The organism is Streptomyces sp. NPDC101194, from assembly GCF_044767885.1.
Lineage (GTDB): Bacteria > Actinomycetota > Actinomycetes > Streptomycetales > Streptomycetaceae > Streptomyces.
The window spans coordinates 1,000,516-1,057,339 of record NZ_JBIWOS010000002.1 but is presented as its reverse complement, the minus strand read 5'-3'; the positions used below and the strand labels follow the sequence as shown (position 1 = coordinate 1,057,339).

51 protein-coding genes (1 of these 51 cut by a window edge) are annotated in these 56,824 nt (G+C 70.9%); 20 read left to right on the top strand and 31 right to left on the bottom strand.

Annotated elements, in window-relative coordinates:
* Positions 1-548, bottom strand: the 5' portion of a protein-coding gene (locus tag ACIRP2_RS11525; protein ID WP_404248845.1) for a hypothetical protein. It extends 217 nt beyond the left edge of the window; only the first 548 of its 765 coding nucleotides appear in the window; it begins with the start codon at positions 546-548; its stop codon lies beyond the left edge, outside the window.
* 203 nt (positions 549-751) lie between these two features.
* On the opposite strand from ACIRP2_RS11525, the gene ACIRP2_RS11520 reads away from it, so the two are divergent.
* From ACIRP2_RS11520 to ACIRP2_RS11510, 3 genes are all read left to right on the top strand, one after another.
* Positions 752-2,026, top strand: coding sequence for a magnesium transporter MgtE N-terminal domain-containing protein (locus tag ACIRP2_RS11520; RefSeq protein ID WP_404248843.1), 1,275 nt, complete (start codon positions 752-754; stop codon positions 2,024-2,026).
* Positions 2,016-2,573, top strand: coding sequence for a DUF1003 domain-containing protein (locus ACIRP2_RS11515; RefSeq protein ID WP_404248841.1), 558 nt, complete (start codon positions 2,016-2,018; stop codon positions 2,571-2,573). Before ACIRP2_RS11520 ends, ACIRP2_RS11515 begins: the two co-directional genes overlap by 11 nt.
* Positions 2,574-2,668: 95 nt before the next feature.
* Entirely contained in the window at positions 2,669-3,802 is a 1,134-nt protein-coding gene (locus ACIRP2_RS11510) for an Mrp/NBP35 family ATP-binding protein (protein ID WP_404248839.1), read from the top strand.
* A 178-nt stretch (positions 3,803-3,980) separates the two neighbouring features.
* Here ACIRP2_RS11510 and ACIRP2_RS11505 read toward each other — a convergent pair whose 3' ends face one another.
* The 5 genes from ACIRP2_RS11505 to sigE all read right to left on the bottom strand — a co-directional run bounded on the left by ACIRP2_RS11505 (position 3,981) and on the right by sigE (position 8,971).
* Positions 3,981-4,640, bottom strand: a complete 660-nt coding sequence (locus tag ACIRP2_RS11505) for a hypothetical protein (protein ID WP_404248837.1) — start codon at positions 4,638-4,640, stop codon at positions 3,981-3,983.
* A gap of 118 nt (positions 4,641-4,758) precedes the next feature.
* A complete protein-coding gene (locus ACIRP2_RS11500) occupies positions 4,759-5,244 on the bottom strand; it encodes a sec-independent translocase (RefSeq protein ID WP_404248835.1) in 486 nt (161 codons plus the stop codon).
* 99 nt (positions 5,245-5,343) lie between these two features.
* Positions 5,344-7,092, bottom strand: a complete 1,749-nt coding sequence (locus ACIRP2_RS11495) for a trypsin-like peptidase domain-containing protein (RefSeq protein WP_404248833.1) — start codon at positions 7,090-7,092, stop codon at positions 5,344-5,346.
* Between the two features lie 110 nt (positions 7,093-7,202).
* Positions 7,203-8,213 (bottom strand): zf-HC2 domain-containing protein, encoded by a 1,011-nt coding sequence (locus ACIRP2_RS11490; RefSeq protein WP_404248831.1) that lies wholly within the window; start codon positions 8,211-8,213, stop codon positions 7,203-7,205.
* Positions 8,210-8,971 carry an RNA polymerase sigma factor SigE gene (gene sigE, locus ACIRP2_RS11485; RefSeq protein ID WP_351075563.1) on the bottom strand — a complete coding sequence of 254 codons (762 nt, stop codon included), beginning with the start codon at positions 8,969-8,971 and terminating at the stop codon, positions 8,210-8,212. The genes ACIRP2_RS11490 and sigE overlap by 4 nt, the downstream gene beginning before the upstream one ends.
* A gap of 182 nt (positions 8,972-9,153) precedes the next feature.
* Here sigE and ACIRP2_RS11480 point away from each other — a divergent pair, with 182 nt between their 5' ends.
* Positions 9,154-9,819 (top strand): O-methyltransferase, encoded by a 666-nt coding sequence (locus tag ACIRP2_RS11480; RefSeq protein WP_351075565.1) that lies wholly within the window; start codon positions 9,154-9,156, stop codon positions 9,817-9,819.
* Positions 9,820-10,014: 195 nt separating this feature from the next.
* On the opposite strand, the gene ACIRP2_RS11475 is transcribed toward ACIRP2_RS11480, so the two are convergent.
* Entirely contained in the window at positions 10,015-10,182 is a 168-nt protein-coding gene (locus ACIRP2_RS11475; RefSeq protein WP_003966491.1) for a DUF3117 domain-containing protein, read from the bottom strand.
* 313 nt (positions 10,183-10,495) lie between these two features.
* Between ACIRP2_RS11475 and ACIRP2_RS11470 the strand changes: the two genes are divergently transcribed.
* Entirely contained in the window at positions 10,496-11,308 is an 813-nt protein-coding gene (locus ACIRP2_RS11470; RefSeq protein ID WP_404248828.1) for an enoyl-CoA hydratase/isomerase family protein, read from the top strand.
* A gap of 26 nt (positions 11,309-11,334) precedes the next feature.
* Here ACIRP2_RS11470 and ACIRP2_RS11465 read toward each other — a convergent pair whose 3' ends face one another.
* Together ACIRP2_RS11465 and ACIRP2_RS11460 are read right to left on the bottom strand one after the other, a co-directional pair.
* Positions 11,335-11,922, bottom strand: a complete 588-nt coding sequence (locus tag ACIRP2_RS11465) for a DNA-3-methyladenine glycosylase I (protein WP_404248826.1) — start codon at positions 11,920-11,922, stop codon at positions 11,335-11,337.
* Complete coding sequence (locus tag ACIRP2_RS11460) at positions 11,919-12,386, bottom strand: DivIVA domain-containing protein (RefSeq protein ID WP_404248824.1); 468 nt, start codon at positions 12,384-12,386, stop codon at positions 11,919-11,921. The genes ACIRP2_RS11465 and ACIRP2_RS11460 overlap by 4 nt, the downstream gene beginning before the upstream one ends.
* A 195-nt stretch (positions 12,387-12,581) precedes the next feature.
* Between ACIRP2_RS11460 and folP the strand changes: the two genes are divergently transcribed.
* A complete protein-coding gene (folP, locus tag ACIRP2_RS11455) occupies positions 12,582-13,442 on the top strand; it encodes a dihydropteroate synthase (RefSeq protein WP_404249464.1) in 861 nt (286 codons plus the stop codon).
* 130 nt (positions 13,443-13,572) lie between these two features.
* Here folP and ACIRP2_RS11450 read toward each other — a convergent pair whose 3' ends face one another.
* Positions 13,573-14,322 carry a TIGR00730 family Rossman fold protein gene (locus ACIRP2_RS11450; protein WP_404248822.1) on the bottom strand — a complete coding sequence of 250 codons (750 nt, stop codon included), beginning with the start codon at positions 14,320-14,322 and terminating at the stop codon, positions 13,573-13,575.
* A gap of 100 nt (positions 14,323-14,422) precedes the next feature.
* A complete protein-coding gene (gene dapE, locus ACIRP2_RS11445) occupies positions 14,423-15,502 on the bottom strand; it encodes a succinyl-diaminopimelate desuccinylase (RefSeq protein ID WP_404248821.1) in 1,080 nt (359 codons plus the stop codon).
* A 94-nt stretch (positions 15,503-15,596) separates the two neighbouring features.
* On the opposite strand from dapE, the gene ACIRP2_RS11440 reads away from it, so the two are divergent.
* Entirely contained in the window at positions 15,597-16,547 is a 951-nt protein-coding gene (locus tag ACIRP2_RS11440; RefSeq protein ID WP_404248820.1) for a hypothetical protein, read from the top strand.
* Positions 16,548-16,830: 283 nt separating this feature from the next.
* Positions 16,831-17,229, top strand: a complete 399-nt coding sequence (locus ACIRP2_RS11435) for an ATP-binding protein (protein WP_404248818.1) — start codon at positions 16,831-16,833, stop codon at positions 17,227-17,229.
* Positions 17,230-17,485: 256 nt separating this feature from the next.
* On the opposite strand, the gene dapC is transcribed toward ACIRP2_RS11435, so the two are convergent.
* Positions 17,486-18,580 (bottom strand): succinyldiaminopimelate transaminase, encoded by a 1,095-nt coding sequence (gene dapC / locus ACIRP2_RS11430; RefSeq protein WP_404248816.1) that lies wholly within the window; start codon positions 18,578-18,580, stop codon positions 17,486-17,488.
* A 114-nt stretch (positions 18,581-18,694) separates the two neighbouring features.
* On the bottom strand, positions 18,695-19,015 hold the full coding sequence (fdxA, locus tag ACIRP2_RS11425) for a ferredoxin (protein WP_018956287.1): 321 nt from the start codon (positions 19,013-19,015) through the stop codon (positions 18,695-18,697).
* Positions 19,016-19,132: 117 nt separating this feature from the next.
* Between fdxA and ACIRP2_RS11420 the strand changes: the two genes are divergently transcribed.
* Both ACIRP2_RS11420 and ACIRP2_RS11415 read left to right on the top strand, forming a co-directional pair.
* On the top strand, positions 19,133-20,134 hold the full coding sequence (locus ACIRP2_RS11420; protein ID WP_404248813.1) for a GNAT family N-acetyltransferase: 1,002 nt from the start codon (positions 19,133-19,135) through the stop codon (positions 20,132-20,134).
* 16 nt (positions 20,135-20,150) lie between these two features.
* Entirely contained in the window at positions 20,151-20,981 is an 831-nt protein-coding gene (locus tag ACIRP2_RS11415) for a tetratricopeptide repeat protein (RefSeq protein WP_404248811.1), read from the top strand.
* A gap of 111 nt (positions 20,982-21,092) precedes the next feature.
* Here the strand turns inward: ACIRP2_RS11415 and ACIRP2_RS11410 are convergent, their stop codons facing one another.
* The 4 genes from ACIRP2_RS11410 to ACIRP2_RS11395 form a co-directional block, all read right to left on the bottom strand.
* Positions 21,093-23,420, bottom strand: a complete 2,328-nt coding sequence (locus ACIRP2_RS11410) for a HelD family protein (RefSeq protein ID WP_404248809.1) — start codon at positions 23,418-23,420, stop codon at positions 21,093-21,095.
* A 196-nt stretch (positions 23,421-23,616) separates the two neighbouring features.
* On the bottom strand, positions 23,617-25,701 hold the full coding sequence (locus ACIRP2_RS11405; RefSeq protein WP_404248807.1) for a GTP-binding protein: 2,085 nt from the start codon (positions 25,699-25,701) through the stop codon (positions 23,617-23,619).
* A 160-nt stretch (positions 25,702-25,861) separates the two neighbouring features.
* Entirely contained in the window at positions 25,862-26,152 is a 291-nt protein-coding gene (locus ACIRP2_RS11400) for a substrate-binding domain-containing protein (RefSeq protein ID WP_404248805.1), read from the bottom strand.
* 273 nt (positions 26,153-26,425) lie between these two features.
* Positions 26,426-27,421 (bottom strand): hypothetical protein, encoded by a 996-nt coding sequence (locus ACIRP2_RS11395; RefSeq protein WP_404248803.1) that lies wholly within the window; start codon positions 27,419-27,421, stop codon positions 26,426-26,428.
* Between the two features lie 278 nt (positions 27,422-27,699).
* Between ACIRP2_RS11395 and ACIRP2_RS11390 the strand changes: the two genes are divergently transcribed.
* From ACIRP2_RS11390 to ACIRP2_RS11375, 4 genes are all read left to right on the top strand, one after another.
* A complete protein-coding gene (locus tag ACIRP2_RS11390) occupies positions 27,700-28,425 on the top strand; it encodes a class F sortase (protein ID WP_404248801.1) in 726 nt (241 codons plus the stop codon).
* A 115-nt stretch (positions 28,426-28,540) separates the two neighbouring features.
* Positions 28,541-30,040 carry a VCBS repeat-containing protein gene (locus ACIRP2_RS11385; protein ID WP_404248799.1) on the top strand — a complete coding sequence of 500 codons (1,500 nt, stop codon included), beginning with the start codon at positions 28,541-28,543 and terminating at the stop codon, positions 30,038-30,040.
* 132 nt (positions 30,041-30,172) lie between these two features.
* The gene (locus ACIRP2_RS11380) at positions 30,173-31,033 is read left to right on the top strand and encodes an alpha/beta fold hydrolase (protein ID WP_404248797.1); all 861 of its coding nucleotides are present in this window, start codon (positions 30,173-30,175) and stop codon (positions 31,031-31,033) included.
* 209 nt (positions 31,034-31,242) lie between these two features.
* Positions 31,243-33,015 carry a coagulation factor 5/8 type domain-containing protein gene (locus tag ACIRP2_RS11375; protein ID WP_404248795.1) on the top strand — a complete coding sequence of 591 codons (1,773 nt, stop codon included), beginning with the start codon at positions 31,243-31,245 and terminating at the stop codon, positions 33,013-33,015.
* 69 nt (positions 33,016-33,084) lie between these two features.
* On the opposite strand, the gene ACIRP2_RS11370 is transcribed toward ACIRP2_RS11375, so the two are convergent.
* The 8 genes from ACIRP2_RS11370 to ACIRP2_RS11335 all read right to left on the bottom strand — a co-directional run bounded on the left by ACIRP2_RS11370 (position 33,085) and on the right by ACIRP2_RS11335 (position 40,716).
* Positions 33,085-33,696, bottom strand: coding sequence for a response regulator (locus ACIRP2_RS11370; RefSeq protein WP_404248793.1), 612 nt, complete (start codon positions 33,694-33,696; stop codon positions 33,085-33,087).
* Positions 33,693-34,889: a sensor histidine kinase gene (locus tag ACIRP2_RS11365; protein ID WP_404248791.1), complete on the bottom strand. Its 1,197-nt coding sequence runs from the start codon at positions 34,887-34,889 to the stop codon at positions 33,693-33,695. The genes ACIRP2_RS11370 and ACIRP2_RS11365 overlap by 4 nt, the downstream gene beginning before the upstream one ends.
* Positions 34,886-35,641: an ABC transporter permease gene (locus ACIRP2_RS11360; RefSeq protein ID WP_404248789.1), complete on the bottom strand. Its 756-nt coding sequence runs from the start codon at positions 35,639-35,641 to the stop codon at positions 34,886-34,888. Before ACIRP2_RS11360 ends, ACIRP2_RS11365 begins: the two co-directional genes overlap by 4 nt.
* The gene (locus ACIRP2_RS11355) at positions 35,635-36,573 is read right to left on the bottom strand and encodes an ABC transporter ATP-binding protein (RefSeq protein WP_404248787.1); all 939 of its coding nucleotides are present in this window, start codon (positions 36,571-36,573) and stop codon (positions 35,635-35,637) included. Before ACIRP2_RS11355 ends, ACIRP2_RS11360 begins: the two co-directional genes overlap by 7 nt.
* Positions 36,574-36,807: 234 nt before the next feature.
* Positions 36,808-38,628 carry a hypothetical protein gene (locus ACIRP2_RS11350; protein ID WP_404248785.1) on the bottom strand — a complete coding sequence of 607 codons (1,821 nt, stop codon included), beginning with the start codon at positions 38,626-38,628 and terminating at the stop codon, positions 36,808-36,810.
* Positions 38,629-39,058: 430 nt separating this feature from the next.
* On the bottom strand, positions 39,059-39,505 hold the full coding sequence (locus ACIRP2_RS11345; RefSeq protein ID WP_404248783.1) for a DUF6113 family protein: 447 nt from the start codon (positions 39,503-39,505) through the stop codon (positions 39,059-39,061).
* A complete protein-coding gene (mshB, locus tag ACIRP2_RS11340; RefSeq protein WP_404248781.1) occupies positions 39,502-40,401 on the bottom strand; it encodes an N-acetyl-1-D-myo-inositol-2-amino-2-deoxy-alpha-D-glucopyranoside deacetylase in 900 nt (299 codons plus the stop codon). The genes ACIRP2_RS11345 and mshB overlap by 4 nt, the downstream gene beginning before the upstream one ends.
* A gap of 120 nt (positions 40,402-40,521) precedes the next feature.
* A complete protein-coding gene (locus ACIRP2_RS11335; RefSeq protein WP_093896879.1) occupies positions 40,522-40,716 on the bottom strand; it encodes a hypothetical protein in 195 nt (64 codons plus the stop codon).
* A gap of 166 nt (positions 40,717-40,882) precedes the next feature.
* Here ACIRP2_RS11335 and ACIRP2_RS11330 point away from each other — a divergent pair, with 166 nt between their 5' ends.
* Positions 40,883-43,015: an alpha/beta fold hydrolase gene (locus tag ACIRP2_RS11330; RefSeq protein ID WP_404248778.1), complete on the top strand. Its 2,133-nt coding sequence runs from the start codon at positions 40,883-40,885 to the stop codon at positions 43,013-43,015.
* Positions 43,016-43,044: 29 nt separating this feature from the next.
* Here the strand turns inward: ACIRP2_RS11330 and ACIRP2_RS11325 are convergent, their stop codons facing one another.
* From ACIRP2_RS11325 to ACIRP2_RS11300, 6 genes are all read right to left on the bottom strand, one after another.
* The gene (locus ACIRP2_RS11325; RefSeq protein ID WP_404248776.1) at positions 43,045-44,046 is read right to left on the bottom strand and encodes a hypothetical protein; all 1,002 of its coding nucleotides are present in this window, start codon (positions 44,044-44,046) and stop codon (positions 43,045-43,047) included.
* 197 nt (positions 44,047-44,243) lie between these two features.
* Positions 44,244-45,506 carry an ABC transporter ATP-binding protein gene (locus ACIRP2_RS11320; RefSeq protein ID WP_404248774.1) on the bottom strand — a complete coding sequence of 421 codons (1,263 nt, stop codon included), beginning with the start codon at positions 45,504-45,506 and terminating at the stop codon, positions 44,244-44,246.
* A complete protein-coding gene (locus ACIRP2_RS11315) occupies positions 45,496-46,473 on the bottom strand; it encodes an ABC transporter ATP-binding protein (RefSeq protein WP_404248772.1) in 978 nt (325 codons plus the stop codon). The genes ACIRP2_RS11320 and ACIRP2_RS11315 overlap by 11 nt, the downstream gene beginning before the upstream one ends.
* Positions 46,474-46,486: 13 nt before the next feature.
* Positions 46,487-47,461 carry an ABC transporter permease gene (locus tag ACIRP2_RS11310; protein WP_404248770.1) on the bottom strand — a complete coding sequence of 325 codons (975 nt, stop codon included), beginning with the start codon at positions 47,459-47,461 and terminating at the stop codon, positions 46,487-46,489.
* Positions 47,454-48,377: an ABC transporter permease gene (locus ACIRP2_RS11305; RefSeq protein WP_404248768.1), complete on the bottom strand. Its 924-nt coding sequence runs from the start codon at positions 48,375-48,377 to the stop codon at positions 47,454-47,456. Before ACIRP2_RS11305 ends, ACIRP2_RS11310 begins: the two co-directional genes overlap by 8 nt.
* A gap of 117 nt (positions 48,378-48,494) precedes the next feature.
* Positions 48,495-50,123: an ABC transporter substrate-binding protein gene (locus ACIRP2_RS11300; RefSeq protein ID WP_404248766.1), complete on the bottom strand. Its 1,629-nt coding sequence runs from the start codon at positions 50,121-50,123 to the stop codon at positions 48,495-48,497.
* A 505-nt stretch (positions 50,124-50,628) separates the two neighbouring features.
* Between ACIRP2_RS11300 and ACIRP2_RS11295 the strand changes: the two genes are divergently transcribed.
* The 5 genes from ACIRP2_RS11295 to ACIRP2_RS11275 all read left to right on the top strand — a co-directional run bounded on the left by ACIRP2_RS11295 (position 50,629) and on the right by ACIRP2_RS11275 (position 56,742).
* Positions 50,629-51,657, top strand: a complete 1,029-nt coding sequence (locus tag ACIRP2_RS11295) for an ABC transporter permease (RefSeq protein ID WP_404248764.1) — start codon at positions 50,629-50,631, stop codon at positions 51,655-51,657.
* Positions 51,658-51,732: 75 nt separating this feature from the next.
* Positions 51,733-53,520 carry an ABC transporter substrate-binding protein gene (locus ACIRP2_RS11290; RefSeq protein ID WP_404248762.1) on the top strand — a complete coding sequence of 596 codons (1,788 nt, stop codon included), beginning with the start codon at positions 51,733-51,735 and terminating at the stop codon, positions 53,518-53,520.
* Positions 53,521-53,612: 92 nt separating this feature from the next.
* Positions 53,613-54,593, top strand: a complete 981-nt coding sequence (locus ACIRP2_RS11285) for an ABC transporter permease (protein WP_404248760.1) — start codon at positions 53,613-53,615, stop codon at positions 54,591-54,593.
* A 71-nt stretch (positions 54,594-54,664) separates the two neighbouring features.
* Complete coding sequence (locus ACIRP2_RS11280; protein WP_404249462.1) at positions 54,665-55,630, top strand: ABC transporter ATP-binding protein; 966 nt, start codon at positions 54,665-54,667, stop codon at positions 55,628-55,630.
* Positions 55,631-55,656: 26 nt separating this feature from the next.
* Positions 55,657-56,742 (top strand): ABC transporter ATP-binding protein, encoded by a 1,086-nt coding sequence (locus ACIRP2_RS11275; protein ID WP_404248758.1) that lies wholly within the window; start codon positions 55,657-55,659, stop codon positions 56,740-56,742.
* Positions 56,743-56,824: the final 82 nt, after the last annotated feature.

Below are 56,824 nucleotides of genomic sequence, written 5' to 3'. Positions count from 1 at the left end.
ACCGTCCCGCGGTCGCCCTTGTCGAGGGTGCCGTGCAGCGTGAGCAACCCGTCGAGCAGGGTCTTCTTGTCGGTGAAGCCGCGCAGCTGCTTGTACGTGGGGTCGCCCTCGGGCACCTTCACGTACTTGTCCCGGAGCTTGTCCGCGGCGGCCCCGCCCGCCTGGGTGTCGGCGCCGGGCTTCTCGTCGTGGCTCCAGAACCCCGAGTCCGCCTTGAGGTAGAGATCGTCACCGATCCGCAGCAGCTCGAAGGTGCTGTCCTTCGAGACGACGGAGCCGGTGCCGCCCTTCTCCCTGAGCTGCATGTCGAGCTGGTACGTGCCGCCCTTGCTGACCAGCTTCCCGGCGAGGCGCACCGCGTCGGCCGAGTCCGCGGCGGTCTGCGCCTTCTTCTCGATCTCCGCGGCGGTGAGTCTGCCGACCCCGTTGGTCCCCTTGTCCGGGTCCTCGCCCCCGCACGCCGCGAGGGCGGCGGTCAGTCCCGCACAGAGCGCAACGGCGAGGACGGTCCGGCGTCGGGCCCGGACGGGCGGAACGGAAGAGGTCACGGGCGCACTGCCTCTCATCTGCACGGCGTGGGTGGCAGACCGCAGCGTACCCGTGCCGTTCATGCCTTCCGGCAGGGAGCCGTACGGACGGGTCCGCCGGGGCGGCCCGGAGCGGTACGGGCTAGCCTGATCCCGTCATAACGGTTCATTAGCCGTCAAACAGACCGGACAGGGAAGTCGTACACGGAAGAAGGAGGCGCACCATGGCGGCAGGCGCCCCCCGGGTCTTCGTCTCGCATCTCGCCGGTGTCCCGGTCTTCGACCCCAACGGCGATCAGGTGGGCCGCGTCCGCGACCTGGTCGCGATGCTGCGGGTCGGTGGCCGACCGCCCCGGCTGCTCGGCCTGGTCGTGGAAATGCTCAGCCGCCGCCGGATCTTCCTCCCGATCACCCGGGTCACGGGGATCGAGTCCGGTCAGGTCATCACCACCGGCGTGGTCAACATGCGGCGCTTCGAACAGCGGCCCACCGAACGCCTGGTGCTGGGCGAATTCCTCGACCGGCGCGTACGTCTCGTGGAGACCGGCGAGGAGGTCACCGTCCTCGACGTCGCCATCCAGCAGCTCCCGGCCCGCCGCGACTGGGAGATCGACAAGTACTTCGTACGCAAGGGCAAGGGCGGGGCGCTGCGGCGCAGGGCCGAGACCCTGACGGTCGAATGGTCGGCGGTCAGCGGATTCTCACTGGAGGAGGACGGGCAGGGCGCCGAATCACTGGTCGCCACGTTCGAGCAGCTCCGGCCGACCGACGTGGCCAACGCGCTGCACCATCTGTCGCCGAAGCGCCGGGCCGAGGTCGCCGCCGCGCTCGACGACGACCGGCTCGCCGACGTCCTGGAGGAGCTTCCGGAGGACGACCAGGTGGAGATCATCGGCAAACTCAAGGAGGAGCGCGCCGCCGATGTCCTGGAGGCCATGGACCCGGACGACGCGGCCGATCTGCTGTCCGGACTCCCCGAGGAGGACAAGGAGCGTCTGCTGACCCTGATGCGGCCGGACGACGCGGCGGACGTGCGGCGCCTCATGTCGTACGAGGAGCGGACCGCGGGCGGTCTGATGACCACCGAGCCGATCATTCTGCGCCCGGACGCGACGGTCGCCGACGCGCTCGCACGGGTCCGGCAGGCCGATCTGTCCCCGGCGCTCGCCGCCCAGGTGTACGTGTGCCGCTCCCCCGACGAGACGCCGACCGGCAAGTACCTGGGCACGGTGCACTTCCAGCGGCTGCTGCGGGATCCGCCGTACGCCCTGGTCAGCTCGATCGTCGACAGCGATCTCGTCCCCCTCGCACCGGACACTCCGCTGCCGGCCGTGACGAGCTATCTGGCCGCGTACAACCTGGTCTCCGTGCCGGTGGTGGACGAGAGCGGTTCGCTGCTCGGCGCGGTGACCGTCGACGACGTGCTCGACCACCTGCTGCCCGAGGACTGGCGGGAGACGGACTTCCACGGCGAGGAGGAGGCCGCCCGTGGCCGGTGAGGACCGCGCGAAAGGGGCGTCCACGGGTGCCTCGGGCATCGCGCGCCCGCCCCGTTACCGGCTGGACCAGCCGAAGGCACCACGTCGGCGGCTGCTGCCCGAGTACGACCCCGAGTCGTTCGGCCGGCTCTCCGAACGGATCGCCCGATTCCTGGGCACCTGGCGCTTCATCGCCTGGATGACGCTGGTCATCATCGTCTGGGTGGTGTGGAACGCCTTCGCGCCCGTGGAGTGGCGGTTCGACGGGTACCCGTTCATCTTCCTGACGCTGATCCTGTCGCTCCAGGCCTCGTACGCGGCCCCGCTGATCCTGCTCGCGCAGAACCGGCAGGCCGACCGCGACCGGGTCACCTACGAGCAGGACCGCAAGCAGAACGAGCGCTCCATCGCGGACACCGAGTACCTCACCCGCGAGATCGCCGCACTGCGGATGGGCCTCGGCGAGGTCGCCACGCGCGACTGGATCCGCTCCGAGCTGGAGGACCTCATGAGAGACCTGGGGGATCGGCACTCCATGCTCCCGGCCGAGAACGACGAGGACCACTGACGGGGTTACTCGCGCGTAGCGTGAAGCGCCGTACGCCCTCCCGCCGCCCGCACCGCCCTTTCAACGAGCGCTCCGCGCACCCGTACTATCAATGTATGGCTACGGAAGACGCGGTGCTTGAAGCGCTGGCGACGGTGAACGACCCGGAGATCCACCGCCCGATCACCGAACTCGGCATGGTGAAGTCGGTCGAGATCGGTGCCGACGGTGTGGTTGCCGTCACGGTCTATCTCACGGTCTCAGGCTGTCCGATGCGCGAGACGATCACCAAGAGCGTGACCGACGCGGTGGCGAAGGTCGAAGGCGTCACCCGTGTCGACGTCGCGCTCGACGTGATGAGCGACGAACAGCGCAAGGAACTCGCGTCCTCGCTGCGCGGCGGCACGGCGGAGCGTGAGGTGCCGTTCGCCAGGCCCGGCTCGCTGACCCGGGTCTACGCGGTCGCGTCCGGCAAGGGCGGCGTCGGCAAGTCGTCGGTCACCGTGAACCTGGCGGCCGCGATGGCGGCCGACGGCCTCAAGGTCGGTGTCGTGGACGCGGACATCTACGGGCACAGCGTGCCCCGGATGCTCGGCGCGGACGGCAAGCCGACCCAGGTCGAAAACATGATCATGCCGCCGTCCGCGCACGGCGTGAAGGTCATCTCCATCGGTATGTTCACCCCGGGCAACGCCCCGGTGGTGTGGCGCGGACCGATGCTGCACCGAGCACTCCAGCAGTTCCTCGCCGATGTGTACTGGGGCGACCTGGACGTCCTGCTGCTCGACCTGCCGCCGGGCACCGGTGACATCGCGATCTCGGTGGCGCAGCTGGTGCCGAACGCCGAGATCCTGGTCGTCACGACCCCGCAGCAGGCTGCGGCCGAGGTGGCCGAGCGGGCCGGTTCGATCGCCGTGCAGACGCACCAGAAGATCGTCGGCGTCGTCGAGAACATGTCGGGACTGCCCTGCCCGCACTGCGGCGAGATGGTCGACGTGTTCGGCACCGGAGGCGGCCAGAAGGTCGCCGAGGGACTGACCAGGACGGTCGGCGCCCAGGTGCCGGTGCTCGGCTCCATCCCGATCGACGTACGACTGCGCGAGGGCGGCGACGAGGGCAAGCCGGTCGTCCTGTCCGACCCCGACTCCCCGGCCGGCAAGGCGCTCCGCACCATCGCGGACAAGCTGGGAGGCCGTCAGCGCGGCCTGTCCGGCATGTCGCTGGGGATCACCCCGCGCAACAAGTTCTGAGCCGTGTCGAGGGCTGGGGGACGGCGGCCGTCCCCCAGCCCCGGCCGGTGGTCCCGGGCCGGTGGTGCGTCCTCGCCCGCCGGACGGGCTCGCTCCTCGGGCCCGTCCGGGAACGGCAACGAAGTCGGGGGCGGGGAGGCGACCGGACGAGACCGGTCATTCGCCCCGCCGCCCGGCCCTACGCGTACGTCGTGATGTCGCCGACCACCGAGAAGCCCAGCCCGTACGCGCTCATCCCCCGCCCGTACGCCCCGATGTGCACCCCGCCGTGCGCCGACCCCGCCAGCACCCAGCCGAACTCGGACTCGCGGTAGTGGAACGGCACGGGGACGCCGTCCACCGGCAGCGACAGCACCGACCACGCGGGGCCGTCCAGATCGTCGGCGAGCTCGAACGCCGTCTCCGTCTGCTGGGCCAGCCAGTCATCACGCAGTGAGTGATCCATCTGCGGGGGCCATGTGCAGGCCAGCAGACCGGACCCGGCCAGCCAGGCCGCGGAGGAGACCGTGGTCGCGTCCAGCACCCCCGTACCGTCACCGCTGTGCCGCACGGGGCTGCTGGCCACCGTCACGACGACGGCGAATCGTTGTTTCTCGGCACCGCCGTCGGCCCGTACCGACGGCTCGTCACCGTGCCCGATGGAGCCGTGCTGCACCGTGCCGTCCGCGGCGGTGCCCACCTGCATCAGCCGACGCGGGCCGGCGAACGCGTCGTCCAGTGCGTACCAGGGAAACGGAGCGGCCAGATAGCCGTCGACAGTACGCCGGGCCGCCGGCATCCCCTCCGCGGTGGCTGTGTCCGGCGCGCCTTCCGCGCCCACCCGACTGGTCGTCTCCATCTGCCCGGCCGCCTCCTCGATCCCTGGGGTCCGGAGCGGCCCGCCCCCCACGGGCGTCCTCACAACCGGACAGATGGAGAATAGCCATACCGTCCGGACGAGTCGGGATTGACTGCGGTCAGGTGGCGTCGGCGTCGAACGGCGGGCGGTCGTCCTTCGCGGGCTGTTCACGCTTCTTGAGCAGGTCCGGAGTGCCGGCGGAACCGTTGGCGGCGATGCTCGCCGGGCCGCTCGACACGCCGCCGCGGGAGCCCTCGGACTCCACGGCGGCGCTCTCCTTGCCGTTCACCGCGTCCGTGACCTCTGCCAGGTCCTTGCGCAGGTCGAAGCTCTCGCGGATCTCCTTCAGCCCCAGGTCGTCGCTGCCGTCCATGAGCTGCTTGCGGACGAACGTCTTGGGGTTGAGGTCCTCGAACTCGAAGTCCTTGAACTCCGGGCCGAGCTCCGTACGGATGTCCTCCTTGGCGCTCTCGGAGAACTCGCGGATCTTGCGGATGAAGCGCGAGGCGTCCTGGATGACCTTGGGCAGCTTGTCCGGGCCGAAGATCAGTACGCCCAGGACCGCGAGCGTCACCAGCTCCAGTGGGCCTATGTCATTGAACACCCTGTTGCTCCTCGTGTTCTCCGAGACCAGGTCGGTTGTGGTCCGGACCCGGCCCACGGTACCGGTCGAAACTACCCGCGCGGTAGCGTCCCGTGGCTGTCACGTGCCGGTTGCGGAGCCGAGCGTCAAAGAGATGGACAGGTCTTTACCACCACGGGTCAAGGCGAGGTCCAGACGGTCGCCGGGCCGGTGGGCGCGGATCTTCACGATCAGCTCCTCGCCACTGTGCACCCGCTGACCGTCGACCGCGGTGATGACGTCCCCCGACTTGATCCCGGCCTTGGCCCCGGGCCCGTCGGGCACCACCGCGGGCTTGCCGGCAGCGCCCTTCACGCCGACCTTGGCACCGTCGCCGGTGTACTTCATGTCCAAGGTAACGCCGATCACCGGGTGGGTGGCCTTCCCGGTGTTGATCAGCTCCTCGGCGACGCGCTTGCCCTGGTTGATCGGAATGGCGAAGCCGAGACCGATGGACCCGGCCTGCCCGCCCTCGGTGCTCGAACCGTTGTCGGCGGCGCGGATGGCGCTGTTGATGCCTATGACATGGGCGTCGGTGTCGACGAGCGGGCCGCCGGAGTTGCCCGGGTTGATCGGGGCATCGGTCTGCAGCGCGTCGACATAGCTGATGTCGCTGCCGTCGCCCTTCTCGCCGCCCGCGGTGATCGGCCGGTCCTTGGCGCTGATGATGCCGGAGGTCACCGTGTTGGAGAGGTCGAAGGGGGCGCCGATGGCCACCACCGGGTCACCGACCTGCACATTGTCGGAGTTGCCCAGCGGCAGCGGCTTGAGGCCGGTGACGCCGGTGACCTTGACCACGGCGAGGTCGTAGCCGCTGTCCTTGCCGACGACCTCGGCCCGTGCGGTCTCGCCGCCGCTGAACGTCACGGTGATCTCGCCGGAGGACCCGGCCGGGGCGACGACGTGGTTGTTGGTGAGGATGTGGCCGCGGTTGTCGAGAACGAATCCGGTGCCGGTGCCGGACTCGGTCGTCCCGCTGACGTGGAGGGTCACCACGCTGGGCAGGGCACTGGCGGCGATGCCCGCGACGCTGTCGGGGGCCCGGCCGCCGCTGTTCCGGCCGGCCTGCGGAAGCTCGACCCGGGTGAGACCGCCGTTGCGCTCGACGTAGGAGCCGATGCCTCCGCCGATGCCACCGGCCACCAGCGCGAGCAGCACCGCACCGATGAGGAGGGAACCCCGGCGGCTCTTCTTCCGGCCGTTGTCGGCCCCGAGCGGCGGACCCGGATTGGTCAGCGGCTGCCGGGGCGCACCCCAGGGGTCGTACTGGAGCCACTGCGTCGACTGGGGCTGCTGGGGCTGGAGCACGGGCTGCGCACCCTGGGGATGCTGAGGCGGTGAGTGCTGGGGCGGGGGTGTGAAACCCGAGGCGGCAGCGGTGGCGTTGGAAACGCCCGCCCCGTTCGTCGCCGCGTACTGCGGGGGTACGGGGGTGCCGTGCGCCGGGGTCGGGACCGGTCGCTGCACGGGCGGCGCGGGCGCCCAGGGGCCGGGTCCGCCGTACGGCGGGGTGCTGTACTCATCGGGCTCGTGCAGGGGCGCGGGCCGCGCGGGCGGTACGGATGCCACGGGCTCGACAGCCTGCGGCCGTCCCGTCGACTCGGCGGCCGGGGGCCGCGACGCCGGTTCGGCCGCCGGCGGCTGGAGCGGCGCGTCGGGCGCCGGCTCCCGTGTCCCGCTCGCCGGGTCCGTCACATCGGCCGTCGTATCGGCCGTGGGCGACGCGTCCTCGACGGAGGACGGCTCCTCCGGCGTCGTGCGGGCGGTACGTCCCGGCGCGGGCCGGCTCCACCACTTCGCCTTCGGCCCGGTGGACTTCCCGTCTTCCATGCTCTCCCCGCAACTGCCGCGACTGGCCTGTGCACGCCCCGGCAGGGGCGTCCCTCCCGGAATTCCTCCCGGAATTCAACCAGGTTTGCGAAGGTCTGCGCAGACCCCGGTCAGCGCCGGGAGGAAAGCGGAAGTCCGCGATCGGCGGGGGTGGGGAGGGCGGAGGCCGTCGGAGGCGTCCAGGACGGCTGCGCGGAGGGCGACGGGGGCGGTGGGGCGAGTCTTCCGAGCACTCGGGCGAAGAGCGGGGAGGTACCGGTCGGACGTATCAGCGGCGGCGCGGACACATTGGTCAGGACCGGAACCGCGAAGGTGCTCTCCGTGAGGATCCCGGAAGTGAGCAGCGCGGCGTCGGCGGAGGGCGCGGCCGGTGTGACCTCCGGCACGGGCGGCGGTCCGGCGGCGGCGATCGAGCGGTCGCCCGCCTCCGTCGCGGCGAGCGTGCCCTGGCCGCCACCGCCGCGACGGCTCGCGGAGCCGGTGTTCTCACCGCGGGAAGCCGTGTCGAGCGGGGTCACCGTGTTTCCGGTGCCCGCGGCCCGCGCCGGGGGACTGGAACCCGCGCCCGTCTGCAGGGCGCCGCCCAGCGCGATGGCCGCCAGCGACACGGCGCCGGCGGCTGCGAAGGCGAATCTCCGGCCGCGCCACGGCGAACGGTCCCCCTCGCGGCCCACCTCATGGATCCGGAAGCCCGAACGGGAGGAACCACCCGGCAGTACGGCGGCCGATCCGTGCGGGTCCGGGAGGAAGCCGAGACCGCCCAGGGGCGAGTCGCCCGGCGACTCCGTGCGGCTGCCGGACGGCTGGATCACGGGGAAGAGCCCGTCGGCGAAGCGCCCGGAGCCGCCGAATGGTCTTCCCTGGCGGTCGTCGTCACCCCCCGGTCCCCCGGGAAGGCCCTGCAGCCGGGCGAGGAACCCCTCGGACGGCGAGGGTGGGGGCGACTGGGCGAAGACGCTCTTCAGGCGGCGCTGGGCGGCAGCCTCGGCCTTGCACTTGGCACAGGTCGCGAGATGCGCGAGCACGCGCTCGCGGGCGTCGTGTTTCAGTTCGCCGTCGACAAGCGCGGCGAGTCGGTCCCCCAGGTGCTGCTCCGCAGGGGTCGGACTTGTGCCACTCACGCCGTTCCGCCCTCCCCTGCCAGGATCGCGCCCGCCAGCGAGCGCTGCTCGGCACGGGCCTCGGGCGAACGGTGCCGCAGCGCCTTGCGCAGGTGCGAGCGACCGCGGTGGATGCGGCTGCGCACGGTGCCGAGCTTCACGCCCAGCGTCGCGGCGATCTCCTCGTACGAGAGGCCCTCGATGTCACAGAGCACGACGGCGGCACGGAATTCGGGCGCGAGGGTGTCCAGCGCCTGCTGCACGTCCGCGTCGAAGTGGGTGTCGTTGAAGACCTGCTGCGGGGACGGCTCGCGGCTCGGCAGCCGCTCGGCGGCGTCGTCGCCGAGCGAGTCGAAGCGGATCCGCTGCTTACGGCGGACCATGTCCAGGAACAGATTGGTCGTGATGCGGTGCAGCCAGCCCTCGAAGGTGCCCGGCGTATAGGTCGACAACGACCGGAACACGCGGACGAAGACCTCCTGGGTGAGATCCTCCGCGTCGTGCTGGTTGCCCGTCAGCCTGTAGGCAAGGCGGTAGACGCGGCCGCTGTGCGTGCTGACGATCTCTTCCCATGAGGGTGGCGTCCACGCCTGGGAATCCGCATCCGAGGCGAACGTCGCGGTCGTTGCGGAGTCGTTGGAAGAACGGTCAGCAATGTTGGTCACGGATTTCGGCTCACCCGCCGACCTGAGGAAGCGCCGCAGCACTCCTCCCCGATCCACAGGCGCAGCCGCACCTCCCCTATCGGCTCTGGTGGTGTCCAGTGGAGCCCCTACCATAGCCACCTCGCCCGTTAGCTCCGGATAAGCCTTTTTCCTGCTGGGGCCGGGGATCGCCCCGGGTACCGCCGGCCCATGGATCCCGGACCCGATCCGCGGGCCGATTCCATGCGCTTTCCCCTGCCCCTGCACAACGCCTGGTCCCATCAGCGGGTTCCCGGGTGCAGCGGATACAGTCACCGTTGCGCCAACTACGGGGACAGGAGAGGGTCATTACCGCCAACCGGCAGACGAGCTGGGCGTTCGCCGACGCCTTTGTCGCCGAGGACGAAGCATTGCGCTGGGCCCGGGACCGGGCACGGGAGGCAGGGCTTCGCTCGGTGTCGCCAGGTACCGGCGCCGCGCTGCGCTTGCTCGCTGCCACGACGGACGCCAAAGCGGTGGCCGAAATCGGCACCGGGACGGGCGTGTCCGGACTCTATCTGCTGCACGGCATGCGGCCCGACGGGGTGCTGACCACGGTCGATCCGGAGCCCGAGCGCCAGCAGTTCGCCCGTGAGGCGTTCCGGGCCGCGGGGTTCGCCACCAACCGGGCCCGCTTCATTCCCGGCCGCGCCCTGGACGTGCTGCCACGGCTCGCGGACGGTGGGTACGACCTGGTGTTCTGCGACGGCGACCGGCTGGAGAGCCTCGACTGTCTCGCTGAATCGTTGCGCCTGCTGCGGCCGGGCGGCCTGGTCTGTTTCGAGGGCATGTTCGCCGACGGCCGTACGGTCGATTCCGCGGCACAGCCGGCGGAGGTGCTGCGGCTGCGGGAGCTGTTGCGCGCGGTGCGGGAGAGCCAAGAGCTGATGGCGACACTGCTGCCGGTGGGCGACGGGCTGCTGTGTGCGGTGCGGCGGGGCTGAGGGGGCGGCGGGGCCGAGCGGGGCGGGGCCCGTCCCGCGCCCGGGGCTTCCGGGCGCGTCGTCCGACGCCGGGCCGGCCCGCTTGCACCACGACGTTCCGGCCGCCGGACGGGCCCTGCCACGTCGGGCGTGAACGCATCACTGCCCCGGCACGGACACCGTGCCGGGGCAGTGATGAAGTGTGGGCGCCTCTGCTCAGCCGACGACCTTCTTGAGGGCGTCGCCGAGTGCATCGGCCTCGTCCGGGGTCAGCTCCACGACAAGCCGACCGCCGCCTTCGAGCGGAACGCGCATGACAATGCCCCGCCCCTCCTTTGTCACCTCGAGCGGGCCGTCGCCCGTCCGCGGCTTCATGGCCGCCATGCTCGTTCCCCTTCCTGAAACCAGCTCATCGCAACCGGCGGCCCCATGACAGGCGCTGTGTCACCGGCATCGAACACATTGCTTCCAGGCCATTATCCCGCATCACAGACCCCGATGACCAACATCGGTCTGCATCGCTTACGCAACGCGCTTTCTCAAAACCACCCAATTCGGCGATCCAGCTGCGATACTCCGTCCCCTTCACCCCTCCATGGGGGCGCAATTGTTAGACGCAGGTCACATGTCCGCTCGCGTCCGGGTCGGCCATGCTTGCGTGGACAGGCATTGCCCGAGGCGCAGAAGGGACAGCGAAATGGCCGACCGGATGGCGGACAGCGTGCTCTACGAGGTGAGCGAGGGGCTCGCGACGATCACGATCAACCGTCCCGACGCGATGAACGCCATGAACACCGCGGCCAAGGTGGCGCTGCGGGACGCACTGCGGTCCGCGGCCGCCGACCCCGACGTACGGGCCGTTCTGCTCACCGCGACGGGGCGTGCCTTCTGCGTCGGCCAGGACCTGAAGGAGCACATCGGCAAGCTCGACGAGGCCCGCGAGTCCGGCGGCGGCAATGCGCTGAGCACCGTGCGGGAGCACTACAACCCGATCGTGCGGGCCATCACCGAGATGCCCAAGCCGGTGGTCGCCGGGGTGAACGGTGTCGCGGCCGGGGCCGGTTTCGGGTTCGCGCTCGCCTGCGACTACCGGGTGGTCGCCGACACCGCCTCGTTCAACACGTCCTTCGTCGGGGTGGCCCTCACCGCCGACTCGGGCGTCTCCTGGACGCTGCCCCGGCTGATCGGGCAGAGCCGCGCCGCGGACCTGCTGTTCTTCCCGCGCTCGATCTCCGCGCAGGACGCCCACGAGCTGGGCATCGCGAACAAGCTCGTGCCCGCCGCCGAGCTGGCCGCCGAGGCGACGGCAGTGGCCCGCGCCCTGGCGTCCGGTCCCACGGTGGCGTACGCCTCGCTCAAGGAGTCCCTGGCCCACGGCGTCACTCACACGCTGGGCGAGGCACTGGAGAAGGAGGACGAGCTCCAGACGAGGGCGGGCGCTTCCGAGGACCACGCGATCGCGGTGCGGGCTTTCCTGAACAAGGAGAAGCCGAAGTACCTCGGCCGGTAGCCACGGGGCGGTCCGGCCCCGGAGTCCTACGCCCCGCCCCCGCGCGCCACGCAGTCGGCCAGGTGGTCGTCGACCAGGCCGCAGGCCTGCATCAGGGCGTAGGCAGTCGTGGGTCCGACGAAGCGCAGGCCGCGCTTCTTGAGGTCCTTGGCCAGCGCCGTGGACTCCGGGGTGACCGCGGGCACGTCCTCGACGGTGCGCGGGGCCGGGCGGGCGGCCGGGTCGGGGGCATGGGACCAGATCAGCTCGTCCAGCTCACCGGCGCGCCAGTCGGCCAGCACCCTGGCGTTGGCGAGGGTCGCGTCGATCTTCGCTCGGTTGCGGATGATGCCGGGGTCGGCGAGGAGCCGTTCCTTGTCGGCGTCGGTGAACTCCGCCACCGCGGCGATCTTGAACCCGGCGAAGGCGGAGCGGAAGCCTTCTCGGCGACGCAGGATCGTCAGCCAGGAAAGACCGGACTGGAACGCCTCCAGGCAGAGCCGTTCGAACAGGGCGTCGTCACCGTGGACGGGGCGGCCCCATTCGGTGTCGTGATACGTGAGGTAGTCCTCGGTGGAGAGCCCCCACGGGCAGCGCAGTCCGCCGTCCGGGGCCGCTTCCGGGCCGCCGGTCATCGCTGGGGCTCCTCTCCGTGCCCGCCGGGCCGCCGGACGTCCTGCCCCGGGTCCTGGCCGGGGGCTTCCCACGGTGCTCGCGGGCGGTCCTGGGGTGGCTCCCACTCCGGCTCCGGCCGGCCCTCCGGCCGCTTGAGCAGATCCGGGCCGCCGACCGCGGTCGCCTGCGCCCCGGCCAGAGCCGACTCCAGCTCCGCGATGCGCGCGTCCCGCTCGGCGAGCTCCGCCCCCAGCCGGTCGAGTGCCTCGTCGACATCCGTCATGCGGTAGCCGCGCACGGCCACCGGCAACCGCAGTGCCTCGACGTCCGCGCGGCCCACCGGTCGCGTCGCGGGCAGTGGGTCGGTCAGTTGTTCGGGCGCCACGTCCTGCAGGACGGCGCTCTTCCCCCCGCCGACCACCGCGAGGGTGACCGCGGCCACGACCACCACCATCGCCAGCAGCAAGAACCAGAACACGCGCATCTCCCCGGGAGCGGAAACCTGTCCGGGTCCGATCGTGCCATGCGGCACCGACAGTCACGGCCTCACCCATGACGGGGAGCGGCCCCCGACGCCCCGCGACCACGCAGCCCGCTCCCCGTCGTGGGCGAGGCGGCTAGGGTCGCAGGCGACCCATGGGGCGATCTACCAGAGGAGAAACACGGGATGCGAAGCGGTGTGCTCAGGCTGGGCCGACGTGAATTCGGTGCGCACGAGCCGGTGATCATGGCGATCGTGAACCGTACCCCGGACTCCTTCTACGACCAGGGCGCGACGTTCCGGGACGAGCCGGCGCTCGCCCGGGTCGAGCAGGCCGTCGCGGACGGCGCGGCGATCGTCGACATCGGGGGCGTGAAGGCGGGCCCCGGCGAAGAGGTGACCGCCGAGGAGGAGGCCCGTCGCACGGTGGGGTTCGTCGCCGAGGTGCGGCGCCGCCACCCGGACGTGGTGATCAGTGTCGACACCTGGCGCCACGATGTCGGCGAGGCGGTCTGCGAGGCCGGGGCGGACGTGCTGAACGACGCGTGGGGAGGCGTCGACCCGAAGCTCGCCGAGGTCGCCGCGCGGTACGGCGCCGGTCTGGTGTGCACGCACGCGGGGGGCGCCGAGCCACGGACCCGGCCGCACCGGATCGCCTACGACGACGTGATGGCGGACATCCTGCGGGTGACGGTGGGACTGGCCGAGCGGGCGGTCGAGCTGGGCGTGCGGCCGGACGGCATCATGATCGACCCCGGTCATGACTTCGGGAAGAACACCCGGCACTCGCTGGAGGCGACGCGTCGGCTCGGCGAGATGACCGGGACCGGGTGGCCGGTCCTCGTCTCACTGTCCAACAAGGACTTCGTCGGCGAGACGCTCGACCGGCCGGTGAAGGAACGGGTGATCGGGACACTGGCGACGACGGCCGTCTCCGCATGGCTGGGGGCACAGGTGTACCGGGTGCACGAGGTGGCGGAGACGCGGCAGGTGCTGGACATGGTGGCCTCCATCGCGGGGCACCGGGAACCGGCGGTCGCCCGGAGAGGGCTCGCGTAGCCGGGACGCGGAGCGGCGGAACAAAGTGGGCGGCCGCCCGGAGAGCCGGACGGCCGGCACGTCCGCCGACCGCCCCTGCCCGTGACCGGGAGACCGCACGGCCCCCGCTCGATCGCCGCGGAGGCCCGGACTACCGGCCGACCTCCTTCGTCACGAGGTTGACCGCCTCGTCCACGTCGTCCGTGACGTGGAACAGCAGCAGGTCGTGCTCGGACGCCTTGCCCTGCGCCACCACCGTGTCCCGCAGCCAGTCCACCAGCCCGCTCCAGTACGCCGTGCCGAAGAGCACGATCGGGAAGCGGGTGACCTTGCCCGTCTGGACGAGGGTGAGTGCCTCGAAGAGTTCGTCCAGCGTGCCGAGGCCGCCGGGCAGGACGACGAAGCCCTGGGCGTACTTCACGAACATCGTCTTGCGGACGAAGAAGTAGCGGAAGTTGACGCCGATGTCGACGTGCGGGTTGAGACCCGACTCGAAGGGCAGCTCGATGCCGAGGCCGACCGAGACGCCCTTCGCCTCCCGCGCCCCCTTGTTCGCCGCCTCCATCGCCCCGGGTCCGCCCCCGGTGATCACCGCGAAGCCGGCTTCCACCAGGGCCTTGCCGATGCGTACGCCCGCCTCGTAGTCCGGCCCGCCGGGCCGGCTGCGGGCCGACCCGAACACGCTGATGGCGCTCGGCAGCTCGGCGAGGGCGCCGAACCCCTCGACGAACTCCGACTGGATGCGCATCACCCGCCACGGGTCGGTGTGCACCCACTCGGAGTCGCCCTCGGTGTCCAGCAGCCGCTGATCGGTGGTGCCGGGCTGTACCTGTTCCCTGCGGCGCAGTACCGGTCCGAGCCGCTGTTCCTCGGGGACGTGCGCTCCCTCGGGGTTGCCCATGATCCGCTCCCTCCGACGACGATCGATGGCCACCGTCGATGGCCATCCGTGTCAGGTCAGGGTAGATCCACGGAGGTTACGGACAGGGGAATGCCGTGGGTCAGCCGGTGAGCCAGGAGCGGAGCCGCTCCTCGCAGTGGGTGATCCGCTCGACCACCACGTGCTCGTCGCGCTTGTGCGCGAAGAGCGGGTCGCCGGGGCCGTAGTTCACCGCGGGGACGCCGAGGGAGCCGAAGCGGGAGACGTCGGTCCAGCCGAACTTGGGCCGGGCGGTACCGCCGACCGCCGCCATGAACGCCTCGGCCGCCGGGTGGGAGAGGCCGGGCATGGCCGCTCCCGAGTGGTCGTCGACGGTGAATTCGACCACGCCGCAGTCCGCGAAGACCTCGTGGACGTGGGCCAGCGCCTCCTCGGCGGTGCGGTCGGGGGCGTACCGGTAGTTCACGACGACGGTGCAGGCATCGGGGATGACGTTGTTGGCGACGCCGCCCTCGATCCGGACCGCGTTCAGGCCCTCGTGGTACTCCAGCCCGTCGATGACCGGGCGGCGCGGTTCGTACGCGGCGAGCCGGGCCAGGACCGGAGCGGCGGCGTGGATGGCGTTGGAGCCCATCCAGCCGCGCGCGGAGTGGGCCCGCTCCCCCTCCGTGCGCAGGAAGACCCGCAGGGTGCCCTGGCAGCCGCCCTCGACCTCGGCGTCGGAGCCCTCCAGGAGGACCGCGAAGTCGCCCGCCAGCCAGTCGGGGTGGGCGTCGGCGATGTGGCCGAGCCCGTTGAGGTGCGCGGCGACCTCTTCGTTGTCGTAGAAGACGAAGGTGAGGTCGCGGTTGGGCTCCGGCACGGTCGCGGCGATCCGCAGCTGGACGGCGACTCCCGACTTCATGTCGGAGGTGCCGCAGCCCCACAGCACGCCGTCGTCGTCGAGCCGCGACGGGACGTTGTCGGCGATCGGCACGGTGTCGATGTGCCCGGCGAGCACGACCCGCTCGGCCCGGCCCAGGTTCGTCCGGGCCACGACGTTGTTGCCGTGCCGGTCGACGGTCAGATGCGGCAGGGTGCGCAGCGCCGATTCGATCGCGTCGGCGAGCTCCTTCTCCTGACCGCTGACCGAGGGGAAGTCGACGAGCCGGGCGGTCAGCGCCGGGCCGTCCAGGGTGAGGTCAAGCGTGCTTTCGGGCATGAACCGACCCTAATGGAAGGGGAACGGACCGGCGGGAACGGGCCGGAGGGACTGGGCCCTCGGCCCCTGCGGAGCACTCCAGTACGGTGGCTCCGTGCCCCGGACAGTCTCCCCCACCCGCCGACACACCAGCCGCAGCCGCCTCTCCCGTATCGCGGCCGCTTTTGTCGTGCTCGCCGCCCTCGGCGGCTATCTGACCGTGCAGTACATATCCGGCAGCATGGTCATCGAAGGGTGCACCGTGGAATCCGCCGACGGTTCGGCCGGCAAGGGCCGCACCTACCGGATGAGCCCGGAGCAGGCCTCGAACGCCGCGACGATCTCCGCGGTCGGCACCTCGCGCGGGATGCCGGAACGCGCGGTGACGATCGCGCTGGCGACCGCGTTGCAGGAGTCCGGGCTGCGCAACATCGAGCACGGCGACCGGGATTCGCTGGGGTTGTTCCAGCAGCGTCCCTCGCAGGGCTGGGGCACCGGGAAGCAGATCCTGGACCCGGTCTACTCCTCGGGCGAGTTCTACCGGCATCTGGCCGAGGTTCCCGGCTACTCGCGGCTGCCGCTCACGGTCGCCGCGCAGCGGGTCCAGCGCAGCGGCTATCCGCAGGCGTACGCGAAGCACGAGCCGGATGCGGCCCTGCTGGCGGCGGCACTGACCGGCCGCACCCCCGCCGCGCTGAACTGCGCGCCGCCGCGGGCCACGGCCGCCACGGCCGATGCGGCAAAGGTGCGGGCGGAGCTGGTACGCGCGTTCGGCAAGGACGTACTGCCCGCGAAGGCGCCGTCGACGAAGGACGGGAAGGGCGCGGCCGGTCCGGCGGCGACGAGCACGGTCTCGGTGCCGGTGCGGGCGTCCCGCGCCTCGGGGACCGAGGACCCGGCGCGGCGCGGCTGGGAGCTCGCGCACTGGGCGGTCGCACAGTCCGAGGCGCTCCGCCTGGACGAGGTCGCCTACGCGGGCCAGGTGTGGGAGGCCGGGTCGGGCTGGCGGACGGACCGCACGGAATCGGACACCACCGAGGTCCGCATACGACTCGCACACCAGTAGGGGAGATCCCCCTCAGGCGTCATCCGGCCACCCCGGGACGGCCCGTCGCCCGGCACCCCCGCACTCCCCCTTCCTCCCCGGAATTCCCTTGGGAGCAAGGGGAAGTGACGGTTCACCGGGCCGTTCGGGAATGCGCCGTCTGCCCGGATTCATCCGTTGCGGATTATGTGACGCATTGCCGACTCTTTGCTTCGTCCCACCGCAACCTCCCCCGCCCTTTCGACGGTTGTCATTGCGTCCGATCAACGGACTGACCGATTCCTCATCCCGTCGAAGGAGCATCATGTCCCTCCCCCTGACCCGCCGGATCGCCCGTGCCGCGTTGCTGATCGCCGCGGGTGCGGCCCCCGTGGTCGGTGCGGCCGGATCCGCAGGTGCCGCGGCGCTCCCGCAGACCCCGGAGCTCGGCGGCCTGACCACCGTCGACGGCACCGGCCTCGGCAGGACGGTCGACGGCGCGTCCCAGCAGGGCACCAAGGCGGCGGGCGAGACCGGCGGCAAGATCGTCGGTACGACACTCCCGGCCGCGGGCAGGACCGTCGGCAAGGCCGGCGCGCAGGCCACCCCCGCCGTCCGGAGCGCCGCCGGGGGCGCGGCGGGCAGCGCGGGCGAGGCCCTCGGCGGCGCCACCGGTGCCGCGACCAAGGGCGGTCTGCCCACGGCCGGCCTGCCGGTCGGCTGACCCGATCCGTCGGCACGACATACGCGCGGGGCCCCGGGGGTGGGCCCGCCCCGGGCCCCCCCCCGGGGGTCGCCGGCCCGGCCGGCCCCCCCCGGGGCCCGGGGGGGCCCCCCCACCGCCCTCCGGGGGCCCCCCCCCGGGGGGGCCGCCCCCGGGCGGGCCGGCGGGGGGGCGCCCCCTCCCGGCCGCCCCCAAACCCGCGGGGGCCCCGGGGTGGCCCCCCCCCGGGGCCCCCGCGCGGGTGATCGCCGGACCGTCAGGCCAGCCGCTTGACCGCGGCGGCCACCCGCTCGTCCGTCGCGGTGAACGCCACGCGCACGAAGCGGTCACCGGCCGGCCCGTAGAAGTCGCCGGGCGCCACCAGAATGCCGAGTTCCGCGAGGTGGGCCACGGTCTCCCAGCACGGCTCGTCCCGGGTCGCCCACAGGTAGAGGCTCGCCTCGCTGTGCTCGACGCGGAAGCCGTGGGCCTCCAGTGCCGTGCGCAGAGCCGCACGCCGCTCCGCGTACCGGGCCCGCTGCTCGGCGACGTGCTCGTCGTCGCCGAGCGCCGCGACCGTCGCCGCCTGGACCGGGGCCGGCGTCATCATTCCGCCGTGCTTGCGGATCAGCAGCAGTTCGCCGAGCACGGCCGCGTCGCCCACGACGAAGGCCGCGCGGTACCCGGCCAGGTTGGATCGCTTGGAGAGCGAGTGGACGGCCACGATGCCCTCGTACGTGCCGCCGCAGACATCGGGGTGCAGTACGGAGACGGGTTCGGCCTCCCAGCCCAGTTCCAGGTAGCACTCGTCGCTGAAGACCAGCACGTCGTGCTCGCGCGCCCAGGCGACGATCCGGGTCAGCTCGTCCTTGGCCAGGACGCGGCCGGTCGGGTTGGACGGCGAGTTGAGCCAGAGCAGCTTCAGGCCGGCCGGATCGAGCTCGGTCGGGTCGTCGTAGACCACGGGCTCGGCGCCGCAGAGCCGGGCGCCCACCTCGTACGTCGGGTAGGCCAGGCGCGGATACGCCACCTTGTCGCCCGCGCCGAGACCGAGCTGGGTCGGCAGCCAGGCCACCAGCTCCTTGGAGCCGACGACCGGCAGGACGTTCTCGTGCGCCACGGAGACCGCGCCGAGCCGCCGCTCCGCCCAGCCCGTGATCGCGTCACGCAGTTCGGCGGTCCCCCACACCGTCGGATAGCCGGGGCTGTCCGCCGTGGCGACGAGCGCCCGCCGGATCAGCTCGGGCACCGGATCGACGGGCGTGCCGACCGACAGGTCCACGATGCCGTCCGGGTGGGCGGCGGCCGTCGACTTGTAGGGCGCGAGCTTGTCCCAGGGGAAGACCGGGAGACGGGAGGAGACTGCGGACACGGATCTCTGCTTTCTCGTACAGGGGTTGCTCGGGCCGCTCGGCCGTGGAAACGCCTCGGTCCCGCACGGTGACAAGCCGTACGGGACCGGGGCGACGCACGTGCCTGCCGCTGACTACTGGTTCTGCGGCGGCAGCGCGGCAATGAACGCGTGGTCGCGTTCGATCAGGCCCAGCTTGGAGGCACCACCGGGCGACCCGAGGTCGTCGAAGAACTCGACGTTCGCCTTGTAGTAGTCCTTCCACTCCTCCGGGGTGTCGTCCTCGTAGAAGATCGCCTCGACCGGGCACACCGGCTCACAGGCTCCACAGTCGACGCATTCGTCCGGGTGGATGTACAAGGACCGCTGGCCCTCGTAGATGCAGTCGACGGGGCACTCTTCGATGCAGGCCTTGTCCTTCACGTCGACACAAGGCTGCGCGATGACGTAGGTCACGCTGTCGTTCCTCCTCGGTAGGGCGTTGGCTCTCGCGCGGGAGCGCGGCGTCGTCGATGCCCGCCCCTAGTATCTCCGTTCCCGGGCACGAACCGAACAGGAGGGGCTGAGAGAGCTGTGGAATTCACCATCGGCGGACAACTCGAAGTCCGAATTACACCGGCTGACGTGGGCAAACGTGTATCAGTCCGGCGCGTGACCGAGCCTGGCCCGCAGGGAGCGAAGTTCACCGACACGGTTGGTGTTCTCACATCATGGGACAGCGGTGTGCTGTCGATCACAACGAAGAGCGGTGATTCCGTCCGCATCACGGAATCGACGCTGGTGGCGGGCAAGGTCGTGCCCGCCGCTCCGGCCCGGCGGCGCGGCCCCGCGGCCTCCTTCGACGAACTCGCGCGGGTCTGTGCCCGTGCCTGGCCGCCGGTGGAGAGCGAGCCGCTGGGCGAATGGCGGCTGCGCGCCGCGCAGGGGTTCACCCGGCGCGCCGACTCCGTCCTGCCGCTCGGCGATCCGGGCATACCGCTCGACGAGGCACTCGGGCGCGTCCGGCGGTGGTACGAGGAGCGCGGTCTGCCCGCGTACATCCAGACCGCGACCGGTGCCGAGGGCACCCAGGAACGGCTCTGCGCGGAGCTGGAGGAACGCGGATGGCGGCGCGAGGTGACGGCGGAGGTCCGTATCGCCGCCCTGGCACCGATCGCCGATCGGGACGCCGATGTGTCGGGGGTACGGCTGAGCCGGGATCTCGACGAGGCGTGGCTCTCCCGCTACCAGCGCTTCGAGACACCGGGACCGCACGTCCTGGAGGTGCTGCGCGGCGGTCCTTCGGTGTGGTTCGCCTCCGTGCCCGGTGACACCGGGGATGCGGCGCCCGCGGCGATCGGACGGTGCGTGGTGGACGGGCGGTGGGCCGGTTTCATGGCCGTCGAGGTCGATCCCGCGCAGCGGCGCCGGGGGCTCGCCACCGCCGTGATGACCGCGCTCGCCCGCGAGGCCCTGGACGAGGGCGCCTCGGCGGCGTGGCTGCAGGTGGAGACGGACAACGAGGGGGCGCGGGCGCTCTACGAGGGCATGGGGTTCGCGGTGCATCATCGGTATCACCACTTCCGGCCCGCGTGACGGAGGCAGGCATCCCATGAACCCCGAGAGGGAGGATCCGCGCAGCCGGTTCGCCGAGGAGGCGCGCGCCGAGCGACCGGACCTCGCGCTGCTGTGCCTGCTGCTGGCCGCGGTGGCCGACCCCGCGCTGGACGCGCGGGGGATCGACGCGGCGCAGATCGAACTGGACGAACTGGCGGGCCGGCTTCCGTACGGGATGCGGGGCGGCCGCGCATGGGCCTCGGCCCTGGCGGAACTGCTCGGCGAGCGGTGCGGCTTCGCGGGCTCCTCGGCGGACTACCACCGGCTCGGTTCCTCACTGCTCCACGAGGTGCTGCGGCAGCGGCGCGGGCTGCCGATCCTGCTGTCCGTGGTGTGGATCGAGGTGGCTCGGCGGGCGGGCGCGCCGGTGTACGGGGTGGCGCTGCCCGGTCATTTCGTCGTCGGGTTCGGCGACCCGGCCGAGCGGGTGCTGGCCGACCCCTTCGACGGCGGCCGGCCGATGACCGGGCAGGACGCGGAGCTGCTGGTGGCGGGGGCGACCGGGGAACCGCTCGACGAGTCGATGCTGGTGCCCGCGCGGCCGCTGGAGATCGTGCTGCGGATCCTGAACAACATCAGGGCCTGGGCGGCGGCCCGTCCGGAGCGGACGGATGTCGCACTGTGGGCGGTGGACCTCTCACTGCTGCTCCCCTCCCATCCGGCCCGGCTGCGCTACGAGCGGGCCCAGCTGCTCGTACAGAGCGGGCAGTTCGCGCGCGGGGCCGCGGAGATGGAGGAGTACGCGGAGGTGGTCGAGGGGGTCGAACCCGAGGCGGCGGAGGCGATCCGGCAGCGGGCACGGGCGGCACGGTCGCTGCTGAACTGACGGACGCGGGCGGCGGGGCGGCCACCGGGGGCGCGCACACCGGCCGGCGCCGGACCGGCTGCACCGGCCCGCCGTTCCCCGTCCCCCGTCCCCCGTCCCCCGTCCCCCGTCTCAACACAATTCCGTGACCGCCCCCGCCAGCACCGCGGGGGCCGGTCCCTCGTGGATGATGCCCAGTCGCCGTGTCGCCCGCGTGAGTGCGACGTACAGGTCGTTCAGGCCCCGTGCCGAACGGTCGAGAACGGCCGTGGGGTCGGCCAGCAGCACCACGTCGAACTCCAGCCCCTTCGCCTGCCGCACGCCGAGGACCACGACCCGGTTCTCCAGGTCGGGCTCCTCCCCGTACGCGGCTCCCGGCACCGCCCGCGCCACCGCGGCCCCCAGTTCGTCGCGCCGCGCGTCGGGGACGATCACGGCGAGCCTGCCCTCGTCCAGCGCCGCCGCCTCCTTCGCGGCCAGGTCGGCGAGGGTGCCGGCGGTGTCGCGGGTGCGCAGTCGCCAGGGGACGACGCCCGTCTCCCGTACCGAGCGCGGCGGTTCGAGGCCGGGGCCCAGCGCGGCGAGCACATCGGTGGTGGACGCCATGATCTCGGCGGGGGTGCGGTAGTTGACGCTGAGCGATGCCTGCCGCCACCGGTCGCCGACGTGCGGGGCGAGCGCGGACGCCCACGAGGACGCCCCGGCCTCGTCACCGGTCTGGGCGACATCGCCGACCAGGGTCATGGAACGGGTCGGGCAGCGCCGCATCAGCAGCCGCCAGGCCATCTGGGAGAGTTCCTGCGCCTCGTCGACGATGATGTGCCCGAAGACCCAGCTCCGGTCGGCGAAGGCCCGCTCGGCGACGGTACGGGTGGTGCGTTCCTCGTGGCGCTCGGCGAGGGTCCGGGCGTCGACCAGCCCGGCCGGGCCGCCGTCCTCCTCGTCCTCCCCGTCGGTCGCGGCGAGGTCCAGGACGCCCTGCGCGTACGCGACGCCCTCGGCGCGCTCCTGCGCGGCGGCCGCTCGGGCGGCCCGGTCGTCCTGGCCGAGCAGTTCGGCGGCCTCGTCGAGGAGGGGTACGTCGGCGGCGCTCCAGCCGCCGCCGTCCGGCACACGGAACAGCAGCCCTCTCTCCTCGTCGGTGAGTCCGGTCGCGGCCGAAGCGAGACGTGCAGGCCGTCCGTACAGCTCGGTGAGGAGCTGCTGCGGGGTGAGCGGCGGCCACAGGGCGTCGAGCGCGGCCCGTACGTCGGCGTCGGCGGCGAGCAGCCGCCGGGCGTCCGCGATGTCCTGGGCCTCGGTGCGTTCCCGGGCGGCCGCCGAGCCGTCGTCGAGGAGCCCCGGCAGGGCGTCCAGGTCGTCGCGCACGGCCCGGTCGAGGCCGGTCTCCGCGAGCACCTCGGCGATGTCCGCCTCCAGCCGCTCGGCGAGCGCACGGGTGGCCGCCACGGAGCGCCGTGCGAGCTCGGTCACCATCTCGCGCCGGAAAACGGGCGCGGCGAGGTTGTGCGGCAACCGGGTCGCGCGGGCGGCGTCGGCGGCGCGCAGGCACTCCTCGTGACCGAGGCGGACGACATCGCCGTCGAACCCGACTTCGAGCGTCGTGCCCGCCGGCACCTGCCGGTCCCGTACCGCCGCCGCGATCACGACCGCCATCTCCGCACGGCCCTTGAGCTCCGCGGTCTCCGGCTCCTCGGCGCGGTCGGCCCGGATCCCCGGGTACAGCTCTCCGACGGTGGACAGCAGCACGCTGTTCTCACCGAGGCCGGGCAGGACCTGTCCGATGTACCCGATGAAGGTGGGGTTGGGGCCGACGACCAGCACACCGCGGGAGGCCAGCTGCTGGTGCGTGTAGAGCAGGTACGCGGCCCGGTGCAGGGCGACCGCGGTCTTTCCGGTGCCGGGCCCGCCCTGGACGACGAGGACCCCGCGGTGGTCGGAACGGATGATCGCGTCCTGCTCGGCCTGGAGGGTGGCGACGATGTCGTGCATGCGGCCGGTGCGCCCGGCGTCGAGGGAGGCCAGCAGGGCCGCCTCGCCGGTCAGTTCGCTGTCCGGCACTCCGTCCCGGTCGAGCACCTCGTCGTCGAGCCGGACGACCCGTCGGCCACGGGTGGTGAGGTGGCGGCGCCTGCGCACCCCGTGCGGGGCGGCGGGCGTGGCGACGTAGAAGGCGCGGGCCGCCGGGGCCCGCCAGTCGAGCAGCAGCGGATCCTCGTCGGCGGACTGCGCGGGCAGTCCGATCCGGCCGATGTAGTGGCGCTCCCCGTCGCGCAGGTCGAGCCGCCCGAAGCAGAGCCCGTTCTCGGCCGCGTCGTACCGCGCGACCTGCCCGGCGTACCGGGCGGCGGCGGCCTCCCGCTCCAGCCGCCCCTGCCGGGTCCCACCGGTCTCCCGCAGCACACCGGTCAGCTGCTGCCCGGCGTACGCGCGCAGCGCCTCCACACGGGCGTGAAGCATGTCGAGACGGTTCTGTTCGTGTGCGATCTCAGCCTTGGACAACGGTGTACTGACCCCCTGCGGGCGGTGGTGGGCGGCAGCCCAGGGTGCCTCACAACGGGGCGGAACGGGAGCCGCGCAGGTCCGGGCGGGTGCGGACACGGCGGGAAGGCGCCGGGAGGGCCCGGCACGGGCAGCGGACCGTGCCGGGCCGGTGTCAATCCCTTCGTGCGGCGACCCTGCGTACCGTCTGCAGCAGGTACTCCTTGCGGTTGAGCGGATCGCGGTCGGTGCGCGGCCGGTCCGGGACCGTTCCGACGACGGCCCGGTAGCAGTCGAAGTCGGACTCCAGGACCCCTTCGCCGCGCGTCAGGGACGGAAGCTGCTGTTGCAGCTCATGGACGCGGGCCGCCGGGATCTCTCCCTCCAGCACACATGCCGCACCCCGCACGGTCGGTGTTCCGGGCACGGCCCGCAGATGTGCGAGTACGGGCAGGAGCGGGCCGAGCAGGTCCGCGGGGAATTCCAGCCGGAAGCGGTGCATCGGCTCGTACACCGTGGTGCCGGCCTGCTGCAGCGCGCTCATGAGGACCAGCGGGGTCAGATTGCGGAAGTCACCGGCGGTGCTCGACATGCTCTTGTCGAAGACGGCGTGGGAATGGCTCTGCCGGGGCCAGTAGCCGGAATGCGTCATGGTGACGACGCAATCGGTGACCTGCCAGCCGTGGATTCCCTGTCGCAGGGTCTCGCCGACGGTCTCCTCCACCGCCCTCATCAGGGAGAACGGCATCGATCCCAGTTCCACCTCCAGCCGGTATCCGATACCGCTTCCGATCGGGGCGGGATCGACGCGGAGGCCGATGGTCGCCAGAAAGGGATTGGGGTCCTGGTCGCCGACCTCGTACGCCGAACCACTGCCGTTCGGCCGCTCCAGACAAATGGTCGTGGTCTCACGGAAGGCGACGTCGATTCCGAATTCATCGGCCAGCGTCGCCTGGATGACTTCCTTCTGCACCTCGCCGTAGAGCGAGACGGACACCTCTTTCCGGATGTCGTCCTGACGCAGATTGATCAGCGGGTCCTGCTCGGCGAGTTGCGCGAGCGCGAAATGCAGCTCGCCCCTGCTCGCCGGAGGACGGGGGACCACGACCGATTCGAGTGTCGGCGGGGCGAACCAGCGGTCCGGCGCGCTCGTCCCCGGTTCGCCGACCGTATCGCCGATCCGGATGTCGCCGAGGCCCCGGAGCTTCGCGATCCGGCCGGCGCCGACCGCGGGCTCCGACACCGCCGCACCGCGGTCGAAGACACTGATCCCGGTCACTTTCGCCTCACCGAGCCCGTCGTCCCCCTTGCCCTCGCCCCGCCTTCCCCCGCTCTTCCCGGTACCTCCGCCCTCTCCGTCGCCGTGCTTCCCCTCGCGTCGGCCGAAGGGCAGCCGGTCGCGGATGCGTAGCGTGCCCGAGAACATCCGGACGTACGCGATCTTCTCGCCGCCCGGACCCCGCTCCACCTTGAAGACGGCGCCCGAGACAGGCCCGTCCGCATCTCCCTCGCCCACCGGCAGCAGTTCCTTGATCCCGCTGATCAGGGCATCGACTCCGGTACCGGTGATCGCCGAGCCGAAGAACACCGGATGCACCAGTGCCCGCCCGGTCTGCGCCGACAGCGCCTCGCGCAGCCAGCCGTACGGAAGGGGCGCCGCACTCTCGACGTAGGCGGCCAGCAGCGCGTCGTCGTGATCGGCGAGCAGCTCGGTCAGCCGGTCCGTGAAGTCCGCGTCGGCGGCGGTGTACGGCATGCAACGGGCGGCCCTGCCACCGGCCCCGTCGACCGACCCCATGGCGACGACGGCCGGGGTCAGCCTCTCGGAGATGCCGCGCAGGACGGACTCCTCCCGCGCGCCGCCGCGATCGACCTTGTTCACGAAAATGAGCGTCGGAATGCGCAGACGACGCAGCGTCCGCATCAGAACACGGGTCTGCGCCTGGACGCCCTCCACCGCGGAGACGACCAGCACGGCACCGTCGAGCACATTCAGCACCCGTTCCACCTCGGCGATGAAATCCGGGTGCCCGGGTGTGTCGATCAGATTGATGGTGATGTCGTCGAGAACGAACGAGACGACCGCGGATTTGATCGTGATGCCGCGTTGCCGTTCCAGGGCCAGGGAATCGGTCTGGGTGTTCCCGTCGTCGACGCTGCCGATCTCGTCGATGACACCGGCGGTGTGGAGCAGCCGCTCGGTCAGGCTCGTCTTACCGGCGTCGACATGCGCCAGAATTCCCAGATTCAGCGTGTGCACGAAACTCCATGTATTCGAGAGCGGTGGCGATTTCCGTCTGAATGAACGTGAGAGTTCCGCGCATGATCTTCTCCTCGGCCGGTCGACTGCTGCGGGGAGTACAGCAGACGCCTCCCCGCACGACAACCGATTTACCGGCGGCTTCACCGCCGGCGGTCGCTCACTCCGATTCCGGGGCGGCGGCGGTGCTGGAACGGACGACGAGACGGGTGGGCAGTTCCCGGGCCACGGGGGCGGGAGCGGCGGAACGCCGTCCGGTGCGTTCGAGCAGCAGCCGCGCCGCGGTCTCGCCCTTGTCGTCGGTGGGCTGGTGCACGGTGGTGAGGGGCACGGACGCAAACAGCCAACGGGCGGAGCGGCGGTGCGGCGGGCGGCCCGGCACCGCGGCGGCCGCCCCGACCCGCACACTCACCACCTCCTCGATCACACAGAGGCGGTCGAGGGCAAGCATCCCGACTCCGGGCGTGTCGCCGGCCCACAAGCACCGCCACGCGGATTCGAGGGACGACCGCCGACAGCACTCCATCGGGCGTCGCATCTTCGCGCCTCGCCGCCGTACCGGGAGAACCATCCGAACTCCCTCTGGTCCAGGCGGCGTTCATGCCGATCCGAGGAATCGTCACCGATCGGGAGCACGGCCGTCCGGCGGTACCGTCATGCGAGCAAACGGGTGGAAGGGCGCCGCCCAAACCTCGCGCGGCACCGCGTGCAGTCCAACGGGTGATTATCGGCGCTTCGCCACCCGAAGGGCCCAGGGCGTAGCTCCAATGCGGCGCTTCCCGCTGGCGCGGACCCGCATTTCGGCTGACGGTGGATCACGTCGCCACTGCTCCACACTGAGTCGACGTCCCGTCACTCTTCGCAGTCGCGGCGGAAGGAATGTGTTCAGATGCGCTCTGCCCGCACACTGTTCGCTTCGGCCGCTGTCACAGCGGTCCTCGCCATCACCGGCCCCTCCGCCTACGCCATGGTCACGGCGGCGGACTCCGGGCCCAACAACGGCGCCACGTCCTCGCGCGACGACCACGGACGTGACGAAGGCGGCCGCGGTGGAGACCGTGGCGACGACGAAGGCGGTCGCGGTGGGGACCGCGGCGGCGACGACGAAGGCGGTCGCGGTGGAGACCGCGGCGGCGACGACGAAGGCGGTCGCGGTGGAGACCGCGGCGGTCGCGACGAAGGCAGGCCCCGCGGCGGCGTCCACGCCGGTGGCGGCTTCATGGCCGGCATCACCGCCGGCGACGAGGGCGGCCGCGGCGGTCGCAGCGGCGACGAAGGCGGCCGCGGTGGCCGTGGCGGCGACGAGGGCGGCCGCGGTGGCCGTGGCGGCGACGAAGGCGGCCGCGGTGGTCACGACAAGGGCGGCCGCGGCGGCGACGAGGGTGGCCGTGGCGGCGGCTACGGCGGCGGCCGTGGCGGCGACGAAGGCGGCCGCAGCGAGGGCAAGCCCCGCGGCGGCGTCCACGCCGGTGGCGGCTTCATGGCCGGCATCACCGCCGGCGACGAGGGCGGCCGCGGCGGCCGCAGCGGCGACGAAGGCGGCCGCGGTGGTCACGACAAGGGCGGCCGTGGCGGCGACGAAAGCGGCCGCGGCGACGACGAAGGCGGCCGCGGCGACGACGAGGGTGGCCGTGGCGGCGGCTACGGCGGCGGCCGTGGCGGCGACGAAGGCGGCCGCGGTGGCGACCGCGGCGAGGGCAAGCCCCGCGGCGGCGTCCACGCCGGTGGCGGCGGGATGGCGACGACCGGTGGCGGCCTGGCCGCCGGCTCGGCGCTGCTGCTCGGTGGCGTCGGCGTCGGCGCGTACAAGCTGCGCCGTCGTCAGTCGTCGGGTGGCGCGATCGCCTGACCGGGCCCAGACCTCAGCCGGTCATCACACCGTCGCGGCCGTCGTCCCCCGGGACGGCGGCCGCGGCGCCTTCGTTTCCCCACCGGTCGACACCGGCCGAGCTCCAGCACCCCCTCCTCCGACACCGCGCAAGTGAAAGGCACGTCGCCATGGCCGCGCCGCAGTCGCCCGGTTCCACCCCCACCCGGACCGCCCCCGGAACCACACTAGGCCGCGCCTTGATGTGGCCCGCCGTGACAGCCGGGCTCGGCATGCTCCTCATCTACAACTCCTTCAACACCTCGGTCGACGACAAAGCGCCGGCCCCGCCAGCCGCCGTCGCACCCGCCATGCCCGCGCCCGAGATCCTCGGCTCCCATGCCGCGCCGCCTCCCGTCACCCCGTCGGAGCCGCCCGTCGGCCCGGCCATGGCGCGCTCGGCCCCCACACGGCTGCAGATTCCGTCCATCGCCGTCAACGCGCCCTTCACCGACCTGGGCATCGGCGCCGACGGCCGGCTGAACCCGCCGCCCGCCAAGGACCCCAACCTCGTGGGCTGGTTCAAGAACGGCGTCACCCCCGGCGAACGCGGCGCCTCGATCGTGGCGGGCCACGTCGACACCACGACGGGTCCGGCCGTGTTCCTGCAGCTCCAGTTCCTCAAGCCGGGCTCCAAGGTCAACATCACCCGCGCCGACGGCTCGATCGCCACGTTCAAGGTCGACACCGTCGAGACGTTCAGCAAGGCGAAGTTCCCGGACAAGCGCGTCTACGCCGACACCCCGTCCGCCCAGCTGCGCCTGATCACCTGCGGTGGCCCGTACAACAGGAAGGCCAAGGACTACGAGGACAACGTGGTGGTCTTCGCCCACCTCGAAACCCCCGAGAGCGGCTGACGGCCGGTCGTCGCCCGGATACAACCATCCGTCGGGCCGGGAGGTCGTACGGGGCGGCACGGAACCTGAGTTCCCGCCGCCCCGACCGACCTTCCGAGCAACGGAGTTGAGCGACGTGCCCGCACTCTTCGACCGACGCCGCCTGGCGATCGCAACCGGCATCGCCCTGGTCGCCGGAGCAGTCGCGGCGCCCGTCGGCCACGCCACGACAGAGCCGACCACCCTCGCGGCGAGCACGGCAAGCACGCCGAGCGCCAAGCGTCTTCACGACGACTTCAATGGTGACGGCTATCCGGACGTCGCCGTGGGCGCTCCCATGGCCACCGTCGGCAAGGCGAGAGGTGCCGGCGCCGTGAGCGTTCTCTTCGGCGGCCCCGGCGGCCTGTCCTCCGCCCGCAAGCAGGTTCTGACCTGGCCGGACCGCTCCGGTATCGACAAACCGGCGGACGCGCGGTACGGCACGAACCTGCGCAGCGCCGATCTGAACGGTGACGGTTACGCGGATCTGGTCGGCCGGCTCTGGGCGACCACGCCCGACGGCGACAAGGGCACGGTTCTTGCCGTCAACTGGGGCGGCGCATCGGGCCTTTCGAAGAACGCCACGGTACTCGCGCCCGTTCCGGGCGACCAGGGTGACGCGACCGGCGATCTGGCCGTGGGCGACGTCGACGGCGACGGTGTCGCCGACATCGCCGTGGGCGACGTGCGGCGCGGCGGCCATGTGCTGCACGGTCCGGTCAGCCGCACCGGTCGGTGGAGCCGGGTCAGCTCGTTCACGGTCGACGGCACGGACGTGCTCGACACCTCGGACATCGCCATCGGTGACGTGACCGGCGACGGCGTGGGCGATCTGGTGATTCTCGGCTTCGGCCCGTCCGACCCGTGGCAGCAGCACACGTACCTGCTGACCGGCGGCCGAAGCGGATTCTCCGCGCCGGTGGAGATCAAGGACGCGGACGGAGCGGGCGTGGGCGGCACCTCCGTGGGCGTGGCCGACCTGGACAAGGACGGCCACGGGGACATCGTCATCGGGCGCGGCAACGAGTGGTCGCAGGCGGACACCCCGGTGAAGAAGGGCGGTGCGCTCTTCGTCTCGTACGGCGGGCCCGACGGACAGAGCACCGGCCGCAAGCCGGTCTGGATCAACCAGGACACCGAGGGCGTGTCGGGCAAGGCCGAGTTCCACGACCGGATGGGCGACAACATCGCCCTCGGCGACACGAACGGCGACGGCTACCCCGACATCGCCACGGGGCTGCCGGGCGAGAAGATCAACGGCATCGCCGACGCCGGCCGGGTCCTGGTCCTCAAGGGCGGCCCGAACGGTGTGAGCGGCGCGGGCTCCAAGGAGTTCGGCCAGTACACGGCCGGGGTCCCGGGTGTCGCCGAGGCGGGCGACCGGTTCGGCGAGGCCACCGCGCTGGGCGACTACGACGGCAACGGGCGCGCGGAGCTGGTGGTCGGCGATCCCACGGAGAACAGCAGCAGGGGCGCTCTGTGGATCTTCCGTACGGACGCCACCGGCATCATCGCCAAGGGCTCCGTCTCGTTCGGCGCGGCCACGCTCGGCGCCCCCGTCGGCCCGTCCCGTTTCAGCGAGACGCTGACGGACTGACGGACCCACCGTGCGGGGGGTACGCCCCCGCCCGCAAGCCGTCACGCCGGACCTCACCCCTGGGGTTGTCCCGACGCACGGTGCGGCGACCGTGCGTGCGCGCTTGTCGGCGGTGGTCAGTAGGCTCGGCGCATGCTGACGGTGACGGAGACCGATCTCGTACTGCGCGACGGCCGCACACTGCACGTCTACGACGCCCGTACCGAGGGGGCCGACGGCGACCTCACGGTCTTCTGGCACCACGGCACGCCGAACATCGGCGCACCGCCCGAGCCCCTGTTCCGGGCCGCCGCCGAGCGGGGCGTGCGCTGGGTGTCCTACGACCGGCCCGGCTACGGCGGTTCGACCCCTCGTCCCGGCCGGGACGTCGCGTCCGCCGCCGCGGACGTGGCGGCGATCGCCGACGCCATGGGCATCGACAGGTTCGCGGTCATGGGAGCTTCCGGAGGAGGCCCGCACGCACTCGCCTGTGCCGCGCTGCTGCCCGAGCGGATCGTGGGCGTGGTCGGCGTGGCGGGGCTTGCTCCGTTCGACGCCGAGGGGCTCGACTGGTTCGCGGGCATGGCACCCTCCGGTGCCGGCGAGTTGCACGCCTCGGTCCGAGGGCGTGCGGCGCTGGAGGAGCTCCTGTCGTCCGCGGAGTTCGACCCCGAGGTGTTCACCCCGGCGGACCACGCGGCGCTCGACGGCCCGTGGTCCTGGCTGGGCGCAGTGGCCGCGAAGGGTCTGGAGAACGGCATCGGCGGGATGGTCGACGACGACCTGGCCTATGTCCGTCCCTGGGGATTCACCCCGGCGCAGGTGACCGCGCCCACGCTCGTCCTGCACGGTGGCCTCGACCGGATCGTGCCCGCCTCGCACGGCGAGTGGCTCGCACGGCACTGCGGCACGGCCGAACTGTGGCGGCGCCCCGACGATGGACACGTCTCGGTGCTCAACTCCGTTACGCAGGCGCTGGACTGGCTGATGGAACGCCGGTTTCCGAAGTCATGAGTCAGATGAACTGAGCACAGAACAGGACAATCCCCTTTCTCCTGGCGTCATTTGTTGTGCTCAACCCGATCCGGCAGGCCCTTCTCCGCACACCTCTTGACGTGTCCTGCACAACAACGGAACCATCGACAAGTGTTGGAGAGCGCTCTCAGAGCGCTCTCTCGACCGACCGTCGTGCACCTGTACCACGACTGAGGAGAAGTGTTCCCATGCATGCTCCCCCCACAGCACCCCCGCGCCGCCGTGCCCGGACACTCGGGTTCGCCGCGCTCGCCGTCGCACTCCTCATGACCGTCCCCACCGCCCGGACCGCGTTCGGCCGGGATGCGGCGCCCCTCGCGGGCGGGGGCGATCTCGGGCCCCACGTCATGGTCTTCGATCCCGCCACACCCGGCATCCAGGCCGAGGTCGACGACGTGTTCAAGAAGCAGGAGTCGGCCCAGTTCGGTGAGGGCCGCTACGCGCTGCTGTTCAAGCCGGGCACGTACGACGACATCAATGCGCAGATCGGCTTCTACACCTCGATCGCCGGTCTGGGACTGAACCCGGACGACACCACGTTCAACGGTGATGTGACGGTCGACGCCGGCTGGTTCAACGGGAACGCCACCCAGAACTTCTGGCGTTCGGCGGAGAACCTGGCGCTCAACCCGGTGAACGGCACCGACCGTTGGGCCGTGTCCCAGGCCGCCCCGTTCCGTCGGATGCACGTCAGGGGCGGGCTGAATCTGGCACCCGCCGGGTACGGCTGGGCCAGTGGCGGCTACATCGCCGACAGCAGGATCGACGGCCAGGTCGGCCCCTACTCGCAGCAGCAGTGGTACACCCGGGACAGTTCGGTCGGCGGCTGGCTCAACGGCGTCTGGAACATGACGTTCTCGGGCGTCGAGGGCGCGCCCGCGCAGAGCTTCCCCGAGCCTCCGTACACCACGCTCGACACCACGCCCGTCTCGCGCGAGAAGCCGTTCCTGTATCTCGACGGGGACGCGTACAAGGTGTTCGTACCGGCCGAACGCACCAACGCGCGCGGCACCTCATGGGGCAGCGGCACACCGCGGGGCGAGTCGATTCCGCTGGACCGGTTCTACGTGGTGAAGCCGGGAGCGAGCGCCGCCACCATCAACGCGGCCGTGCGGCAGGGGCTGCATCTGCTCTTCACGCCCGGCGTCTACCACGTCGACCGACCCATCGAGATCGACCGTGCGGACACGGTCGTCCTCGGCCTGGGGTTCGCGACCATCGTCCCGGACAACGGCGTCACGGCCATCGAGGTCGGCGACGTGGACGGCGTGAAGCTGGCCGGACTGCTCGTCGACGCGGGCCCGGTCAACTCGGACAGGCTGATCGAGATCGGCCCCGACGGCGCGTCCGCCGGTCATGCCGCCGACCCCACATCGCTCCAGGACGTGTTCGTGCGCATCGGCGGCGCCGGGCCCGGCAGGGCGACCACCGGCATCGTCGTGAACAGCAACGACACGCTCATCGACCACACCTGGCTGTGGCGCGCCGACCACGGCGACGGCGTCGGCTGGGAGACCAACCGGGCGGACTACGGGCTCCGGGTCAACGGTGACGACGTGCTGGCCACCGGGCTGTTCGTGGAGCACTTCAACAAGTACGACGTGGAGTGGGCCGGCGAGAACGGCCGGACGATCTTCTTCCAGAACGAGAAGGCGTACGACGCCCCGAACCAGGCCGCCGTCCAGAACGGCAGCACCAAGGGGTTCGCCGCCTACAAGGTCGACGACTCCGTCACCACCCACGAGGGCTGGGGTCTGGGCAGCTACTGCTACTACAACGTCGACCCGACGATCCGTCAGGACCACGGCTTCGAGGCGCCGGTGAAACCGGGCGTGAGGTTCCACGATCTGCTGGTCGTCTCGCTCGGTGGCCAGGGGCAGTACGAGCACGTCGTCAATGACACCGGATCTCCCACGTCCGGAACGAGCACCGTCCCGTCGCAGGTGGTGTCCTTCCCCTAGGACGTGACCTTGCCGGGGGGGCGGAGCGGGGCCCGGTCGCGGCAACTGCGGCCGGGCCCCGGCACGTCGCTACAGCCAGCCCTTCTCGCGGGCGATGCGCACCGCCTCGGCCCTGTTGCGGGCCGCCATCTTCTGGATCGCCATGGAGAGATAGTTGCGGACCGTCCCCTGCGAGAGATGGAGCGCGGCCGCGATCTCCGCGTTGGTGGAGCCGTCCGCCGCCGTGCGCAGCACGTCGCGTTCGCGGTCGGTGAGCGGGCTCGCCCCGTCGGCGAGCGCCGCCGCCGCGAGGGTGGGATCGATGACCCGCTCCCCGGCGAGCACCTTCCGTACCGCCGCGGCCAGTTGGGACGCGGGGGCGTCCTTCACCAAAAAGGCGTCGGCCCCCGACTCCATGGCCCGGCGCAGATAGCCGGGGCGGCCGAAGGTGGTGACGACGACGACCTTCACGGCCGGGAGTTCGCGCCGCAGGGCGGCCGCCGCGTCGATGCCGGTCATGCCCGGCATCTCGATGTCCAGGAGTGCCACGTCGATGTGGTGCTCGTGCGCGGCGGCCAGCACCTCGTCCCCGCGGGCGACCTGGGCCACCACCTCGATGTCGGGTTCCAGGCCGAGGAGCGCCGCGAGGGCCTCGCGCACCATGGACTGGTCCTCGGCGAGGAGGAGTCTGATCATGCTCATTCCGTGGATCCTAGGCCGGAATCGAGCGGCACACTCAAGGTCAGGGTGAAGCCTTTGCCGGATCCGGAGGCGGAACCGGCCCCGGGGCCGCCGGTCCGGGTGGTCAGCGTGCCGTCGACCGTGGCGAGGCGTTCGGTGATGCCGGTGAGTCCGTTGCCCGGCTTCGTCCCCCCGGCTCCGACGCCGTCGTCCGCGACGGTGAGTTCGAGGACCCTGCCGTCGAGGGTCTGACGCGGGGTGAGGGTGACCGTGCAGTGCCGGGCCCCGCTGTGACGTACGACATTGGTGACGGCTTCCCGCAGCGCCCAGGCGAGCACCTCCTCCGGCTTCTCGGGGAGGTCGTCGGGGGCCTCGGCCGGTACGTCCGCGGCGATGCCCGCGGCGGCGAGGGCGGTACGGGCGCCGGCCAGCTCGCCGGGGAGGGTCGGCCGACGGTAGCCGGTGACGGCGCTGCGCACGTCGACCAGGGCCTGGCGGCTGACCTGTTCGATGTCCGTGACCTGGGCCGCCGCCTGCTCCGGGTGGTCAGGGAGCATCCGCCCGGCCAGTTCGCTCTTGAGCGTGATGAGCGAGAGCGAGTGGCCGAGCAGGTCGTGCAGATCGCGGGCGAGCCTGAGCCGCTCCTCGTTGGCGGCGAGCTGGGCGACGGTCGCGCGGGCCTCCCGCAGCTGGATCGTCGTACGGATCAGCTGCCGTACGCCGGTCATCGCGAACCCGCCCAGCAGCGCAGGGAAGACCAGGGCGGTGATGATCTCCCGGGAGTGGTTGCCGGTCAGACCGATCCCGACCAGGACGGCGGTGACGGCGGGGATCAGCCAACGGGCGGTCCGCAACGGCATGGTGGCGCCGACGGAGACCGCGACGTACACGAAGAGGACCAGCCACGCGGTGCCGAGCGTCAGGGAGAGGACGGCGGCGAGGGTGCCCAGGAAGGCGATCGCGGAATGGACCAGGCGCCGGTCCATGGCCTTCGCCGTCTGGCGGAAGACCAGCACGAGATACGCCGCGACGAAGACCAGGAGGCCGAAGGTGCCGAGCGCCGTCGCCCACGCGGGGTGGTTGCCGTCGATGAGGTCCTTGACGGGGGCGCTCATGAACGCGAGCCAGACACCGATCCAGAGCAGCTTGATCCAGACCTGCCGGCGGCCCGTCGGCGGGCTCCCGACGCCCACGGACGTCTCGTCGTCGTTCACGCCTTCAGGGTGTCCTTCCGGTAGAGCCAGGCCGCCCCGCCCGCGAAGATCAGGAAGTAGGCGCAGAGGATGGCGACGTCCTTGGCGTGCGGCGATCCACCCATCTCGATCGCCTGGCCGAGAGAAGCGTACGCGTGTGTGGGCAGCCATTCGGAGATGTTCTGGAGCCACCTCGGGAAGGTGGCGCTCGGCATCCACAGGCCGCCGAGGATGGAGAGACCGAAGTAGATGATCATCGTGATCGGACGGACCGCGTCACCACTGGCGATGTAGCCGATGGCGACCCCGAGCGCGGCGAACACCAGTGAACCCGCCCAGATGACCCCGGCCAGCGCGAACCACTGCCAGGTCTCCACCCGTACGTGCTTGACGACGGCGGCGACCAGGAAGACGACCACGATGCAGGGCAGGGTGACCATCGCCGCGCCGGCGATCTTCGCCAGGACGTAGCCGCGGCTGGGCAGTGCGGTCAGCCGGAGCTGGCGGACCCAGCCCTTCTCGCGTTCCTTGGCGATGCGTTCGCTGTTGCCCATGAGGACGGCGGTCAGCGCGCCGAAGGAGGCCATCGAGACCATGAAGAACGCCGGGAAGGTGAGATCGGTGTGCGGGATCCGGTCGCTGGTGCTCCGGGTCCCGGAGATCAGCAGATAGATCACCGAGGGGTAGATGACCGAGAAGAACATGAACTTCTTGTTCCGCAGGGTGCGGGTCACTTCGAGCCTGATGAGTGCCCACGAAAGGTGATTCAGCATGCGGTCCTGGCCTCCTCGGCCTCGGTGATGGCTACGAAGGCCTGCTCCAGGCCGAGTCCCGCGACTTCGAGTTCGCGCGGGTAGAGGCCGAGCCCGTAGACCGCGTGGACGGTCGCGTCGGCATCGCGCGACTGGATTCGGACCCGGTTGTCGGTGATGTCGAGCGCGGTGAGGAACGGCAGCCCGCACAGGGCCGCTTCGTCGACCGGACCGTCCAGCTCGAAGGAGATCCGGCGGGCCCCGGCCCTGGCCTTGATCTCGGCGGCGGTGCCGTCGGCCAGCAGCCGGCCCTTGTGCAGGACGAGGACACGGTCGGCGATCGCGTCGGCCTCTTCGAGGTAGTGGGTGGCGAACAGGACGGTGCGGCCCTGCTCGGCCTGCTCGCGCATCGTGGCCCAGAAGGCCTGGCGCGCGGTGACGTCCATGCCCGTGGTCGGCTCGTCGAGGACGATCAGGTCGTTGGCCCCGGCGGTGGCGAGCGCGAACCGTACGCGCTGCTCCTGGCCGCCGGAGAGCTTGTTGACCATGCGGTCGGCGATCTGCGCGATGCCGGCGCGGGACAGCACCTCGTCCACCGGGTAGGGCCTGGGGTGCAGATCGCAGGCGAGGCGCACCAGTTCCTCGACCTTGACGTCCTCCATCAGGCCGCCGGTCTGCAGCATCGCGCCGACACGGCCCGCCGCGATGGCGCTCTGCGGGGTGGTGCCGAAGACCCGGACCGAGCCGGAGTCTGCGGTGCGCAGTCCGAGCAGCAGATCCAGGGTGGAGGACTTCCCGGCTCCGTTGGGGCCCAGGAGCGCCACGGTCTCGCCGGGATGCAGGTCGAGGGTGAGCCCGTCGACGGCACGCACCGCTCCGTACGCCTTGCTGACCCGGTCGAAGCGGACCACGGCGGTCTTCGCCCCGGTGGCCTCGGTTGCTGTCGTCGTCATGCGTCCAGCGTGGCGGAGGGCGGGGTCTCTCCGGCAGGGTCGAGAATCGTGGAATCGGGATGACAGATGTCATGCCGAGCGCATGACTCCGTGGCTGGTCCCGCGCGTGAGCACGACCCCGTCGTCGGAACGCGGCCGCCGCCCACGCACAGGGATCCGCACACGGCCCCGCCCCCGGCCGGAGATCCGGGCGGGGGCGGGGCGGGTGGAGCGCTGTTCGCCGCTGCGGGGCGGTTATCCGTTGCCGTTCAGGTCGATCGTGGCCGTCCGCTCGGCGGCGGTCCTGCCGAGCAGCGCGGTCTGCATGGCATGCGCCACGTCGTCCGCACTGAGCTGGTGCTGCTTGCCGTCACCCTTGGTGATCATGATGCCGTTGAAGACACCGTCGCACAGGGTGTCGATGGCCTTCTTGTCGTAGTGCTCGACCAGCCGGCCCTTGACCGGCACCATCGTGAGGATCTGCGGCAGCGACTTGGCCGGGCCGAACTGGATCTGCTTGGGGCCGGCCTTGATCGTGATCAGGCCGGACATCGCGGGCTTCGCGAACTCCCTCATCGCCCGGTCCAGTTCCGCCTGGTTGATCGTGGGCTCACTGGTGGTGACGGGCAGTTGGACGGTGGCCGCCTTGCCGGTCTGCACCTGGGCCCGGTACGCGTCGCGCACCGAGATCATCGAGCGGTTGACGTCCAGCGTCTTCCCCGACTTGCCGGGGACGGCGACGGCCTTGCCCGGCTCGAACTTGATCGTGCCGTCGTTGGCCGAGCCGGAGACTCCCGCCAGATCCGCCAGCGCGACTCCGAGTTTCTCCTCGTCGACCGGGATCACCGGGTCGACGACGCGCTTGCCGCCGAAGAGGGACCCGATGACGGAGACCGGGTTGTAGTCGCTGCCCGCGGCGGACCGCACGGTCTCCTGGCTGTCCAGGCTGAGCCCGGCCTTGTCCGGTGCGAGCTCGGTGTTCTTGCCGTCCACCGACAGCTGGAGGGGTGCCACGGCGCGCTTGCCGAGAGCGGCGTCCAGCTTCGCGACGCCGTCGTCCTTCGTGCCGCCGCCGATGTCGACGCCGAGAACGGTGGTGCCCTTGGGGACGTCGGAGTGGTTCATCAGCAGCCCGGCGCCGTAGGCCACACCGAGCAGACCGACGACGCCCGCGCACAGGAGCACCAGCTTGGAGCGGCCCTTCTTCGCGGGCGCGGGCGCCGGGGCGGGGCGCGCCGCGGCGGGGGCCGGCGAGGGAGCGGCCGGACCGCCGGGCCCCGCCGGTCCGGTGCCCATCGCCTGGTCCGCGATACGGGGCGTCAGATCGGGACGTCCGCCGCCGGGGCCGCCCGCGCCCGCGAACGGGGACGGGGAGCGGTGCTCCGGCGGAACGACGGGAATGCCGCTGGTGAGCGTGTCACCGGAGACGTTGCCGCCCGGCCCGGCGGCGGCCGGGGCCGCGAACTGGGGCGTCAGCACCGCCGTGTCGTCGGACATCCGCGGGGGCGTGTCACCGGGGGCGCCGGAACCCTGCGGGCCCGCGGGACCGCCGGAGCCCGGTGCGCCCGGTCCGTCGAGGTTCGGGGTGAGGGACGAGGTGCCGGTGACCGGGCCCGTGGTGGGACCCGAGGGGCCCGGCGTACGCACTCCGAGGTTCGGCGTGGGGCGCGAGCCGCCGACGCCGAACTCGTCCAGGGCGCTGCCGCCGGTGCCGGGCGCGTCCTGGCCGCCCGTGCGCTGCGGGCCGTCCGAGAAGTACGGCAGGTCGGGGCGGGGCGGGGCGGGCGTGGCGCCCTTGGCACCGTCGGCGCCGCCCGGCGCGCCGCCGGTGGCGCCCGGCGCGCCGCCGGTGGCGATGACCGAGGTGTTCGTGGGGGCCTTGCGCGGGGCGAACCAGTCGCTGCCGCTCTTCTCCCTGGCCGGCTTCTCGGCGCCCGGTTCCGTGGTCGCCGGACCGGCCGCCGTCTCGGCGCCCGGTGCGGCGTCGGAGGCGTCCGACGCACCGTTCGGCGCGGGCACGCCGGGGCGCGGGATGGTGCCCGTGCGCTCGGTGTCGGCGGCGTCGGCGTCGCTCATGGGCGTACGCATGACCACGGGCGGGATGGGACGCGAGCCCGGGATGTTGATCCGGATGCGCGTCGTCAGCGTCGTCTCGGTCCTCGGCTCTTCGGACCGAGGCGGGTCCGCAGGCTCCGGGGCCCCCTCCGGGGCGTCCTGCGAAGGGTGCAGCGACGGATACTGGCGGGATCCGTACGGCGGCGTCCCCGAGGGGTACGCGGCTCCTCCGCGCCCCTGGGGCCCGGAGGACGAACTGTCAGTTTCACGACTCAAAGCAGGTTCTCCCGATTGGCTCCACCGCCCGTACTTCCCCCATGCCGCAGGCCAGGGGACGGCTCGGCGCGCGAACCACCATACTGGCCGCGGCCGACAGACACCTCGCGACCGGGGGAAACGACCGCATGACCGGCGAACGGACAAGAGGCATTACGGGATCGGACGTGGCACATTACTTGCCAGGTCGGCCGCTGTCGGCGCCCGGTCGGGGCGACCGCGACATGGTGGCACAGATCACAGCGACGGCCATCCCGCCGAGCATGAAGAGGGTGAGGCCCAGCTCATCGCCGAAGACATAGTCGCCCTCCGGCCGTCCGCCGAGCAGCAGAACGACCGAAATCAGCCAGCCCGCCGCGGGGGTCAGGGCACCGAGCTGGGTGTCGAAGACGCGGCGCCCGCCGTAGAACAGCCCGGCGCAGGCGAGCAGCGCGAGGAGCAGTCCGGCGGGGAACCACGCGGCTTGGACGAGCGCCCCGGCGATCCCGACGAGCGCGCCGAGGACGGCCAGGCCCACGTAGGCGGCGATCCGCCCGGGGTTGAGGGGGGCTGCCAGGCCGGTCGCCGGCACGCCCCCAAAGGGCGCGCCGGAGCGCGGTGCGCGCTGCTTGCCGTCGCTCATCGCTCCGCTCCCGGTACGCCGGCGAACAGGTCGTCCTCGCGTGCCCCCTGCGGGGCTCCGGAGGTGCCGCGCACCAACTCGTAGTACTCGGTGGTGAGGACGGGCTGGCCGAGGTCGTTGGAGAGGGCGAAGAAGGGGCCGTCCACGGCGATCTGGGTGACATGGGCCCGCATCGCCGCGCTCTTGGCCGCGGCATGGGCCGAGCCGTCGATCCGCGCGGTGATCCTCGCGTCGTCGACCACACCCGGTACGTCGTCGATGGCGGCGATCCCCGGGAAGGCGTCCGGGGCCGTGTCCCGCAGGCGCGCGAAGCCCTCTTCGACGACCGAGCGCGGCACCCGGTTCCAGTAGACCTTGGCGACGGTGTGCGGGGCGTCCGGTCCGGGGCGGTACGCGGGGTCGGCGGCGAGCTCGGCGGCGCGCATCGCGACACGGTGGGCCTGGATGTGGTCGGGGTGTCCGTAGCCGCCGTCGGGGTCGTAGGTGACGAGGATCTGCGGGCGCACCGAGCGGATCACCTCCACGAGGTACCCGGCGGCTTCGTCCACGTCGGCGTTCCAGAAGGCGCCGGGGCGGTGGTTCTGCTCGGCGCCCATCATTCCGGAGTCGCGGAAGCGGCCGGGGCCGCCGAGGAGCCGGTGGTCGGTGACCCCGAGCTCCTTCATCGCCGCAGCGAGTTCACCCCGGCGGTGGGGGCCCAGGGTGTCGTCCCGGTCCGCCGCGAGATGGGCGAGTCCGGGCGGGATGACCTCGCCCTCCTCGCCGAGCGTGCAGGTGACCAGGGTGACCTGGGCACCCTCGGCCGCGTACCTGGCCATGGTGGCGCCGTTGTTGATCGACTCGTCGTCGGGGTGCGCGTGCACCAGGAGCAGACGCCGGGCTGGATGGTCCGTCATGGGGACCACCCTACGAGCCGAACGCCCCGGGGCCGTGCCGGGCGTCGCGCCCCCGGCCCCGATCCGCCGACCGGACCCCGCCCTGCCGCGCCCGCGCACCGGCCGCCGACGAGTCGGGGCTCAGAACTTGAGGCTTCCGATCATGCCGGCCACATTCGTGGTCAGGTTCGAGATGCTGGGCGCAATGGACGAGCTGGCGAGATAGAAACCGAGCAGTGCGCAGACCACCGCATGTCCGCCCTTCAGTCCGGATTTCCGGATCAGCAGGAAGACGACGATCGCCAGCAGCACCACCGCCGAAATCGAGAGTGCCACGGCGGTTCACCTCCATCAGTACGGTCGGGACGGGCAGCACACATGGAGCCAGCAGGTTCATACCCACCGAGCGCTACGGATCATAACTATCCGTCGTACCGCATTGATCGGGGCACAGCAGCACGAGGGGCGCACGACCGGGCGGTCGGGCGCTAGGTTCGGGCCCATGACTTCGCAGAAGATCTCATTTCCGCGTCAGCACGCCAGGACGATGCGATTCACCCTCGGCGCCCCCCGTGCGTTCACCGTGTCACCCGACGGAGAGCGGGTGATCTTCCTGCGGTCGGGATCGGGGACGGACCGGACGGGGCGGCTGTGGGTGCTGGACCTGCCCGAGGGCGGTACGCCCCAGGAGCGCGTGGTCGCCGATCCCGAGATGCTGCTGGGCGGTTCGGCGGAGCGGTTGTCGCCCCAGGAGCGGGCCCGGCGCGAACGCAGCCGTGAGGGCTCCTCGGGGATCGTGGGCTACGCGGTCGACGCGGCGGCCGAGTTGGCCGCGTTCGCGCTCTCCGGGAAGGTGTACGTCGCGGAGTTGCGGGCGGGTACGGCGCGGGCGCTGCCGGTGCCCGGCCCGGTGATCGACCCGCGGCCGTCGCCGGACGGACGGCTCGTCGCGTACGTCGCGAAGGGCGCGCTGCGTGTCGTGGGCGCCGGGGGCGACGGGGATCTGGCGCTCGCCGAGCCGGAGGGGCCGAACGTCACGTACGGCCTCGCGGAGTTCATCGCGGCCGAGGAGATGCAGCGTTCGCGGGGCTTCTGGTGGTCGCCGGAGTCGGACCGGCTGCTCGTCGCCCGGGTCGACGACAGCCCCGTGCGGCGGTGGTGGATCGCGGATCCGGCGCACCCGGACCGCAAGCCGGCCGAGGTCGCCTATCCGGCGGCGGGGACTCCCAACGCCGAGGTGCGGCTCTTCGCGATGGGCCTGGACGGCACCCGCACCGAAGTGGTCTGGGACCGGACGCGTTACCCGTATCTGGCGCAGGTGCACTGGTCGTCGGCCGGGGCTCCGCTGATCCTCGTGCAGGCCCGTGACCAGCAGAGTCAGCTGTTCCTCGCGGTGGACCCGGAGACCGGTACGACCCGGACGGTGCATGTCGACGAGGATCCGGTCTGGCTGGAAATCTTCCCCGGTGTGCCCGCCTGGGCGCCGGACGGGCGGCTCGTGCGGATCGCGGACGAGGGCGGGGCGCGGGTGCTCGCGGTCGGCGACCGGCTGCTGACCGGGGCGCAGTTGCAGCTCCAGGCGGTCCTGGACATCGGTGATTCGGATGTCCTGGTGTCGGCGTCGGCCGGCGAGGAGGCCGCGGAGCCGGAGATCGGCGAGAGCCATGTGTACCGGGTCAACGAGCTGGGCGTCGAACGGGTCTCCGAAGGCGCCGGGGTGCATTCGGCCGTCCGCGCGGGCGCGGTGACGGTGCTGGTCTCCCACTCCCCGGAGCGGCCGGGGGCCCGCGCCGAGGTCCTGCGGAACGGCAAGCGGATCGCCACCGTGGCGAGTTTCGCCGAGGAGCCGGTGCTGTCGGCGCGGGTCCGTCTCACCGAGGGGGGCGCACGGCGAATTCCGTGCGCCGTGCTGCTCCCCGATGGGTACAAAGAGTCGGACGGTCCCCTTCCTGTACTGATGGACCCGTACGGCGGGCCGCACGGCCGACGGGTGCTCGCCGCCCACAATCCGCATCTGACCTCACAGTGGTTCGCGAACCAGGGTTTCGCGGTGGTCGTCGCGGACGGCCGGGGCGCACCGGGGCGTTCGCCGGCCTGGGAGAAGGCCGTCAAGAACAACATCGCCCTCACCATGGACGACCAGATCGAGGCGCTGCACGCACTCGCCGGGCGGTTTCCGCTGGACCTCGGCAAGGTGGCGATCCGTGGCTGGTCGTTCGGCGGATTCCTGGCGGCGCTGGCCGTGCTGCGCCGGCCGGACGTCTTCCACGCCGCGGTGGTGGGCGCGCCGGTGACCGACCAGCGGCTGTACGACACCCACTACACCGAGCGCTATCTCGGCGATCCGGCGAAGCAGCCGGAGGTGTACGCGCACAACTCGGTGCTGACGGACGAGGGGCTCTCCGAGGCCGCCGACGAGGCCCGGCCGATGATGATCATCCATGGTCTGGCCGACGACAACGTGGTGGTCGCACACGCGCTCAGGCTGTCGTCGGCGCTGCTCTCGGCGGGGCGGCCGCACGAGGTGCTGCCGCTCAGCGGGGTGACGCACATGACGCCGCAGGAGCAGGTGGCGGAGAATCTGCTGCTGCTCCAGGTGGACTTCCTGAAGCGGTCGCTGGGGCTGCGGGGGTGAGCTGAGCGGGGCGGTGCCGACCGCGCCCGTCACCAGCCCGGCGGGGGCCGGGACGGGGGCGGCGGACCGAAGACGCCGGGCTGCGGATGTCCGTACCCCTGCCCATAACCCTGGTGGGGCGGGGCAGCGTCGTCCGCGCTGCCCCGCCGGGCCAGCGCGATCAGTACCACCGCCGCGGCGATCGTCTCGAAGAACGAGCTCAGCAAGGTGAGTTGGTCCTCGGTGCGCAGATCGGAGAAGTGGTCCAGCATCCTGTAGTGCACGGCGCGGACCACTCCCGGCACCCCGGCGCACAGCAGGACACCGGCCGCGATCAGGCCGAACGGCCGTGCGTGCACGGCGTGGAAGAGCGCGCTCGTCCCCGCGAACAGACAGAGCAGTGCGAGGACCGCGTTGTTCCAGCCGGGCGGTGCGTCGATCAGCCCCTGGAGGAGCCGGTCCCCGCCCACGAACCAGTCGGGGTAGATGAACGGGAACCGCACCGCCTGGCGGATCTCCCAGGCGATCACCACCACTCCCGAGGCGCCCAGCAGCAGAAACGCCGTCACGCTCGCACCCGGACCCGGCCGGGTCGGGGTGTGCTCGGAGAAGTCGTGCGGCGGTCTGCGGCCGGCGGCGGCGGTGATGATCAGCGCGATGCCCACCGCGAGGGCCGCGAAGGCGCAGATCAGAGCCCGGGTGCGGAGATCGTCGGAGAAGCGGGCGTTCATCCGGGACGCGCCGATGTTCCAGAGCGCCGGCAGCCGTACGGCGAGAGTGACCACCCCGGTGGCGACCAGCGCGGTACCGGCCACCACGGACCGCAGGGCCGCGAACGCGGCGACGACATACACCAGGAGCAGCACCACGTCGTCGGCCGAGGTGGTGGGCACGGCGGACAGTTGCGCTTCGCGGTAGCCGGCCCAGTACCGCCACAACCGGCCCGGATCGTCGACCGCCCCGACATCCCGCACGAGCCAGCCCGCGACCATCACCGCGAGCAGGGCGCAGAGAACGGCGCCGGTGACCCTTGCCCCCCGTGTGAGTATCACCCGAGCGATACTCCACCGCCCCCGGCCGCCGGACAAGAGCCGGGCCGCGAAGATGTGCGAACGGGCAACCGGCCGGGGGGCCTTGACGACCCCCCGGCCGGTTCACGGCACCCGCACGGCCGTACGGGGACCATGGTGGCGCGTTCGTATATCGGATGTGGGACGGCCGGGTTGCCCCGGCGTTAACGTGCGGGCCGTCAGACGACCCGGCTGCTGCCGGAGGGCGGCGGCCCGCCCTCGTCGTCCGGTGCACCCGCCCCGCCCGTCCCGTCCTCGGGCTTCTCCGGTGGCGCGCCGGCCTCCTCCACCATCGTCTCCCCCGGCGTCTCCAGCAGTCCCTCCGGCGGCACCACCTGCTTCTCCTCCGCGAAGTGGCAGGCCGAATCGTGTCCGGCGGGTGTGTCCGTCAGCCGGAAGACCGCCGGAACCGCCAGCGGCGGCACCTCCAGTTCGCACCGCTCCCGCGCCTTCCAGCAGCGGGTGCGGAAGCGGCAGCCGGAAGGCGGGTTGGCGGGCGAGGGGACGTCGCCGTGCAGGATGATCCGCTCCCGGTGCTCGCGGGCCGTCGGGTCCGGCACCGGGACCGCGGACAGCAGCGCCTGGGTGTACGGGTGCGTGGGGTGGTCGTAGATCTGCTCGTCGGTGCCGATCTCGACGATCCGGCCGAGGTACATCACGCCGACCCGGTCGGAGATGTGCCGGACGATCGACAGGTCGTGCGCGATGAAGACGTAGCTCAGCCCGAACTCCGTCTGGAGGCGGTCCAGCAGATTGACGACCTGCGCCTGCACGGAGACGTCGAGGGCCGAGACGGGTTCGTCGGCGACGATGATCTCGGGGTTCAGGGCGAGGCCGCGGGCGATGCCGATGCGCTGGCGCTGACCGCCGGAGAACTGGTGCGGATAGCGGTTGATGTACTCCGGGTTGAGACCGACGACGTCCAGCAGGTCCTGGACCTTGCGGCGCCGGTCGCCCTTCGGGGCCACCTCGGGGTGGATCTCGTACGGCTCGCCGATGATGTCGCCCACCGTCATACGCGGGTTCAGCGACGTGTACGGGTCCTGGAACACCATCTGGATGTTGCGGCGCACGGCCTTCAGGGCACGTCCCGACAGCCGGGTGATGTCCTCGCCCTTGTACTTGATCGCGCCGGCCGTGGGCCGTTCCAGATGCACCAGCATCCTGGCCACGGTCGACTTGCCGCAGCCCGACTCCCCCACGATCCCGAGCGTCTCGCCCGCCGCCAGGTCGAAGGAGACCCCGTCCACGGCCTTGACGGCGCCGATCTGCTTCTTGATCAGGATGCCCTGGGTCAGCGGGTAGTGCTTGACCAGATCGCGGACCTCCAGGATCGGCTCGCGTCCGGCCACCGGGAGCCCGGCCCGCTCCTCGGCGAGCAGGGCGTGGGCCGTCCCGCCCCCTTCGCGCGCTTCCTCGCGCCCCGAGTGGTCAGCGTGCATCGAGCGTCTCCTTCCAGAAGTAGCAGGCGCTCTCACGGTGCTCGGCCACCTCGAACAGCGGCGGAACCTCGCCTCGACAGATCTCCTGGGCCATCGGGCAGCGCGGGTTGAAGGCACAACCCGGCGGGATGTGCAGCAGGTTGGGCGGCAGGCCCTTGATCGCGTACAGCTCCTGGCCCTTCTGGTCCAGGCGCGGGATCGACCGGAGCAGGCCCTTGGTGTACGGGTGGGCGGGGGCCCGGTAGATGTCGTGGACGGGGGCGGCCTCGACGATCCGGCCCGCGTACATCACGGCGATCTTGTCGGCGACGTCCGCGACCACGCCCAGGTCGTGGGTGATCAGGATCAGGCCCATGTTCAGCTCGCGCTGGAGCTCGGCCAGCAGGTCCATCACCTGGGCCTGGACGGTGACGTCGAGGGCGGTGGTGGGCTCGTCCGCGATGATCAGCGACGGTTCCAGCGCCAGGGCCATGGCGATCATGATGCGCTGACGCATTCCGCCGGAGAACTGGTGCGGATAGTTGCCCACGCGCTCCTTCGCGGCCGGGATGCGGACCCGGTCCATCAGCTCCACGGCCTTCAGCCTGGCGTCCTTGCGGGACATCCCGCGATGGACGACGAACATCTCGCCGAGCTGCTCCCCCACGCTGAGCACGGGGTTGAGGGAGGAGAGCGCGTCCTGGAAGATCATGGCCATCTCCTGGCCGCGGATCCTCCGTCGCTCGTCCTTCCGCATCTTCAGCAGATCGCGGTCCTTGAAGAGGATCTCGCCGCCGCCGATCCTCCCGGGTGGCACGTCGAGAATGCCCATGATCGCCTGTGCGGTGACCGACTTGCCGGAGCCCGACTCGCCGAGGACGGCCAGCGTCTCGCCCTCGGCCACCGAGTAGTTGACCCCGTTGACCGCCTTGGCCACCCCGTCGCGGGTGTGGAACTCCACGTGCAGATCGCGCACTTCGAGCAGCATGGCAGTGGGCTCCTCAGCGCAGCTTGGGGTCGAGGGCGTCGCGCACCGCGTCGCCGAGCATGATGAACGCGAGCACGGTGACCGCCAGCGCGCCGGCGGGCCAGAGCAGCATGTGCGGGGCGTTGCGGATGTACTGGGACGCGGCGGAGATGTCGATGCCCCAGGAGACGGCCGGCGGTTTCAGGCCGACGCCGAGGAACGAGAGGGTCGCCTCCAGCGAGATGTACGTACCGAGCGCGATGGTCGCGACGACGATCACCGGCGCGACGGCGTTCGGGGTGATGTGGCGCAGCAGCATCCGCGCGTTGGAGGCTCCGAGCGCCCGTGCCGCCTGCACGTAGTCGTTCTGTTTGGCGGTGATCACGGAGCCCCGGGCGATGCGGGCGATCTGCGGCCAGCCCAGCAGCACGATGAAGCCGATGACCGGCCAGACGGTGCTGCTGGTGACCACGGAGAGGAAGACCAGGCCGCCGAGGACCACCGGGATACCGAAGAAGATGTCCGTGAGGCGGGAGAGGACCGAGTCCCACCAGCCGCCGAAGAATCCGGCCAGGCCGCCGAGGAGGCCGCCGAGCAGGGTGACGCCCAGGGTGGCGCAGACGCCGACGGTCACCGAGTTCCTGGCCCCGTAGACGGTCCGGGTGTAGACGTCGCAGCCCTGTCCGTCGAAGCCGAAGGGGTGACCGGGCTGGGAGCCCTGCTGGGCCTTGTCGAGGTTGCAGTCGAGGGGGTCCTGATCGGCGATCAGCGACGGCCAGATCGAGATGATCACCAGGAAGAGGATGATCAGGGCGGAGATGATGAAGACCGGGTTGCGGCGCAGGTCCCGCCAGGCGTCGGACCACAGGCTGCGCGGTTTCTCGGCGGGGCCGGTGCCCTCCGGTCCGCCCGGTGTCTTTTCGAGGGTCGAGCCCTCCTCCAGGGCGAGGTCCATCACGCCTCCTGCTCCGGCCGGTGAGATCGCCTCGTCCGGTGTCTGCTCAGGCATAGCGGATCCTCGGGTCGAGTACGGCGTACAGCAGGTCGACGATGAGGTTCGCCGCCAGGAAGACGAGGACGAGAATGGTGACGAAGCCGACGACGGTCTGCGAGTTCTGGCGCAGAATGCCCTGGTAGAGCTGGTAGCCGACGCCGTGGATGTTGAAGATCCGCTCCGTGACGATCGCCCCGCCCATCAGGGCGCCCACGTCCGTTCCGATGAAGGTGACGACCGGGATCAGCGAGTTGCGCAGCAGATGCCGGATCACGACGCGACGCCTGGGCAGTCCCTTGGCGACGGCGGTGCGGACGTAGTCGGCGCGGGCGTTCTCGGCGATCGAGGTCCGGGTGAGCCGGGTGACGTAGGCCAGGGAGACCGAGGCGAGGACGAGTCCCGGGACGAGGAGCTCGTTGAAGGGCGCCTGAGGGGAGACGGACGGTTTGATGACACCCCACTCCACTCCCAGGAGGAGCTGGAGCAGCAGACCGGTGACGAAGGTCGGGATGGAGATGACGACCAGGGTCAGGATGAGCACGCCGGTGTCGACGGGGCGGCCGCGCTGCAGGCCGGTGACGACACCGAGGCTGATGCCGATGACGATCTCGAAGACGATCGCGACGACGGTGAGCCGGATGGTGACGGGGAAGGCGGTGCCCATCAGCTCGGTGACCTTCTGCCCGTTGAACGCGGTGCCGAAGTCGCCGGTGAAGACATTGCCCATGTAGGTCGCGTATTGCTGCCAGACAGGCTTGTCGAGGCCGAACTCCGAGCGGAGTCGGGCGGCGGTCGCCGGGTCGCATTGGCGTTCGCCGCACAGGCCCGCGATGGGATCGCCCATCACGTTCACCATGAGGAAGATCAGCAGTGTGGCGCCGAAGAAGACCGGGATCATCTGCAGCAGCCGCCGGATCACATAACGTCCCATGAAGGGCTCCGGGGGTCACGGGGGTCGAAGGCTCGGGGCTGGGGAGTGACGCGTCGAGGCGATGGCGGGGCCGGGCGGCCGGCGCGTTCCGCGCGCCGACCGCCCGGCCCCGACGGGTCACTTGACCTTGATCTGCTCGTACACCGGGACGCTGAACTGGTTCAGCGACACATTCGTGACCCGGTCCGAGTAGCCGGCGCTGCCGTTCTGGTACCAGAGGGGGATGACGGGCATCTGCGCCACCAGGACCCTCTCCGCGTCCTGGAAGGTCGACACGGCCTTGGCCTTGTCGGACTCGGCGTTGGCCTTGTTGATGAGGCCGTCGAACTGCTTGTTGCTCCACTTGCCGTCGTTGGACGAGGCGTCGGTGTAGTACACCGGCTGCAGGAAGTTCTGGATGAGCGGGTAGTCCATCTGCCAGCCGGCCCGCCAGGGGCCGGTCAGCTTCTGCTGGGAGACCTGGCTGCGGAAGTCGGCGAAGGTGCCCACGGGCCCGCCGACGCACGCGTTGTTGTTGCCCATCACCCTGTTGATGCTGTTGCAGACCGCGTCGACCCACTCCTTGTGCGAACCGGTGTCCGCGTTGTACGAGATCTTGAGCTGGCCGCCGGGGATGCCGCCCCCCTCCTGGATCAGCTTCTTGGCGTTCGCGGCGTTGTACTCGCAGGGCGCGCCGCACAGCCCCTTCTTGAAGCCGCCTTCCGCACCGAGGACCGGGGAGGTCCAGTCGGACGCGGGGGTGCGGGTCTTCTGGAAGATCTGGCTGGTGATCTGCTCGCGGTTGATGGCCATCGACAGGCCCTGGCGGACCTTGATGCCGCCGGGGGTGTCCCACTTCTTGTCGTAGAAGGGGAAGGCGAGGGTCTGGATGATGCCCGCCGGGGTGTTGATGTACCGGTCGCCGAGGTCCGCCTTGACGTTCTTCAGCTGCGAGGCGGGCACGTCGTCGACGAGGTCGAGGTTGCCGGCGGTCAGGTCGGTGTAGGCGGTGTTGTTGTCGGTGTAGACCTTGAGGTCGATACCACCGTTCTGCGCCTTGTCGTCCCCGGGGTACTTGTCCCACTTGCGCAGGCTCATCGACGAGCCCTTGGTGTACGTGTCGATGGTGTACGGGCCGTTGCCGATCGGCTTGGACAGCCAGGCGGCGTGGTCGGTGAAGAAGGCCTTGGGCAGCGGGGCGAAGGCCGGGTAGCCGAGGGTGTCGGGCCAGAGGGAGAACTTCTGCGACAGCTTGACCGTGAAGGTCCTGTCGTCGACGAGCTTGAGGCCGGAGAGCGTGTTCGCCGTGGAACCGCCGGTGTCGGGGTGGACCTTGTCGTATCCGTCGATGTATCCGAAGAAGTAGGCGTTCTTCTGATTGTTCTTCAGCAGCGCCCCGTAGTTCCAGGCGTCCACGAAGGACTTCGCGGTGACCTTCTCGCCGTTGCTGAAGGTCCAGCCGTCCTTCACGGTGATCCTGAAGTTCTGGTTGTCCTTGGACTCGATCTTCTCGGCGAGCATGTTGATGGCCGCGCCGGTCTTCGGGTCGTACCTCTTGAGTCCCCGGAAGACCATGTCGAGGACCTTGCCGCCCTGCACCTCGTTGGTGTTCGCGGGTTCCAGCGGGTTCTGCGGGTCACCCCAGGAAGAACTCACGATTCCATTGGCCCCACCGCCGCCACCGCCGCCCCCTCCGCCGCAGGCCGTCGCCGTCAGGACGACGGCGACCGCACATGCGGCCCACTTGGCCTGTGTGGCTCCGCGCATGGAGTGCCTCCTCTTGATGCTCCGTCTCACTTGCAGTCAAATATCACCGCATACCGCGCATTGCGCATATTTTCTCCACCCATTCGGGCGCGAGGGAAGCGTTCCGAGTGGCGCGCCGGGCCCGGACCCCGCACGGGTCGACTCCGCCGCCGCGGCGCCGCACCCGGCCGAACACCGCCCCGGTGGACATCGGAGCGATAACGGCCCCGCATCGAATGCGCATCGACGAGGTACCCACCTGACCGGATGTACGAATTCCGAGACATCGCCGCCCGTATATCGAACTCATTGCCGGATTTGACCCATTTGGCAGCGAACGCGTCTTCGAAAAGAAGAAACGGAGGCAAAGATACGCCCTTCCGCAGGTAATGAAAGATTCAAATCTCCAAAGAGCGGCCCAAGGGCGACAGACATTCATTGACCCTGCATGAATTGCGTTGAAAAAGTCCGGGTAGCCCGTAGGTGTGCCCTGCGGAGTCCTTCGACCCTCCGGGCCAGGAGCACCATGACGATTCCAACACCGCACACAGCCACTCCACTTGAAGTGGAGGACGCGAAGCCGCAGCAGGTACCGGACCCTTCGGCGCTCAAGGGCGGTGACGGCCGTTCACCGGGCAAGCTGGCCTGGCGACGCTTCAAACGCGACCGTGCCGGCGTGATTTCGGCCTATGTGGTCATTTTCTTCTTCCTGGTGGCCATCTGCGCGCCGCTGATAGCCAAGATGTACGGCAAGGATCCGTACACGACGTACGGCCAGGACCAGGACGGCCTGCTCAACGACTTCGGCTTTCCGATCAAGCCCAACGGCGGTATCAGCGGCGACTTCTGGTTCGGCATCGAGCCACAGCTCGGCCGCGACCTCTTCACCTTTCTCCTCTACGGCATCCGCAACTCACTGTTCATCGCGGGTGTGACGACGCTTCTGGTGACCGTCCTGGGCATCGTCATCGGCATCACCGCCGGGTACCTCGGAGGGAAGACCGACTACTTCATCGGCCGGGTCATCGACATCCTGCTGGCGTTCCCCTCGACGCTCTTCTTCATCGCGTTCTGGCCGGTGCTCATCTCGATCCTGGTCTCGCCCGAGGAGGCCACACCCACCTGGCTCGTCGTCACCAGTCTCATCCTGGTGATGACCGCCTTCGGCTGGGCCTCCATCGCGCGCCTGCTGCGCGGTGAGGTACTCGCCCTGCGCGAGCGGGAGTTCGTCGAGGCGGCGAAGGTGACCGGCGCTTCCCCGGCGCGGATCATCTTCAAGGAACTGCTGCCCAACCTGTGGACGCCGATCCTCATCCAGGCGACCCTCGCTCTCCCCATGTTCGTGACCGCGGAGGCCGGTCTCGCCTTCCTCGGTGTCGGACTGACGGCGAAGACGCCCGACTGGGGCGTACTGCTCCAACGCGGCGCCGACGTCTACCAGGACGACATCACCTTCATGCTCTTCCCGGGGGTGACGATGGTGGTCTTCGTCCTCGCCTTCAACCTCCTCGGGGACTCGGTCCGCGACGCTCTCGACCCGAAGACCAAGCGCTGACAGTTTTGCCCCGGACCGGAGCGACGGGGCTCCGCCGGATCATTCGTCCCTCTTCATCGACCAGGGCAGGTTGCCATGTCTCTCTCCCGCAGAAACTTCGTCATAGCCACATCCGTCGCGGCGGGCGGCTCCTTCGTTCTCTCCGCGTGCAGCAGTGGTGACGCGGGCGGAGGCGGCGGCAAGGACGCGCCGCACGCGGGCGCCACCGAGTACACCGGCGCCACCGTCAAGATCGGCACCAAGGAGGACTCCACCGGCCCCGCTCCGGAGGTCCCCGGCGCCAAGAAGGGCGGGACGATCTACGGCGTCTCCGAGGACGACTTCTCCCACCTCGACCCGCAGCGCATCTACTTCGCGTTCAACTCCAGCGGGGCGCTCATGTTCGCCCGCGGCCTCACCGGCTACAAGATCGACATGAAGGGTGCCATGACCCTGGTCGGTGACCTCGCCACCGACGTCGGCACCGCGTCCGCCGACAACAAGACCTGGACCTTCACGCTGAAGGACGGGCTCAAGTGGCAGGACGGCAGCGAGCTGACCGTCGAGGACGTCCGCCACGGCATCGAGCGCGCCTGGGCGCCGTTCATCACCGAGGGCGCCGCCTACGTCCAGCAGGCGCTCACCGGCAAGGGCGACTGGCGCAAGGGGTACGAGGGTCCGTACGGCGGCAAGCACCTGGACTCGATCGTCACCGACAAGGCGAAGAAGACGATCACCTTCAAGCTGGCGGAGGCCCGCCCGGACTTCAACTTCACGCTGGCCATGAGCTCCTACGCGGCCACGCCGGTGAAGCTGGACACCAAGGAGAAGTACGACAAGCAGCCCGTCTCCTGCGGCCCGTACATCGTCAAGCACCGCTCCATCGACAAGTCGATGACGCTGACGCGCAACAAGCACTGGGACCCGGCCACCGACCCGATCCGCAACGCCTACCCGGACAGCTTCGAGTTCGAGTTCGGCCCCACCTCGCTGGAGTCCGCGGACCGCTTCATCGCGGACCAGGGCAAGGACCAGCAGATGGTCTCCATCTACAAGTCCGTGCCGGCCGAGCGCATGCAGAAGGTGCTCACCGACCCGGAGCTGAAGAAGCGCACCTTCAACGGTCTGCTCACCGGCACGTACTACTACGCCATCAACTGCAAGCGCATCACCGACCTCGAGGTGCGCAAGGCGCTCAACACCGCCTGGCCGCTGGAGCAGATCCGCAAGATCTACGGCGGTCCCTCCGCGGGCGACTACGCGACCACCATCCTGAGCCCCGACATCCTCGGCCGCGAGGAGTTCGACCTCTACGGCAAGCTGAAGACGCCCCAGGGCGACGCGGAGGCGGCCAAGGCGATCCTCAAGAAGGCCGGGAAGCTCGGCCAGAAGGTCGTCTACAGCTACCCGCAGAGCCCGACCTACGACAAGACGGCCGTCGTCATCGAGAACGCGCTGAAGAAGGCCGGCTTCACGCCGGTCATCAAGCCCGTCGACTCGACGTCGTACTACGACCAGATCCAGCAGGTCGACAACAGCTTCGACGTCATGTGGTTCGGCTGGTCCCCGGACTGGCCCACCGCCTACACGATGATCCAGCCGCTCTTCGACAGCGCCTCCATCGGCAACGGCCAGAACAACGTCTCCCAGGCGAAGGCCGACTGGATCGACGCGGCCATCAAGGAGAACGTCGTCATCGGCGACCAGAAGAAGGCCGGTGCGGCCTGGGCGGCGCTGGACAAGCGGATCATGGACGAGGTCGCCCCGATCATCCCGGAGACCTTCCAGCGGCGCTTCTACCTGTACGGCTCCAAGGTCGGCGGCGCCATGATGGACCCGCAGTTCTCCGCGACGCTGCTCTACAAGACGTACGTCAAGGCCTGACGAACGGCCCCCGCGGGGACCGGGCGGCTCTCCACCCCAGGGCCGCCCGCTCCCCTCCTCCCTCTCGGCATCCGTCAGGAAAACCCACTGCCATGCTGCGCTTTCTTCTCCGCCGTATCGTCGGCGCCGCGGTCATCCTGCTGATCATCAGCGCCCTGGTCTTCGTCCTCTTCTACACCGCCCCGCGCGACCCCGCCCGGGTAGCCTGCGGCAAGGTCTGCACCCCCGAGACACTCGCGCTGGTACGGCACAACCTGGGGATAGCCGACCCGATTCCGGTGCAGTACTGGCATTGGCTGCAGGGGATCTTCGTCGGCCGCGAGTACCAGTCGTACGGGCACTGCCCCGCGCCCTGCCTGGGGTATTCGTTCATCAACCGCGAGCCGGTCTTCGGCACCATCGTCGACCGCTTCCCGACCACTCTCTCGCTCTCCGTGGGCAGCGCCTTCGTCTTCGTCCTCTTCGGCGTCGGCACCGGCATGCTCGCCGCGGTCAAGCAGGGCAAGATGCTCGACAAGGTCGCGTCCTCCGCGTCGCTCGTCGCGTCCTCGCTGCAGATCTACATCGTCGGCGTGGTCGCCATGTACTTCCTCACCGACCAGCTGCACCTGCTGGACCGGCCGAGCTACACCCCGCTCAGCGAGAATCCGGGCGCCTGGTTCTCCGGACTTCTGCTGCCCTGGCTGGTCCTCTCGGTCATCTTCACGGCCAACTACACGCGTATGGCCCGGTCCCAACTGGTGGAGTCGCTGAGCGAGGACTACGTGCGGACGGCGCGGGCCAAGGGCCTGTCCCGGCGGACCGTCTTCTTCAGATTCGCCTGGCGCGGGGCCATGGGCCCGATCGTCACCATCTTCGGCCTCGACCTCGGCGTCCTCCTCGGCGGCGCCATCATCACCGAGAAGACCTTCAGCCTCCAGGGCATCGGGGCGCTCTCGGTCAAGGCCGTCTCCACCAACGACCTGCCGACGCTCCTCGGCGTGATGATGGTGGCCGCCGTCGCGATCGTGGTCCTCAACATCGTCGTCGACGCCGTCTACGCCCTCATCGACCCACGCGTCCGCCTCGCCTAGGGAGAGATCCAGTGAGCACCCCCTTCCTCTCCGTACGCGATCTGCGCGTGCACTTCTCCACCGAAGACGGCATGGTCAAGGCCGTCGACGGGCTGTCCTTCGACGTCGAGCGCGGCAAGACCCTCGGCATCGTCGGCGAGTCGGGCTCCGGCAAGTCCGTCACCAATCTGACGATCCTCGGCCTGCACCACCCCGACCACACCGAGATCGAGGGCGAGATCCTGCTCGACGGCCAGGATCTGCTGGCCGCCTCGGAGCGGGAGCTGGAGCAGCTGCGCGGCAACAAGATGGCGATGATCTTCCAGGACGCGCTGGCCTCGCTCTCGCCGTACCACACCGTCGGCAAGCAGATCGGCGAGACGTTCCGCAAGCACACCGGCGCCTCCAAGCGGGACGCCAGGGCGCGGGCCGTCGAGATGCTCACCAAGGTGGGCATCCCGCAGCCCGATCTGCGGGTGGACGACTATCCGCACCAGTTCTCCGGCGGTATGCGCCAGCGCGCGATGATCGCCATGGCACTGGTCTGCGACCCGGCGCTGCTGATCGCGGACGAGCCGACGACCGCGCTGGACGTCACCGTGCAGGCCCAGATCATGGACCTGCTCAAGGACCTCCAGCAGGAGACCGGCACCTCGATCATCTTCATCACCCACGACCTCGGGGTCATCGCCGACATCGCCGACGACGTGCTGGTGATGTACGGCGGCCGGTGCGTGGAGCGCGGCACCAAGAAGGAGGTGCTGCGGGCGCCCCAGCACCCGTACACCTGGGGGCTGCTGGGATCCATGCCGAGCCTCGAAGGCCCGGTCGACGTACCGCTGTCGCCGATCCCCGGCTCGCCTCCGAGCCTCCTCAACCCGCCGTCCGGCTGCCGCTTCCACCCGCGGTGCTCCTTCACCGAGCAGGTCGGCGGCAAGCGTTGTGCGACCGACCAGCCGCCGCTGGAGCTGGTGGCCGGGCGCGGGGCCGCCTGTCACCTCACCGCGGAGCAGCGCACCGAGTTCTTCGCCGACTTCGCCGGCACCCGGCCCAACTGACGTACAAGAGACGGGACTTCCCCACCATGAGCAGCACAGATCCCCTCCTGGACGTCGCCGGACTCACCAAGCACTTCCCGATCAAGGGCGGCTTCCCGATCCGGCGGACGGTCGGCGCGGTGCAGGCCGTCGACGGGGTGGACTTCACCGTGCACGAGGGCGAGAGCCTGGGTCTGGTCGGCGAGTCCGGCTGCGGCAAGTCGACGACCGGCCGGCTGATCACCCGGCTCCTGGAGCCGACGGCCGGCCGGATCACCTACCGCGGGCAGGACATCGCCCACGCCTCGCGCAAGCAACTGGCCCCGGTCCGCTCGGAGATCCAGATGATCTTCCAGGACCCGTACGCCTCGCTGAACCCGCGGCAGACCGTCGGCAAGATCATCACCGCGCCGATGGAGATCAACGGCATCGACCCGGCGGGCGGCCGGGAGGCGCGGGTGCGGGAGCTGCTGGAGACCGTCGGCCTCAACCCGGAGCACTACAACCGCTTCCCGCACGAGTTCTCCGGCGGTCAGCGCCAGCGCATCGGCGTGGCCCGCGCCCTCGCCCTGGAGCCCAAGCTGATCGTGGCCGACGAGCCGGTCTCGGCGCTGGACGTCTCGATCCAGGCCCAGGTGGTGAACCTGCTCCAGCAGCTGCAGAAGGAACTCGGCATCGCGTTCCTGTTCATCGCCCACGACCTGGCCGTCGTGCGCCACTTCTCGCAGCGCGTGGCGGTCATGTACCTCGGCAGGATCGTGGAGATCGCCGATCGGGAGGACCTGTACGGCAATCCGCGTCACCCGTACACCAGAGCGCTGCTCTCCGCCGTGCCCGAGGCGTCCGCCGACGAGGCGCCGGCCCGTGAGCGCATCCGCCTGGCCGGCGACGTGCCCTCCCCGGTCGACCCGCCGTCCGGCTGCCGCTTCCGTACCCGTTGCTGGAAGGCGACGGACAAGTGCGCGAGCGAGGCGCCGCCACTGGTACGGGTGGAGGGCAGCCGGGAAGGCCATCTGACGGCCTGCCACTACCCCGAGGACTCCCAGGCCGTGCCGAGCGTCCCGAAGGCCCGTGAGGCCTCGCAGGGGCCGGAGTCCGACAAGACCACCGACGACCCCGGAGCCGGGGCCTGACAGCCCCCTGGCTCCGGCCCCGGGGCGCCGTCGCCGACACGGACCCGACCGGTCCGGGGACCGCGGGGCTCCCCCGCCCCGA

Coding starts and splice junctions, on each gene's coding strand:
- ACIRP2_RS11520 (WP_404248843.1), top strand. CDS start 752: ATGGCGGCAGGCGCCCCCCGGGTCTTCGTCTCGCATCTCGCCGGTGTC.
- ACIRP2_RS11510 (WP_404248839.1), top strand. CDS start 2,669: ATGGCTACGGAAGACGCGGTGCTTGAAGCGCTGGCGACGGTGAACGAC.
- ACIRP2_RS11505 (WP_404248837.1), bottom strand. CDS start 4,640: ATGGAGACGACCAGTCGGGTGGGCGCGGAAGGCGCGCCGGACACAGCC.
- ACIRP2_RS11495 (WP_404248833.1), bottom strand. CDS start 7,092: ATGGAAGACGGGAAGTCCACCGGGCCGAAGGCGAAGTGGTGGAGCCGG.
- sigE (WP_351075563.1), bottom strand. CDS start 8,971: ATGGTAGGGGCTCCACTGGACACCACCAGAGCCGATAGGGGAGGTGCG.
- ACIRP2_RS11475 (WP_003966491.1), bottom strand. CDS start 10,182: ATGGCGGCCATGAAGCCGCGGACGGGCGACGGCCCGCTCGAGGTGACA.
- ACIRP2_RS11470 (WP_404248828.1), top strand. CDS start 10,496: ATGGCCGACCGGATGGCGGACAGCGTGCTCTACGAGGTGAGCGAGGGG.
- ACIRP2_RS11465 (WP_404248826.1), bottom strand. CDS start 11,922: ATGACCGGCGGCCCGGAAGCGGCCCCGGACGGCGGACTGCGCTGCCCG.
- ACIRP2_RS11460 (WP_404248824.1), bottom strand. CDS start 12,386: ATGCGCGTGTTCTGGTTCTTGCTGCTGGCGATGGTGGTGGTCGTGGCC.
- ACIRP2_RS11450 (WP_404248822.1), bottom strand. CDS start 14,322: ATGGGCAACCCCGAGGGAGCGCACGTCCCCGAGGAACAGCGGCTCGGA.
- dapE (WP_404248821.1), bottom strand. CDS start 15,502: ATGCCCGAAAGCACGCTTGACCTCACCCTGGACGGCCCGGCGCTGACC.
- ACIRP2_RS11435 (WP_404248818.1), top strand. CDS start 16,831: ATGTCCCTCCCCCTGACCCGCCGGATCGCCCGTGCCGCGTTGCTGATC.
- ACIRP2_RS11415 (WP_404248811.1), top strand. CDS start 20,151: ATGAACCCCGAGAGGGAGGATCCGCGCAGCCGGTTCGCCGAGGAGGCG.
- ACIRP2_RS11410 (WP_404248809.1), bottom strand. CDS start 23,420: ATGCTTCACGCCCGTGTGGAGGCGCTGCGCGCGTACGCCGGGCAGCAG.
- ACIRP2_RS11400 (WP_404248805.1), bottom strand. CDS start 26,152: ATGCTTGCCCTCGACCGCCTCTGTGTGATCGAGGAGGTGGTGAGTGTG.
- ACIRP2_RS11390 (WP_404248801.1), top strand. CDS start 27,700: ATGGCCGCGCCGCAGTCGCCCGGTTCCACCCCCACCCGGACCGCCCCC.
- ACIRP2_RS11380 (WP_404248797.1), top strand. CDS start 30,173: ATGCTGACGGTGACGGAGACCGATCTCGTACTGCGCGACGGCCGCACA.
- ACIRP2_RS11375 (WP_404248795.1), top strand. CDS start 31,243: ATGCATGCTCCCCCCACAGCACCCCCGCGCCGCCGTGCCCGGACACTC.
- ACIRP2_RS11370 (WP_404248793.1), bottom strand. CDS start 33,696: ATGAGCATGATCAGACTCCTCCTCGCCGAGGACCAGTCCATGGTGCGC.
- ACIRP2_RS11360 (WP_404248789.1), bottom strand. CDS start 35,641: ATGCTGAATCACCTTTCGTGGGCACTCATCAGGCTCGAAGTGACCCGC.
- ACIRP2_RS11355 (WP_404248787.1), bottom strand. CDS start 36,573: ATGACGACGACAGCAACCGAGGCCACCGGGGCGAAGACCGCCGTGGTC.
- ACIRP2_RS11350 (WP_404248785.1), bottom strand. CDS start 38,628: ATGAGCGACGCCGACGCCGCCGACACCGAGCGCACGGGCACCATCCCG.
- ACIRP2_RS11345 (WP_404248783.1), bottom strand. CDS start 39,505: ATGAGCGACGGCAAGCAGCGCGCACCGCGCTCCGGCGCGCCCTTTGGG.
- mshB (WP_404248781.1), bottom strand. CDS start 40,401: ATGACGGACCATCCAGCCCGGCGTCTGCTCCTGGTGCACGCGCACCCC.
- ACIRP2_RS11330 (WP_404248778.1), top strand. CDS start 40,883: ATGACTTCGCAGAAGATCTCATTTCCGCGTCAGCACGCCAGGACGATG.
- ACIRP2_RS11320 (WP_404248774.1), bottom strand. CDS start 45,506: ATGCACGCTGACCACTCGGGGCGCGAGGAAGCGCGCGAAGGGGGCGGG.
- ACIRP2_RS11315 (WP_404248772.1), bottom strand. CDS start 46,473: ATGCTGCTCGAAGTGCGCGATCTGCACGTGGAGTTCCACACCCGCGAC.
- ACIRP2_RS11310 (WP_404248770.1), bottom strand. CDS start 47,461: ATGCCTGAGCAGACACCGGACGAGGCGATCTCACCGGCCGGAGCAGGA.
- ACIRP2_RS11305 (WP_404248768.1), bottom strand. CDS start 48,377: ATGGGACGTTATGTGATCCGGCGGCTGCTGCAGATGATCCCGGTCTTC.
- ACIRP2_RS11300 (WP_404248766.1), bottom strand. CDS start 50,123: ATGCGCGGAGCCACACAGGCCAAGTGGGCCGCATGTGCGGTCGCCGTC.
- ACIRP2_RS11295 (WP_404248764.1), top strand. CDS start 50,629: ATGACGATTCCAACACCGCACACAGCCACTCCACTTGAAGTGGAGGAC.
- ACIRP2_RS11290 (WP_404248762.1), top strand. CDS start 51,733: ATGTCTCTCTCCCGCAGAAACTTCGTCATAGCCACATCCGTCGCGGCG.
- ACIRP2_RS11285 (WP_404248760.1), top strand. CDS start 53,613: ATGCTGCGCTTTCTTCTCCGCCGTATCGTCGGCGCCGCGGTCATCCTG.
- ACIRP2_RS11280 (WP_404249462.1), top strand. CDS start 54,665: ATGGTCAAGGCCGTCGACGGGCTGTCCTTCGACGTCGAGCGCGGCAAG.
- ACIRP2_RS11275 (WP_404248758.1), top strand. CDS start 55,657: ATGAGCAGCACAGATCCCCTCCTGGACGTCGCCGGACTCACCAAGCAC.